Origin of the sequence: Methylomonas stagni (assembly GCF_050154735.1) — a bacterium.
Classification (GTDB): Bacteria; Pseudomonadota; Gammaproteobacteria; order Methylococcales; family Methylomonadaceae; genus Methylomonas; species Methylomonas koyamae_A.
This window is the reverse complement of record NZ_CP189557.1, coordinates 1834821-1891984: the sequence shown is the minus strand read 5'-3', so window position 1 is coordinate 1891984 and position 57164 is coordinate 1834821. Positions and strand designations below refer to the sequence as shown.

General features: G+C 55.1%; 54 protein-coding genes and 3 pseudogenes (2 of these 57 cut by a window edge). 38 read left to right on the top strand and 19 right to left on the bottom strand.

The features are described from left to right. A protein-coding gene (locus tag ACP4CD_RS08870; protein ID WP_426994285.1) for a hypothetical protein crosses the window boundary here: on the top strand, positions 1-3207 show its 3' portion. 252 nt of this gene lie to the left of the window's left edge; only the last 3207 of its 3459 coding nucleotides appear in the window; the start codon falls outside the window, past its left edge; it ends in the stop codon at positions 3205-3207. 334 nt (positions 3208-3541) lie between these two features. Here ACP4CD_RS08870 and ACP4CD_RS08865 read toward each other — a convergent pair whose 3' ends face one another. The 3 genes from ACP4CD_RS08865 to ACP4CD_RS08855 all read right to left on the bottom strand — a co-directional run bounded on the left by ACP4CD_RS08865 (position 3542) and on the right by ACP4CD_RS08855 (position 6193). Next, on the bottom strand, positions 3542-3895 hold the full coding sequence (locus ACP4CD_RS08865) for a hypothetical protein (RefSeq protein ID WP_426994284.1): 354 nt from the start codon (positions 3893-3895) through the stop codon (positions 3542-3544). A gap of 377 nt (positions 3896-4272) precedes the next feature. Continuing rightward, positions 4273-5034 carry a haloacid dehalogenase type II gene (locus tag ACP4CD_RS08860; RefSeq protein ID WP_426994283.1) on the bottom strand — a complete coding sequence of 254 codons (762 nt, stop codon included), beginning with the start codon at positions 5032-5034 and terminating at the stop codon, positions 4273-4275. A 70-nt stretch (positions 5035-5104) separates the two neighbouring features. Beyond that, positions 5105-6193: a lactonase family protein gene (locus ACP4CD_RS08855; protein WP_426994282.1), complete on the bottom strand. Its 1089-nt coding sequence runs from the start codon at positions 6191-6193 to the stop codon at positions 5105-5107. Between the two features lie 158 nt (positions 6194-6351). On the opposite strand from ACP4CD_RS08855, the gene ACP4CD_RS08850 reads away from it, so the two are divergent. Next, positions 6352-6474, top strand: a complete 123-nt coding sequence (locus ACP4CD_RS08850) for a hypothetical protein (RefSeq protein WP_426994281.1) — start codon at positions 6352-6354, stop codon at positions 6472-6474. A gap of 34 nt (positions 6475-6508) precedes the next feature. Then, the gene (locus tag ACP4CD_RS08845) at positions 6509-6667 is read left to right on the top strand and encodes an LPXTG cell wall anchor domain-containing protein (protein ID WP_139306192.1); all 159 of its coding nucleotides are present in this window, start codon (positions 6509-6511) and stop codon (positions 6665-6667) included. 143 nt (positions 6668-6810) lie between these two features. Here the strand turns inward: ACP4CD_RS08845 and ACP4CD_RS08840 are convergent, their stop codons facing one another. From ACP4CD_RS08840 to ACP4CD_RS08805, 8 genes are all read right to left on the bottom strand, one after another. Then, positions 6811-7023, bottom strand: a complete 213-nt coding sequence (locus ACP4CD_RS08840) for a hypothetical protein (RefSeq protein WP_082885714.1) — start codon at positions 7021-7023, stop codon at positions 6811-6813. A 199-nt stretch (positions 7024-7222) separates the two neighbouring features. After that, entirely contained in the window at positions 7223-7831 is a 609-nt protein-coding gene (locus ACP4CD_RS08835) for a sulfite oxidase heme-binding subunit YedZ (protein ID WP_426994280.1), read from the bottom strand. Between the two features lie 4 nt (positions 7832-7835). Next, positions 7836-8753, bottom strand: a complete 918-nt coding sequence (gene msrP / locus ACP4CD_RS08830; protein WP_426994279.1) for a protein-methionine-sulfoxide reductase catalytic subunit MsrP — start codon at positions 8751-8753, stop codon at positions 7836-7838. An 11-nt stretch (positions 8754-8764) separates the two neighbouring features. Continuing rightward, complete coding sequence (locus ACP4CD_RS08825; protein WP_426994278.1) at positions 8765-9376, bottom strand: cytochrome P460 family protein; 612 nt, start codon at positions 9374-9376, stop codon at positions 8765-8767. Beyond that, positions 9373-9840 carry a DoxX family protein gene (locus ACP4CD_RS08820; RefSeq protein ID WP_426994277.1) on the bottom strand — a complete coding sequence of 156 codons (468 nt, stop codon included), beginning with the start codon at positions 9838-9840 and terminating at the stop codon, positions 9373-9375. The genes ACP4CD_RS08825 and ACP4CD_RS08820 overlap by 4 nt, the downstream gene beginning before the upstream one ends. Positions 9841-9852: 12 nt before the next feature. After that, positions 9853-10623, bottom strand: coding sequence for a DNA-binding domain-containing protein (locus ACP4CD_RS08815; protein WP_426994276.1), 771 nt, complete (start codon positions 10621-10623; stop codon positions 9853-9855). Then, a complete protein-coding gene (locus tag ACP4CD_RS08810; protein ID WP_426994275.1) occupies positions 10607-11488 on the bottom strand; it encodes a DUF692 domain-containing protein in 882 nt (293 codons plus the stop codon). Before ACP4CD_RS08810 ends, ACP4CD_RS08815 begins: the two co-directional genes overlap by 17 nt. Before the next feature lie 9 nt (positions 11489-11497). Then, complete coding sequence (locus ACP4CD_RS08805; RefSeq protein WP_064031498.1) at positions 11498-11770, bottom strand: BufA1 family periplasmic bufferin-type metallophore; 273 nt, start codon at positions 11768-11770, stop codon at positions 11498-11500. A 552-nt stretch (positions 11771-12322) separates the two neighbouring features. Between ACP4CD_RS08805 and ACP4CD_RS08800 the strand changes: the two genes are divergently transcribed. Next, positions 12323-12964, top strand: a complete 642-nt coding sequence (locus ACP4CD_RS08800) for a hypothetical protein (RefSeq protein ID WP_064031497.1) — start codon at positions 12323-12325, stop codon at positions 12962-12964. 402 nt (positions 12965-13366) lie between these two features. Here ACP4CD_RS08800 and ACP4CD_RS08795 read toward each other — a convergent pair whose 3' ends face one another. From ACP4CD_RS08795 to ACP4CD_RS08780, 4 genes and pseudogenes are all read right to left on the bottom strand, one after another. Then, positions 13367-15856: a hypothetical protein gene (locus ACP4CD_RS08795; RefSeq protein WP_426994274.1), complete on the bottom strand. Its 2490-nt coding sequence runs from the start codon at positions 15854-15856 to the stop codon at positions 13367-13369. Continuing rightward, a complete protein-coding gene (locus ACP4CD_RS08790; protein WP_426994273.1) occupies positions 15853-16728 on the bottom strand; it encodes a hypothetical protein in 876 nt (291 codons plus the stop codon). The genes ACP4CD_RS08795 and ACP4CD_RS08790 overlap by 4 nt, the downstream gene beginning before the upstream one ends. 481 nt (positions 16729-17209) lie before the next feature. Further along, the gene (locus ACP4CD_RS08785; RefSeq protein WP_426994272.1) at positions 17210-17665 is read right to left on the bottom strand and encodes a hypothetical protein; all 456 of its coding nucleotides are present in this window, start codon (positions 17663-17665) and stop codon (positions 17210-17212) included. A 261-nt stretch (positions 17666-17926) separates the two neighbouring features. Then, positions 17927-18274 (bottom strand): annotated as a pseudogene (locus ACP4CD_RS08780) (phage integrase N-terminal SAM-like domain-containing protein). Between the two features lie 364 nt (positions 18275-18638). On the opposite strand from ACP4CD_RS08780, the gene ACP4CD_RS08775 reads away from it, so the two are divergent. The 7 genes from ACP4CD_RS08775 (at position 18639) to ACP4CD_RS08745 (ending at position 22554) form a co-directional block, all read left to right on the top strand. Continuing rightward, the gene (locus tag ACP4CD_RS08775; protein ID WP_426994271.1) at positions 18639-19238 is read left to right on the top strand and encodes a hypothetical protein; all 600 of its coding nucleotides are present in this window, start codon (positions 18639-18641) and stop codon (positions 19236-19238) included. Positions 19239-19338: 100 nt separating this feature from the next. Continuing rightward, positions 19339-20025, top strand: coding sequence for a hypothetical protein (locus ACP4CD_RS08770; protein ID WP_426994270.1), 687 nt, complete (start codon positions 19339-19341; stop codon positions 20023-20025). 81 nt (positions 20026-20106) lie between these two features. After that, complete coding sequence (locus ACP4CD_RS08765; RefSeq protein WP_157197973.1) at positions 20107-20691, top strand: hypothetical protein; 585 nt, start codon at positions 20107-20109, stop codon at positions 20689-20691. A gap of 8 nt (positions 20692-20699) precedes the next feature. Next, on the top strand, positions 20700-21113 hold the full coding sequence (locus ACP4CD_RS08760) for a hypothetical protein (protein WP_426994269.1): 414 nt from the start codon (positions 20700-20702) through the stop codon (positions 21111-21113). A 95-nt stretch (positions 21114-21208) separates the two neighbouring features. After that, positions 21209-21667: a hypothetical protein gene (locus ACP4CD_RS08755; protein WP_157197971.1), complete on the top strand. Its 459-nt coding sequence runs from the start codon at positions 21209-21211 to the stop codon at positions 21665-21667. An 89-nt stretch (positions 21668-21756) separates the two neighbouring features. After that, positions 21757-22146: a hypothetical protein gene (locus ACP4CD_RS08750; RefSeq protein WP_426994268.1), complete on the top strand. Its 390-nt coding sequence runs from the start codon at positions 21757-21759 to the stop codon at positions 22144-22146. Positions 22147-22260: 114 nt separating this feature from the next. Then, positions 22261-22554 (top strand): hypothetical protein, encoded by a 294-nt coding sequence (locus ACP4CD_RS08745; protein ID WP_426994267.1) that lies wholly within the window; start codon positions 22261-22263, stop codon positions 22552-22554. Positions 22555-22681: 127 nt separating this feature from the next. Here ACP4CD_RS08745 and tnpC read toward each other — a convergent pair. The 3 genes and pseudogenes from tnpC to ACP4CD_RS08730 all read right to left on the bottom strand — a co-directional run bounded on the left by tnpC (position 22682) and on the right by ACP4CD_RS08730 (position 25005). Continuing rightward, a pseudogene (gene tnpC / locus ACP4CD_RS08740) lies at positions 22682-24240 on the bottom strand (IS66 family transposase). Positions 24241-24271: 31 nt separating this feature from the next. After that, positions 24272-24622, bottom strand: a complete 351-nt coding sequence (tnpB, locus tag ACP4CD_RS08735; protein ID WP_064031840.1) for an IS66 family insertion sequence element accessory protein TnpB — start codon at positions 24620-24622, stop codon at positions 24272-24274. After that, positions 24598-25005, bottom strand: coding sequence for a transposase (locus tag ACP4CD_RS08730; protein ID WP_231883784.1), 408 nt, complete (start codon positions 25003-25005; stop codon positions 24598-24600). The genes tnpB and ACP4CD_RS08730 overlap by 25 nt, the downstream gene beginning before the upstream one ends. Before the next feature lie 109 nt (positions 25006-25114). Between ACP4CD_RS08730 and ACP4CD_RS08725 the strand changes: the two genes are divergently transcribed. The 11 genes from ACP4CD_RS08725 to ACP4CD_RS08675 all read left to right on the top strand — a co-directional run bounded on the left by ACP4CD_RS08725 (position 25115) and on the right by ACP4CD_RS08675 (position 33295). Further along, positions 25115-25444, top strand: coding sequence for a hypothetical protein (locus ACP4CD_RS08725; protein ID WP_426994266.1), 330 nt, complete (start codon positions 25115-25117; stop codon positions 25442-25444). A 98-nt stretch (positions 25445-25542) separates the two neighbouring features. Continuing rightward, positions 25543-25908, top strand: a complete 366-nt coding sequence (locus ACP4CD_RS08720) for a hypothetical protein (protein ID WP_426994265.1) — start codon at positions 25543-25545, stop codon at positions 25906-25908. Continuing rightward, on the top strand, positions 25901-26251 hold the full coding sequence (locus ACP4CD_RS08715) for a hypothetical protein (RefSeq protein ID WP_426994264.1): 351 nt from the start codon (positions 25901-25903) through the stop codon (positions 26249-26251). Before ACP4CD_RS08720 ends, ACP4CD_RS08715 begins: the two co-directional genes overlap by 8 nt. Continuing rightward, positions 26229-26774: a DUF6817 domain-containing protein gene (locus tag ACP4CD_RS08710; protein ID WP_426994263.1), complete on the top strand. Its 546-nt coding sequence runs from the start codon at positions 26229-26231 to the stop codon at positions 26772-26774. Before ACP4CD_RS08715 ends, ACP4CD_RS08710 begins: the two co-directional genes overlap by 23 nt. An 83-nt stretch (positions 26775-26857) precedes the next feature. Beyond that, positions 26858-27148 (top strand): DUF1330 domain-containing protein, encoded by a 291-nt coding sequence (locus tag ACP4CD_RS08705; protein ID WP_064031099.1) that lies wholly within the window; start codon positions 26858-26860, stop codon positions 27146-27148. Positions 27149-27251: 103 nt separating this feature from the next. Continuing rightward, entirely contained in the window at positions 27252-27680 is a 429-nt protein-coding gene (locus tag ACP4CD_RS08700) for a hypothetical protein (RefSeq protein WP_064031098.1), read from the top strand. 106 nt (positions 27681-27786) lie between these two features. Next, positions 27787-28185, top strand: coding sequence for a GFA family protein (locus ACP4CD_RS08695; RefSeq protein ID WP_426994262.1), 399 nt, complete (start codon positions 27787-27789; stop codon positions 28183-28185). A gap of 52 nt (positions 28186-28237) precedes the next feature. Continuing rightward, positions 28238-28600 carry an REP-associated tyrosine transposase gene (locus tag ACP4CD_RS08690; RefSeq protein ID WP_426994261.1) on the top strand — a complete coding sequence of 121 codons (363 nt, stop codon included), beginning with the start codon at positions 28238-28240 and terminating at the stop codon, positions 28598-28600. A gap of 145 nt (positions 28601-28745) precedes the next feature. Continuing rightward, positions 28746-29942, top strand: coding sequence for a 1-acyl-sn-glycerol-3-phosphate acyltransferase (locus ACP4CD_RS08685; protein WP_426994260.1), 1197 nt, complete (start codon positions 28746-28748; stop codon positions 29940-29942). Continuing rightward, positions 29935-30804, top strand: coding sequence for a phosphatase PAP2 family protein (locus tag ACP4CD_RS08680; RefSeq protein ID WP_426994259.1), 870 nt, complete (start codon positions 29935-29937; stop codon positions 30802-30804). The genes ACP4CD_RS08685 and ACP4CD_RS08680 overlap by 8 nt, the downstream gene beginning before the upstream one ends. Then, a complete protein-coding gene (locus ACP4CD_RS08675) occupies positions 30788-33295 on the top strand; it encodes a PEP/pyruvate-binding domain-containing protein (RefSeq protein ID WP_426994258.1) in 2508 nt (835 codons plus the stop codon). Before ACP4CD_RS08680 ends, ACP4CD_RS08675 begins: the two co-directional genes overlap by 17 nt. An 80-nt stretch (positions 33296-33375) precedes the next feature. On the opposite strand, the gene ACP4CD_RS08670 is transcribed toward ACP4CD_RS08675, so the two are convergent. Further along, positions 33376-33540, bottom strand: a complete 165-nt coding sequence (locus tag ACP4CD_RS08670) for a hypothetical protein (protein ID WP_426994257.1) — start codon at positions 33538-33540, stop codon at positions 33376-33378. A gap of 864 nt (positions 33541-34404) precedes the next feature. Between ACP4CD_RS08670 and hrpA the strand changes: the two genes are divergently transcribed. The 16 genes and pseudogenes from hrpA to ACP4CD_RS08590 all read left to right on the top strand — a co-directional run. Continuing rightward, entirely contained in the window at positions 34405-38469 is a 4065-nt protein-coding gene (gene hrpA / locus ACP4CD_RS08665; protein WP_426994256.1) for an ATP-dependent RNA helicase HrpA, read from the top strand. Between the two features lie 224 nt (positions 38470-38693). Next, positions 38694-39242 (top strand): RNA polymerase sigma factor, encoded by a 549-nt coding sequence (locus ACP4CD_RS08660; RefSeq protein WP_426994255.1) that lies wholly within the window; start codon positions 38694-38696, stop codon positions 39240-39242. Positions 39243-39311: 69 nt separating this feature from the next. Then, complete coding sequence (locus tag ACP4CD_RS08655; RefSeq protein WP_426994254.1) at positions 39312-40268, top strand: FecR family protein; 957 nt, start codon at positions 39312-39314, stop codon at positions 40266-40268. A 299-nt stretch (positions 40269-40567) separates the two neighbouring features. Further along, positions 40568-43000: a TonB-dependent siderophore receptor gene (locus tag ACP4CD_RS08650; protein WP_426994253.1), complete on the top strand. Its 2433-nt coding sequence runs from the start codon at positions 40568-40570 to the stop codon at positions 42998-43000. A 175-nt stretch (positions 43001-43175) separates the two neighbouring features. Next, on the top strand, positions 43176-44411 hold the full coding sequence (locus ACP4CD_RS08645; protein ID WP_426994252.1) for a PepSY-associated TM helix domain-containing protein: 1236 nt from the start codon (positions 43176-43178) through the stop codon (positions 44409-44411). Between the two features lie 209 nt (positions 44412-44620). Then, positions 44621-45142, top strand: a complete 522-nt coding sequence (locus tag ACP4CD_RS08640) for an RNA polymerase sigma factor (protein ID WP_281022836.1) — start codon at positions 44621-44623, stop codon at positions 45140-45142. Between the two features lie 91 nt (positions 45143-45233). Further along, entirely contained in the window at positions 45234-46223 is a 990-nt protein-coding gene (locus tag ACP4CD_RS08635; RefSeq protein WP_426994251.1) for a FecR family protein, read from the top strand. A gap of 381 nt (positions 46224-46604) precedes the next feature. Then, positions 46605-48968 carry a TonB-dependent receptor domain-containing protein gene (locus ACP4CD_RS08630; RefSeq protein ID WP_426994250.1) on the top strand — a complete coding sequence of 788 codons (2364 nt, stop codon included), beginning with the start codon at positions 46605-46607 and terminating at the stop codon, positions 48966-48968. A gap of 231 nt (positions 48969-49199) precedes the next feature. Next, positions 49200-50447, top strand: a complete 1248-nt coding sequence (locus ACP4CD_RS08625) for a PepSY-associated TM helix domain-containing protein (RefSeq protein ID WP_426994249.1) — start codon at positions 49200-49202, stop codon at positions 50445-50447. A gap of 379 nt (positions 50448-50826) precedes the next feature. Beyond that, positions 50827-51537: a rhomboid family intramembrane serine protease gene (locus ACP4CD_RS08620; RefSeq protein WP_064030597.1), complete on the top strand. Its 711-nt coding sequence runs from the start codon at positions 50827-50829 to the stop codon at positions 51535-51537. Positions 51538-51678: 141 nt separating this feature from the next. Continuing rightward, positions 51679-52002, top strand: a complete 324-nt coding sequence (locus ACP4CD_RS08615) for a hypothetical protein (protein ID WP_064030588.1) — start codon at positions 51679-51681, stop codon at positions 52000-52002. Positions 52003-52432: 430 nt separating this feature from the next. Next, positions 52433-52888, top strand: coding sequence for a hypothetical protein (locus ACP4CD_RS08610; protein WP_426994248.1), 456 nt, complete (start codon positions 52433-52435; stop codon positions 52886-52888). After that, positions 52885-53541, top strand: a complete 657-nt coding sequence (locus tag ACP4CD_RS08605; RefSeq protein ID WP_064030595.1) for a DUF2760 domain-containing protein — start codon at positions 52885-52887, stop codon at positions 53539-53541. The genes ACP4CD_RS08610 and ACP4CD_RS08605 overlap by 4 nt, the downstream gene beginning before the upstream one ends. After that, positions 53538-55372, top strand: a pseudogene (locus ACP4CD_RS08600) (Hsp70 family protein). The gene ACP4CD_RS08605 and the pseudogene ACP4CD_RS08600 overlap by 4 nt, the downstream one beginning before the upstream one ends. A gap of 912 nt (positions 55373-56284) precedes the next feature. Then, positions 56285-56788 (top strand): sigma-70 family RNA polymerase sigma factor, encoded by a 504-nt coding sequence (locus ACP4CD_RS08595; RefSeq protein ID WP_426994247.1) that lies wholly within the window; start codon positions 56285-56287, stop codon positions 56786-56788. 6 nt (positions 56789-56794) lie between these two features. Further along, positions 56795-57164, top strand: the start of a protein-coding gene (locus ACP4CD_RS08590; protein ID WP_426994246.1) for a FecR domain-containing protein. It continues 605 nt past the right edge of the window; the window shows 370 of its 975 coding nt (coding positions 1-370); it begins with the start codon at positions 56795-56797; its stop codon lies off the right edge, out of view.

Genomic DNA, 57164 nt, shown 5'->3' with positions numbered 1-57164 from the left:
TTTTTAGGGGGCAGATTATTGCATGACGACTGGCTAGCAGATGGCGCACGCCGCCAGCCACTGCTATCCAGCATATTTAATGATGAAATTTATTTGTCGTCATTATTGACGGATCACGGTATCAGCCAATATCAACATGACAAACCCTGTTTCGATAAAATAGGTAATATTGCTGTTAAAATGGAAGATACTCTAAATAATAGAATAGAAGAATATTTTGTATGGCAATTTTATTTGGCCAGAATTCGTTTTTCGGATTGGGCTAACCGTATCTGGGCGCCGGTAATTGGACTTCGGGAATTGGATGCGCGCCAACGCGGCTTTATTCAAATTTATTACAACGATCTCAAAGACCAGCTATTGAAGACGGTAGATTTTTTGCCAGATGACATAACTAAGCCTTTACACACTTTAGCTATCCGATATACTGACAATGGCAAACATTTAGATGAAGGAAATTTTGAACGAGAACAAAGCCGATTGGAAGCTTTTGTCGATTTTTTAGCCTACCGAAGTGCCGGCAACCCCAAAAAACTGAATGAGCTTTTGGCGAGTTTTGTAGTCAGTAGCGATAGGGCAATCGATACAAAAGTTGCTAGGGACGATGGTTTTATGTGTCAGGATGTATTGTATCTTCCCGACCATAAAGTCATGCGTATTCAATTGATTGCCCGCGTTTATAAACAACTCAGAAAAAGCTTTGAAACTAAGATTCGCGGAAGGGACGATAAAACCATCGTATCGTTAATTTATCTGTGCGATTTTTTATTTAAGTTCCATCAAAGGGCCTTTTCCTGGGAAAACTTGGAGTTAATAGACGAATTGATTCATATGCATCGGGGCCACGATATGCGCGTTCTCCTTCAGGAACTGGTGGAAGGGTTTGGAGATCGCTATTTACACAGGATCATCAATGGCATGTATAGCTATCGATTTCGCAGCTACTTTTCTAACGAATTGGAATATCTATCTCGTCATTCGGAAGAGGAAATGGCCGCGTTTAACTTTACCTTGGATGAAGCGCAGGCCTTACGAGACCATCTTGAACGGCAATTGGGGGATGGGGATGACTTAGACAAAGTCGATTTTCTGGGAATGCTGGGCGAATTGCACGAGTTTTATCAAGAGTACGAAAAAGCTAGACAATATTACCGGCGCTGCATTATCGCGCGGCAGAATAGTTTCAAAAACTTGTTGGGCGAAAAGATCGGAAATAACAGCGATGAAATGACAGTACTTCGTGCGATTTATACCGCTACCAACGCCGGAAGCGATGCTTTGCTGGCCATTCAGCATTGGTGCCCTTCCACGTTGCGATTATTTTTGAAAATCATTATGACTTACGAGCGGGAACATAATGATACCGAGGCGTTGATTCGCTGCGAACGGTGTATGACATTTGCGGAAAGCATACTGAAATCTTTTTTATCGTTAAAGCCGGAACAACTTTCTCCGCAAAACTGGAATCCAGTAAAAATCAATAAAGGTGAGTTGGCAGAACACGCTTATAAATTGGAGTATCTTGGCTTATTATTCGAACCGATGTTTGCCCATGCTTGGCTGCTTGAGAAGAACCCGTACACTAGTAGCAATTCGTATGAGGTGCTCAACAAAAATATTTCTAAACTCTTGCAGCTTCTGAGTAATGACAGCGATTTCTCGCTGTTATTCGTGCAGGCGCAATGGTTTAAAAAAATGGGTGCTTTATGCTTTTACAAGGGATTGGCCAGAACTAAGAGTCTCGACAACACAGAAAAGCCCCGTTTTATTCAAGATGCCAATAAGCATTATAGATTCAGTGCAATTTGTTTATCGTACTACTTTAGTTTTCATGTGCGTAACGCACCTAACACTGAAGACTTTCTGTCCATCGAAGCAGCATTATATAGCAAACTATTTCCAGCGGATCACTGTTTATGTATTGCGGAATGCTTAGGCGATTTGTCTGAAAGTATTCTGGCCGGAATCGAACCAAAAAAATTGTTTGTCACTAGCAAAACAGCCAAAAAGCAACGCTTTCAAACTTACGAAAATGAGCTTGTCGAGCTAATAAAATATACAGATAAGTGGTTTTATAATCGCGGCGAAATTGACAAAAATATTGAATCATTACTTTCTCAAAAACAAGAATTTAACAAATATTCATGTTTATTGAGCTTGCTAAGTCAAAACTTTTATAATGGATCAGAGTTCGAATCATCGAATACATTAGATAAATTCGATCTCGCATTGAATTTAGCACTTTTAAGTGCGTTTTATCAACTTCGCGCGGGAAACACTGAATCCGCCGCTCGAGAAGCCATGCATGCCGTTGAAGTTATCGTTCAATACCTAAATTGGTATTGGGCCGATTTTATAATAAGCAGCACTTTCGGTGATCATCAACAACAATTGCCATTAATCATATTAATATTTATTAAGATAAAATGGTATTTCGGCTTCATTGAAAAACTATTTAATTCGGTTCGCCTAAAACCAAAAAGGAAATACAAGATGGGTGATTTAATTCCTAGCTCGGCATTAACATCATGTTGCTCCATCGGAATATATGTGCTTTATTTTTTACATTATGAAAAAAATGCAGCAAGGAAAAGTTATCTTTTAGCTAAATTGACAGAATTGAAAAAAATAATCGAAGAATGGGCACCGATCAGTAACGCACAAAAAATTGAATCTACTAAACCAACCACCTGTGTCATCGAAAATTGGCACGATTATTTTATATATAAGATAATATTTTCGTTGCGCCGCCATCGTTATCCTGTTCTAAATCAATTAAACGCAATTAAAACCCTAGTAGATGGCAGTTTAATGCGATTTTATTCTCAAGGGACCGCGTTAAACGATAATGTAGCAGTATGGTTGGAAGAGCTCTATTATATTAATGAAAAATATAGTCATCCCATGCACTTTACTCCGATGCAGATAGGTTCCAGTTTTTATCTTTATCTTAGTGTAAATAATTTTGAATTACCCGAACAATCAGAGTTTGACTTTAACCTTCGTGGGGAAACCAGACGATTTTTGATTCAGAGCCTCGATATGTGTCATATGGGGAAGGGATATTATGAAGCAATCGGAAAAATGTATTATTTATATGATGACTTCAATGATAACCAAATCCATAGAAACCACGCCATGCAAATAGCTGGAGCTGAACTAACAAAAAAAATGTTAATAGAATTAGAACAGCATGCGAGCAATTGATTTTACCCACTTTCCACCGCACTTTGCGGGATGTGCGTGATACTTGAACAAAACCAAAGTCAGCTCCAGATCTAATACCGGCCACAGGTGGATAATGTCTTTTAGCGATCTGAGAGTCGCAAATTGGCCGATACCAAGCATTGCTCTCAACCAACTTTTGCACATAACAAGCTATCGCACCTAGCTAGAATCCAACAGTGTTTTACTCACTTCATAAGGTCGGATGAATAGTCACGCAACCATCCGCTTCGGCGGATGCGACGCACCGACCGAGCCCTCGCGGCCGCCGCATCTGTTTTGATTGAGGTGTTGCCCGCCGGGCAATATCTTCCGGCTACGCGACTTGACCGTAAACTTGCCGAACCACCTGGTAAAACCAGTGCGGCCTGCTCAGGATAATGGCGAAGGCGATGACCGGTGTGACCGGGACCGGCGCGATGTCGATCAGGAACAGCGTAAACAGGCTGGCGAAGGTTTTAATTCTGGCTGCCCGGGTTTGCGCGGTAGTGATGAAGTCGGTATCGCGCGCTTTATCTCGATACATGGCCTCGATCAATAAGCGGAACCAGTCCGGGCGCTTGACGACAATATACATTCCGATCAAACAGCCGGGCGAGATAGGCCCGAAGCCTATGATCGCGAATATCGAGAATACCGAGAGACATTTTATCTGGGTGGCGTTGAGCATGGGCTGAATAGTGTGTATGGCGATCTGAAATAGCAAACTAGGCTAGGGCTTGAGGTCTAAAGCGGCTATCGTAACGGCAAACCGGCGCGTTGTGGGTAACGGCGTCGATTCGGCCGTCGGCGTTAGAGTTCTACTTTGTCAGATGACTAAATAAGCATCGTCATTCCGGCCTGGATGACCGGACCCGTTAGAGCGCGGAGCGAATCCGAACGCCATGGACGGATTTAAGCCTACCCTCCATGGCGCTGGATGCATGTTTCCCGGCGGGCATGACGGTCTTGAACAAATCCGACAAAGTATAGAATTAGCGCCATGCTAAGTCGGCACGACCGGCCCATTGCAGAGGCTTTGACGCCGGTCGGTCCTTGAGGCGGTTGTCAGCCCAAGGTCTGAATAAAATCGGCCAGATCGGTCAGCGTCTTGCCGCTGGCGTCGGCGGCCACGCCGAGGTGTTCTCGAGGCGCTTGCACGCGATTGACCCAAAAGGTCGGATAGCCGAAGGCCTTGGCGCCGGCCGCGTCCCAGCCGCCGAATGCGGCGAAGACGATTTGCTCGCGCGGTAGACCGAATGCTTCCGTACCCATCCGATACGCGCGCGGGTCCGGTTTGTAGGCCTTGACCCGGTCGGTGCTCAGGTGCTCCTCGAAAATCCCTTCCAGACCGGCCTGTTTGACGCAGGCGTCCAACATGGACGCGGTGAAGTTAGACAAAAACGCCAAGCGCAAGCCCGATGCCTTCAAGCGGAGCAAGGCCGGCTTCGCGTCCGGCCAGGCGTCCAGCGACATAAACGCTTGCATCAAGCGCTCGCGCTTCTCGCCGGTCAATTCCAGAGCGTGTTGTTGAGCGGCAAAGATCAAGGCCTCTTCGGTGACCTGCCAGAAGTCGGCATAATTGCCCATCAAGGTGCGCAGCCAAGCGTACTCGAATTGACGCGTCCGCCAGGATTGCGCCAGGGTTTGGCCTTGGCCGGGAAACAAGGTTTCCGCCAGCGCGGCGATCGGTTGGGGATCGAAAGTCGTAAAGCCGTCGAAGGCGACCGCCTTGATGCGGTTTGCTGCCTTGGCTTGGGTAACCGGTAGCAGCAGGCCTGCGCTGGCGGCACCGGACAGGCGTAGAAATTCGCGGCGGGTCAGTGGCATGGCAACTCCAAAGTGAATAGGACGAAAGGAAAGCCGGCCGCGCGGCGCAAACCGAGCGGCCGGCTTCGATTTAGCGGACCACCAAGCCGGTAACGCCGGCCGGTAAGGTGTTCAAATGGGTCACGGATTGCAATTCGCCGTCCGCGCCGATTCGATATACGCCTATGCTGTGGTCGCCGTTACTCAAGCTGTACAGCCGGCCGCCGTCGTCGGACACCGCCAAATCGTTGGGGCGGCTTTCTTCGGCGGCGCGGGCTTGCAGCAATTCCAACTGGCCGTGGCGGCCTATCGCAAACGATGCAATCGAGCCGGCCGGCGTATTCGCGGTGAACGCAAGTTTACCGTTCGGCGTGGTTGCCAGCCAGCAAGCGGCGGTTTGTTCCACGGCGACCGCGCCGTCCAGCAATTGCAAGCTACCGTCTTCTTGTAAGCGGTAGGCCGACACGGTGGCGCCGTTGGCCGCGCCGCCCTGCGCCTCGGAAACGAAGAATTGGTTGTGCTTGCCGAAGGCAAAACCGAACGGCGTGTTGCCGGCCGAGGCCAAGCTGTGCTTCTCGTCCGGCAAGCCGCGATTATCCAGGGTAAAACTGACAATTTTGTTACCGGCTTTCTCGGTCACCACCAGCGCGTCGCCGTCGCGGTCGAAACTGATCTGCGCCGGCCCGCTGGCGTCGTCGCCCAGTTTACGGTAAGACTGTTCCAGCGGATAGAGTCGGCCGCTACGGGCATCGAATCGGTAACCGAAAATCGAATCGTCGCCGGCGTTGACCACGTAAACCCGGTCGTGGGCGACGGTCAGGCTAACCGGCGTCACACCGGGTTCGGCGGCGCGGTGCACTAATTCCAGGCCGTTGTCGCGCACTCTAAACACCGACACGTCATTACTGCCGGCGTTGATCGCAAACAGAAAACGCTGGTTTTCGCTGAAGGCCAACGCGCCTTGATTACCCAAGCCGGCACCGGTGCCGGCGCCGCCGGTTGCGTAACTGCCGGCCGGTTGCATTTTGCCGGCGGCGTTCAAACGGAAGGCGAGTACCGAGTTACTCGCGGCGTTCGACAGCGTATAAGCGGTTTCCCGGTACGTCTCGGGCCAGGCCTGAGCGGTTAACGGTAATAATAACGGTATGGCGGCAGCCAGCGTCTTAAGGGTGTTGTTCATGTAGACCTCGAAATTAAATGGAAGGGAATACCCCGCGATGGGGCGAAACGAATATTGCGCCCCGGCCGGTCACCGAATCCTCACGACGAAATCAAATCTTTGTCACTTGCTCGCTAGGCCATTTCAGGCAACCGGACCCGGTCGTTTCGGCGGCTGACATGTCCGCGGCCGCTTGCAGCCAGCCGTTACGGGGCGGCGTGGCGATGAACCACACCCTGGACATCGAGGAATCGCGCGGTACGCTGGGTTTGGATTCGCGGTGCCGGTCAACGGCGCCGTAGAAGCGGATTTTCTGAAATTTGCGGGGAGAGAACGATGGGACCGTATTACCGTGGAACGTCGCAAGGCGTCGGCAATTTTTTCGAGTTGTTTTACCAGCATCCGGTGCTGATGCTTTTGGTCGTCGCGGCTAGCGCGGCGGCGGGATATTTTGTCTGGAAGCGGAAGAAAGACAGCCAAGCTAGCGACGGCTGATAATTTGAGGCGCCGGTGTCTTAGGATAGGCGCTTGCGTAGCGGCGATAACAAGCCCTTCGAATGCCCGAAGGCGTCGATTTCAACGGTGGCGAGCCATCGATTGAAACCAACGCGTTCGCGACGGGATTAACGTCTAGGCGATCAAGCGGCCTTCGCGGTGGCGGCCGGCAGGCAATGTGGGCACGGTGTGACCATTTTCAAAAACTCGCTGGCTTTCTTGGCGGCGCTAGTCGGGTTCGAAATGGCCCCCAGGTAACGCAAAGTGTCTTTTGCAGGTAATGCCGTGCATTCGGCTCTGTGCAGAAAGCGTTCGCCAGTGTCTTGCGCGTTTAGTTCAACGTAAAATTCAGCCATGGTAAGTACCTCATTGTTCCGGTTAATAAGGATAAGGAGAACGGCCCGAAAAACGGACGGTTTGGTGATGGCGCTTGTGTCGGGCCTCGCACATTAGTGACGGGTAATGTGGAGGAAACGATACAAAAACCGGCCGAATCGCCCGTTTTTCGTGCTCGATTGGCTGTTCGCAAGTTCTGTTCCAGCAATTTTTATGTGGTTACTTGTCGCTGTGTAGTAAACGCGACAGTCGAACGATCAGCAACAGACCGAGAATTGCCGCGAACGTCAGCGGGCGCGTCAGGTCTTTTTTGACCAACCAGATAAAATGCGCCACGCCGCCGCAAGCCGCAACGTAAACCCAGCGGTGCAAGGCTTGCCAGCGTTTGCCGCCCAGCCTGCGGACCATCGCGTTGGTCGAGGTTGCGGCCAAGGCCAGCAGAATTAAAAACACCGAAAAGCCGACCGTGATGTAGGGGCGCTTGAACACGTCCTCGGCAATCGCCGGCCAGTCGAAGAATTGGTCCAGCACCAGATATGTCAAGACATGCAGCAGCGCGTAAAAGAACGCGAACAAGCCCAGCATGCGCCGCAAGCGCAACCACCAGGACCAGCCGGTCAACAACCGCAACGGCGTCGCGCTCAACGTGATCAACAACAAGGTCAATGCCCAGTAACCGGTCACGTGAGTGATTTTCTCGATCGGATTGGCGCCCAATCGCTCGGCGTAGCCGGCATAACCCAGCTTGACCAAAGGTATTAAGGCCGTCGCGAAAACCAGCGTTTTTAACGCGGCGATTTGGCGGCGGCTCGGATTTTTCCAGCTCATCGCGTTAAAAGTTCTCCCGCAGGTCCATACCGGCATATAGCCCGGCGACTTGTTCGGCATAGCCGTTGAAGGGCAGGGTCTTGCGCTTTAAAAATTCGCCGAGCCGGCGTTCCTTGGCCTGGCTCCAGCGCGGATGATCGACGTCCGGGTTGACGTTAGCGTAAAAGCCGTATTCGCTGGGCCCGGCCTTCATCCAACTGGTCAGCGGCGGCTTTTCCACCAAGCGAATTTTGACGATGGATTTCGCGCTCTTAAAGCCGTATTTCCAAGGGACGACCACCCGAATCGGCGCGCCGTTCTGCTTGGGCAGTAGTTCGCCGTACAGGCCGAAGGTCAGCAAGGTTAACGGGTGCATGGCTTCGTCGATGCGCAGGCCTTCGCGGTAAGGCCAATCCAGTACCGGATATTTTTGCCCCGGCATTTGCGCCGTATCGTGCAGACTGACGAATTCAACGTATTTGGCGTTGCCGGTCGGCTCCACCCGTTTCAGTAATTCGGCCAGCGAATATCCCAGCCACGGCACCACCATCGACCAGGCTTCCACGCAGCGCAGCCGATAAATCCGTTCTTCCTGCGGCGCCAATTTCAGTAACTCGGCTATGTCGAAAACTTTGGGCTTGCGGACCTCGCCCTCGACCGCGACGGTCCAGGGCCGGATATTCAGGCTCGCGGCCCGAGCCGCCGGGTCGTCCTTGCTGGTGCCGAATTCGTAAAAATTGTTGTATTCGGTGACCGACTTATAAGGCGTCAATTCTTCGTCCAATTTATAGGCCGACGCCTTCACGTCCGGCCATTTTTCGCCGGCGCTCAGCCAGCCCGGCCACAAGGCGGCCAACAACGCGCCGCCGGCGCCGCGCATAAAGTCGCGGCGGGCTTCGAACACGGCCTTGGGGGTAATTTCGGAAGGTTTGATCGGCATCATGCGGGGCGCTCCTATTTATGGGCGGATTCGGGTGGTCGCTGGGTAGAGCCTGGACCGGCGGTTTCGGTTCCTGGCGCCGACAGCGTCGGGTAAGCTTGCAGATAGACGCCGTCGGTGGCCTTGGCCGGCAAATGGCAGTTTTGGCAGGATACCTGGTAACCTTGCGAAATGTTGGCTTGCGGGCTTTTGGCATCGAACAAGGCCCAACCCCAGCCGTCGGCCCAATCCCGGTGGCCCGGAAAACGCCGTTTGGCATCCTTGACCATGACAAAGCGAAGCTTGATCGCGCTGGCATAGTCGGCTTGGCCGGTACTCAAGGCTTGGCGGCCGATTGCGCGAATCTCCTTGACCAGCACCGTACCGTCCGGAAAACGGCCGCCGCGACGAAATTCGGCCGCTGCATCGGCTTGGGTGTAGACGTCGTGGAATCCGTATCCGGGGGCCTGCGGATCGGACACCAGCCAAGATCCCAAATGCACCCAGCGGCCGCGAACATCGTCCGGCGCGCGGATCGTGCCGTTGGCTGAAACCAGCGTGGTGAAGGTGTCGGCGATGCCGTCGCCGGCCAACGCCGTAGCGCTGGCGGCCAACAGGACGAACCCGATTGCGCCGTGCGATCTCATGTTGTCTCCCGCCGAGTCAGCCGCCGCCAAGCGTCCACCGACCAAGCGCCGGGGCCGCGCGCCGCCAGCGACAGCAATACCAAACCCCAGGCCAAATGCTGTTCCAGCCCGGCCGGCCCCAAATCCGGGTAGGACAACACCGCCGCGGCGTTGAACAAGGCCAACAGCGTCGCCGTTACTCGGCCGTAACAGCCCAAAACCAAGCACACCGGTAACACCAATTCGACGGCTGTCGCCAGATAGGCGGCCCATTCCGGCGCGAGCAGCGGCACCCGGTATTCGTATTCGAACAAATACAGAGTGCCGGCCCAACTGGCCAATTTTTGTTGGCCGGATACCCAGAATGCGTGGGCCAGCCAAAGCCTCAGCGCGAAATCGCTTGCGGCGGCGGTCCGGTTGGTCAGGGTTTCGAATATCGCCGGTTTCGGCGTCTTGGTGGTTGGATGAAAATAGATACTGTGCATCGCAAATCTCTGTCAACGGATAAAAAAGCCGGTTAGCAAACCCATGCGCAACCAGCGCGGTAGATAAAGGTCTAGCGGCGGCGCGGTGGTTTCGCCGCTTGGCCGGTCCATCGCTTGACTCAGCGTCAATCCGGCCGCCAACGCGGACAGCAGCCGGAACTCGCCGCGTTCGATTTCGCTGGCGTTCACCTCGAAACCGTTGCGATGCACCACGACATGGCTGGCACCTTCGGCCAGCGAAATCGGCGTGGCGGCGTCGGCGTCCGGCAAATTGGCTTGCCAGATCGCGAAAACCGGGTAAGGCGACGCCAACAAACGCAACGACGGATGGAAGCGCAGACGCAGCGCCGGATAAAGGCTGGCCGGCACCGCCGCCAGGCCGCGCGCGTCCAGCAGCGCGGCGTCGGCGGCGTGATAGGCGCCGTGCCAGTACCATTCCACGCGGGCGACGTCGGCTAGATAGTCCAGCCCGTGGGTCGGCGGAAAATCGGTCAAAAAATCGGCCAGTGCCTCGCCGTAATGCAGCAAGGCTGCTTGCGCCGGCGGATGAGCTTCGATGAAAAACCGCGCCAGATAATTGAAAAATTGCTCGCCGACCAGGCGTTCGACGACCGGATATACCTCGCGCAAGGCTTGGGTCAGGCCCAGGCGAGTATTGTTGCGATATAGCGCCAAGCGTTTTTCGGCGGCGATTTCGCCGCTGACGATAGCCGCCGGCACCCGTTCGGCCAGGCCGAACGCGTAGTCCGCCATGTCTTGTTGCAAATCACGCAATGCATGCATCGTTGGTCTCCAATAACTCGTCGGCCTTGGCGGCCTCGTTTAGCAACACCGGCCAGGCCGGCAAATCCGCATCCCATTCGATCAAGGTCGGCCGCCGGCCGAAGCGTTGCAACACTTGCCGGAACAGTTGCCAGACCGATGCCGCCACCGGCCCGGCGTGGGTGTCCAGCAGCAGGCTCGCGGTATCGATAGTACGCAACGCATGGCCGGCCAGATGCAATTCGCCTACCCGCTCGCCGTCCAACTCGGCCAGATAATCGGCCGCGTTCCAATGCAGGTTATGGCTGGACACGTACAGATTGTTGACGTCCAGCAGAATTCCGCAGCCGCTACGCCGGGCCAGTTCGTTCAAAAACCCGCTTTCGCTGTAGTCGGCTTCCCGGTATTGCAGATAGCCGGCCGGGTTTTCGATCAGCAGCGTCCGTCCCAGAAAATCCTGGACCCGGTTTAGCCGGTCGCACAGGTGGAGCAGCGTGGCTTCGGTATAAGGCAGCGGCAGCAAGTCGTTCAGATAGCGGCCGCCTTGCGAACTCCAACTCAAATGTTCCGAGACCAGACCGGGCTCGACGCGGCCGATCAAATGCTTGAGTTGGCGTAAATGCTCGCTGTCCAGCGGGTCTGTCGAACCCAGCGACAGACCGACGCCGTGTAGACTGATCGGCAACGCGTCTCGCAAGGTTTCCAGGTAGCGCAGCGGCGGACCGCCGGCGCCGAAATAGTTTTCGCTGTGGACTTCCAGCCAGCCGACCGGCACTGGGCCGGCCAAGGCGTCGCCGTGATGGGCCGAACGCAGGCCGACTCCGGCGCAAGCCGGAATCGGCGCGGCGACCCGCCGCGAAAGTTGTGAGGATCGTGGCGTCGTCATCGCGGCGGCTTACATGCCGGGCATCTGGGTTTGGCCGCCGACGATGCGTTCGCAAGTGCCGGCCGGCACGGCGATGAAGGCGTCTTTTTGGCCGTCGCTGGTGGAATGACCGGCGCAGGCGTTGGACAAGGTCTTGCAATCGTTCTTGCCGGCCTTGGCGACGCCGTAGCATTTCTCCATGTCCATCTTGTCGGCGGCCACCGCCGTGCTTTGCGCGCCGATCGCGGCCAAGGCTAACAACGAGGCGACAGCGCTGGTAATGATAGTGTTCGAGTTTTTCATGGTGGTATCTCCAATTAAGTGGTTTGGTTTGAGTGATGTCGGCGGCGCTCGCCGCGACGTATTAGGTATTACAAACGCCGTGCCAACTGGGGTTTGTTGAAAATAATCAAACGAATTCAATCTATTAGAGGATATTCGGCCGCAATCAACCGCCGCAACGACACCCATATGCCCGCCACTATTCGCGGCGGCCGCCAATAGTGGTGGGTTGGGGCGCGAGCCGGGCATCGAGAAAAATGTGTTGGAGCGGCTTTAGCCGCGATTGACAGCCTTCCGACACCGGATTGGGCGCGGCATCCGGCGACTTTCATAGTAAAAGCCACCAGTTGTTTAGGCATTTCAATGGATTATCCGGCGGGTAAGCGTAACGGACTAAGGTCTGCCGCCGAATCGCAACCTACAATAGCTCGCGGAGCCGGCGAGCGCGGGCTATCAATTAAGCCGAACTCGATGGCGTGCGTCTTGGGCTGCCGGCGGCACAAAAGACTCTATACTTTGGGCGAGCTCCGCTCGACGCTGTTGCCCCGATAAAAATTCTAAACGAGACGCCCCATGCCAAACATCAATAGCGGTATTGCCTTCGATACCATCAAAACCTTAGCTAAAAGTTACGGAAAAGCCACGCCGCAAATGGTCAGCACCAACTTCAACGCGATGCCGATTGCGGTCTTTAACAATAATTTACTGAAATACGATCCGCTGGAGAACGTCGCGCAGATTACTTCGGACAAAAAGGTGGTTTCCCTGTTGCGAGAAACCAATGCGGGGGTAAAAACGCCGATTCGGTTTCTAAAATGGGGTCAAAATTGTTGCACGGGCATGGAACTCGATCCGGGCGCGCGCGTTGTGATCAGCGGTCCGTTCTCGGGCTGTTCCTTTTTGATCGCGAAGGATATGCACAGCGGCCGGACCGTCATGCTGCATTCCAACGACAACACCAATCAAGGGGCGATGAATCGAGCCAACACCCTGGCGACTCAAATGGCCAGGGCCAATCAGTATCTGCAAGTGTTTCATAACGGTGTTCAGCCGCTGTACCACTGCAGCTACGAGGAAATGGGCATGGTGCCCAGTTGGATTATCGCGGTTGACGAACACGGCGATAGCCGCAGTTGGTTGATTTACTGCGTGAATTTGCTGGCGAGTCAACGGGGTGAAAGCGTGTTTCAATTGGGCGGGTGTTTCGTATTATGAAGTGCCACGGCCATCGACAGGCTTAATTTGGCGGGTCGGATTAAACCCTCGGCGTTTGCCGACTGAAAGCGGATTTGGCGAATTCTACTTTGTCGGATTTGTTCAAGACCGTCATGCCCGCCGGGAAGCGGGCATCCAATGTCATGGATGGTTGGCTAAAATCCATTTATGGCGTTTGGATTCGCTCCGCGCTCTAACCGGTCCGGCAATCCATGCCGGGATGACGATGTTGATTTCCTAATCGGACAAAGCGGAACTAATTTAGCCCTGCCAAATCCGTCGGGTTTCAACGCGCCGGCACGGGTAGATTGGGTGCCTCAACGCAAGGGTCTCGATCGATCTAGCGGAGCGCGGCTGGCGGCATTGCCAGGTCGGCGGGTGGTTCATCGGTCCGGCGGGCGCTTAATATTGGCTCAACGTCCAGTATTCCGACAGTTGTTGAAACAACACCAGTAGCGCGCCGGTGCCGCCGAAGGCTTGCAGCAAGGGCCATTCGTACCAGGGCCGGAAGGCGCCCTCGCGCAGGGCGCGGGCGCTTTCGATCTCGGATTCGATCCGATCGATTTCCGCGCTCGTCGCGTTACCTGAGTGTCGCAATTCCCTTACCTTAAAGCTCCATTGCTCGATCGCTCGGCGCCGGGTGGTTCTGGCGCCGCGCTGCAACAGCCATTCCGCCGAAAACGCATAGATAAACATCAAGATAAACACCGCGCGCAGGCCCCAGGGCAAATTCCAGTCGTCGATGGCCGGATTGCGCGCCAGCACCATCAATCCAATCACCGCGACCGGGCCCCAGATCAACGGCTGCATGGCTTTGGTCAGCTCCTTGACCAACTGGATTTTCAACCATTCCGAAACGCAGGGTTCGGCGACCGCGTTGGCTTGGGCATGCTCGATGGCCCGCCGGTTCCAGCCATCGCTCTGTTGGGTGAGATTGGCGATCAAGCGTTCGCACAGCCGCGCGTGCTCGACCACCCACATGGTCAGCATCACGGTGGACAGAACCGACAGCAGCAACAAGGCGGCATTCACCGCGACCACCGAGGTACCGCGCGCCGGAATATTAGGAAGTTGCCCGAAGCGCATCGTAATGCCGGCGACGACGATGAAGGCCAGACTATGAATCAATACCCGGAGCAGGTTGCCGGGAATGCCCAGTTTGGTGTTATCCAGATAACCTAGATAGTGTTGCCAGAGCCGGGCGGTGGCTGCCGCCGGCGTGGCGAGTTTGCGCTGGATCGCGTCCGCGCCAAGTCGGATGCCGATCGCGCACGCGGAATTCATGACTAACAGGGTCAAGCCGACAAAGCTCAAGATGCTCAGGCCAAGGTATAGCTTAGTTTGCAGCGGCAGCGCCATCGGGGTTTGCGGCACGCAGGTTTGGGAATAGTAGTAAATCAACCACGCAAGCGTCGCGATCAGCAACAGATCTTTCACCAGCCAGTCGGAGAACGGCGGCACGCGTTGAGTCAACATTCGCCGGAGCGTATCCCTGCGGCCAGGCTGGGGGCGATTTTCCGCGACTTCCCAGCTGCCGACAAACATCAGCTTGCATTCCTTGATCGACGCATCGGCATGGTTCGGCAAACCGAACGTTTCGGAAACGGTTACGCGCATTTGGGCTAGCCGGCGTTGTCCCCAGCAAAAAAAGGCCACAGCAACCAGGTAGGAAACCAAGCGCAGGCCCTCGGTCGGCCAGATGCTGGCGCCTTCCAGCCAGTAAAACGGTTCGGCCATCGGGCTGGCAAGATATTCGTTAAAAACCACAAAAATGCCCAGCGCCGATAACGCCACCGCCGTGGCGATGCAGGCCATGAGTCCGCTGTCTAAAACCCGGCAAACGGCCGACAATGCCCATTTGCGAATTTGCCAACTGACCAGACAGGCCATGCAGATCAGGCTAAGGCTTAAAAACAGCAGGTTTTTGAATTCAAAACTGAAGCGGCTCGATTTGACGGCCGGCTGAATGCCTTGATCTGCTTGCTCCCAGTTCGGCCACATGCAGTGCTCGGGATTGGGCGAAAGGCCGCGCGAGTCATCGCAGCGCGGCACCGCCAACGGAATCGGCCGGCTACGGCCGATTTCGAACAGCGTCGGTATGATGGGCTTGATGTTAAGCGGTGGGGGCGTGACGGCCAGCTGCGTGGACAGGAACAGCGCGGTCTGATAATTGTCGCGAAACGGCGGGATGCTGCCTTGCCACTGGTCGTCAAGATATAGGCCGTAGGGCGCCGCTACCAACAAATTATGGGTTTGCAGCCATTTGCTCGGATGATTGTAAATGGCGTCCAAATCGGTGGTAAAAAACAAGGTATGCGGGAAGTACTGGCGCAAGGCCTGTAAAATCATCAGCTTGTCGTAGACATCCGATCCCAGGATGCCGATCGCGGCAATCCCGCCGTCGGGGCTGCTCTGGATCAGGCACGCGTCCAGTTCGGCGATATTGCCGGCCAGTCGCCGCAGATAGTCTTTTTGGCTTTGGCCTTCGGGCGTTTCGATGTTGGCGTTTTCGGTTGGTTTGTCCTTGTTCGCGCCGGATGCCTTGGCATCCGCGCTCTTATCGCCGGATTTCGGCAATTTGCCGTCCAGGCCGCGCATATAGCTGTAGCTATGCACGGTTTTCTGACCGCATTGGCTGCCGGGAGGCGTCGTCTTGGGTTTGGACGGCCAGGTTTTGACAAAGGTGTCGCGCATGGCGCGGCCGTAAAACGTGTCCCACTCCGACAGTATTACGATGTGCGCGTCGGCGGTGATTCGCCGCAACGCCAATTCGCTGACCAAGGCCTTCATCAAGTCGTCATCGCTGGACGTGGTACGCAGCAAACGGATGTTTTTCTGCTTGAAAAGCTCTTCCAGACAATGCGCGTCCTTGTTTTTGCATAGACCGCTCAATTCGAAGTCGGCGGCGGTGGCCGCCGCCGCGTAAAAACCGATGTCGAGTCTGCAATCGGCGTCGAGGGCATCGCCAAGTTTGGGCGATGCCGGGCAGGGGGATGCGCGAATGCCGGGTTTTCGGTTTCCGCCAGCATCGTGCGCAGGGTCGCCGAACTGTTGGGGCCGATCACCCGATAGCTGGCCTGGTCTTGCTCGGGCATGACCAGTTTCAGCAAGCGGTTGATTTTGGCGAACGGGGTTTCGGTCAGACTGGCTTCATCCAGCCATAGCACCAGGATCGGCGACTTCTGATTTCCGTCGCGCGGCAACCACCATTCGAACGGGACTAGTTTTTGCAAATCGTCTTGGCCCGGTTCGAACACGCCAAGATGTTGTTCGTCGCTCGGTATCCAATCTTGATTGGCCAAGCCGGACAGTACGGCATAGCGGCGGCGCATCCGCTGTTCGGCTTCTTCGGGATACGGGCCGCCGGGCAAGGTGACCGCCAGCACCGTGATTGCCTGGTTCGAGTGATTCAGCGCATCCGGCACGATGGCTTTCTTTTCCGGCAACGGCGGAGCGGTCGGCGACGGGCGAATTTCAACATTCGCGGGACGGCCGTCTACAAACAGCGCGAACGATTTCGCGTCGGCTACGGACTTGCCGGCCGCGTTGGCGGCATTTTCGACAGTGGAAAACGGATCTTGCCAAAGTCGGGCGTCGATATTCTGCAGCGACGGATGGCTGGATTTCAGCGGGTCGGCCGAAGGCCGTTCGTCCTGATAGGGCAGGGAATGGCCGATCAACAAACTCGCCAACATGGTCATGATCAATGCGATCGGCAACGGCGATCCGTAGCCGCCGCTTTCGGGTTTTCTATCCTCCGCCATGGTCCGTATCCTGCAAATTAAACACTGCCGGCATGCTGGCGCAGTTTGGCGGCTTTTGGCAATAACGCATTTGTGCCGGTACAAACGTACTGGGTTGGAATGATCGATGCGTTGCCGGATTCGCAAGCGTCAGAGCCTTGCGCACAAGTAAATTAGAGTCGCGCGCAAGCTTATTTGCCTTGCGGGCAAGGTTTTTTTCGTTGCGCGCAAGCCAAATATGCTTGTGGTTGGACTTTAAAGCCTTGCGCTCAAGGCTTTTAGGCTTATGCCCATAGAAAATTGCCTTGCCCGCAAAGTCATTTACCTTGCGGGCAAGGCTTGGAACCTTGCGAGTGCTGCGAATAAGCTTGCGGGGTTAGCGGCAAAGCTTGCGAGCCTTGCCTTTATCTATTCCGCTATGGACTTGAGCTTAGTTGGTGTGCCGGAAGGCCGAGCCGGGCGGCTGACCTACTTATCTTGTTTAGCCGACAGGCTGGCCGGTTTAGGTTTTTGGCTTGGCGCCGCGGTTAAATCGAACCGACATCGCCTGCCGCAGCGTTTCCAATCCCGCGCCTTTACCGGCGATTTTCAACGAAGCGTAAGCATCCAGACTAAAACTATAAATATCGCTGCCCAGTGCCATGTCGGTATCTTCGGCTCTGCTCAATAAATCGCGCAGCCGATGCAGGCGAGGGCGGAGTCTATCGAGCGTCGCCAGATCGGCTTCCGCCGAGGCGGTATCCAGACCGGGCGGAATGGCGGACGTATTTTGGCTGGACACCGTCAGCGTCTGACGGCAAAACGCTTCGGTTTTATCGCCCATCTTGGGGATGGCGCGACGCTCTTCCGGGGTTAAGACCAGAAAGCCGGCGAAGCGGTCTTCCAATATTTTCAGGGCGGCATCTATATCCGCGAGATCGTTGTCGGAAAGGCTTAAAGAAATCAGATGCTGGTTCATGTCGGGCTCCTTTTGGCGTGGCTGATACGGCGGACGATGGGGCAGTGCGCAGATGAAAAGCGTAGGCTAAATTCAGAGACACGCGCTACATTGTTTACTAGAGCGCTAACAGGCGTTGGATGGCATCCGAGCGCCAAGCGCTGGCTGGCAACCGGCGTTATTCGAACAGGGCTATAGGCAAGGGATGCGCGCTAACCGGCGTTCTTTGTTACAGAGCCTGCGATTGTTGAAATCGGACGGCGGTAGCCGACTAAAACGGGCTTATAAACCGTTGAAATAGGCCGCCGCCGATCGGCGAAGCTCGGCCATGCCGTCCAACCAAGGCCATTGCACCGCTAACACGTCGCGATACAAAAACAGAATGGCCGACAAAGCCTGATTTTGCGTGGAACTGGAGACATGCCGCTTGGTTGCCAGATAGGTCTAGAACTGTTCGACTTCGGCCGCGCCCATTTCCGTCGGATGACGCTTGGCGTTAAACAAAATAAATTGCTTAATCCAGGACACGTAGGTATCCTCGGTACTCAGGCTGTAGTGCTTGAAACGAATTTTATCGCGTACCTGATCCAGTCGTTTTTTTGGCGGTGCCGATGTCGTATTTGTTTCCATAACATGTCCCCTTTGCCCGAGCCAATTCGTTCACAAACAATAACTTGCCATCATGAAAAAAGGATTATACGACATAATGCTCTGGATTATAGGACAAGCGATGTCGTATACATTACGTTGGGCATTTAGGTTCGGACAGTAATGAATCCCGATACTCTTGAATGGTTACTGGAACGCTCTATTGAATCTTATGAGGCGGAAGACAAAAGCACAGATAAGATTAGAGAACGAATCAATTTCATTTTAAGTCTAGCCATTACCCCCTTGCTTTGCTATTGCCGCCTACCTAATTAGCAGCTTAAGAGGTGAGCTTTTCCTGACATGGAACATCTATCTTTTTTGGTTACCACTATCGATTGCCATCTTGATCCTACTTGTTTCTACTGGCTATGTTGCATATGTCTTGCTCTGGCCATTTAAATACTCAAGATTGCCGTCCCCGTCAAAGATCATTGAGTATGTTAATGCTCATCCAGAACCCGACACTGTCTTGCTTGATGCGCGAAACGGTCTCTTAAATGAAATCGCAAATTCGGTTGATCATAACTTCACACAAAATCAACATAGAAAGTCAAAATTATTGACCGCTCAACGATTGGCTTTTTGTACTTTCTCTTTACTAATCCTTGTTTGCGTACCTCGATGGGGGTACGTTTTTACTAACGTAGAACCCGAAGCTCAATCCGTTAAAATTGTTTCACCTATCCAAGTTATTCAGGAGCCAAAAATGACGCAACCGACACAAAAGCAGCCAGCCGCACCGCAACAGCCCGCACCCTCAACAACTCAAAATCAACAACAAACAACAAGCCAGATTAATGTCCAACAGGCAAAACCTACTTTTCCGAAAAGCGTCATGACTTTTGATTCTGTTAGCTCTGGTAGCAAACCTGAGTTCCCCAAAAGCTCCTTGGCACTAGAATCGTTTGACCCTAAGAACAGTAACAATAAATCAGGAAAATAATGCCCAACCCGGCGCTCAACCTCGCTCCCTTCGGTCGCTGGACTCGCCAAAGCTACGCTTTGGCGAGCCGGTTAGCTCCACGTTAGAAGTCCTCGAAAACATGTATCCCACACAACCATCCGTTCCGACGCCGCAGCCGAGCCCGTTTGTCTACATTGTCGATTCTCCTTCCGCTTCGGACTTGATCGACGGATACAGTATCGGAATGGCGCTTAGAGACGCTTTGCGGGCTATTCGAATACCGCACTTCTACACTCTCGCCGTAAACGGAGAAACGTTTGGTTCCGCTCTTCGCGAGCGATTGCAAAACTGCGTTGCACAGATGCAGCCATTCAATTTCCCTACCGACGCTATTCCGTTAATTCACTTATGTATGCACGGTGCGAATGAGGGTATTGCGCTAAGCGATAACACATTTATCAGCTGGCCAGAACTCAGAAATTTGCTTGCCTCGCACAACCACATTAAGGGATACGACCCGTTTGTATGCATGGCATCTTGCAACGGAATTCAAGCATCGAGCATGGCTCATGCTTACGGTAGCGTATTCAGCTTCCTAATCGGCAATACGGGCACGGTGCTCCAGTCTGATCTCACCGTCGCATACTTAGCGTTCTACAACCATCTTTACTGGAAACGCGCATCCGTCGATCAAGCCGTGGCAGCAATGAAATCTGCATCTGGTGATCATAATTTTTACTTCTCGGACGGTAAGCAATTGCAGGCACAACGTTTCAATGAACTCTTTTCGTCGCCGCAAAATGCATTCTCTCGCCCGGTTTTCTAACCCTGCGCTCAACCCGACCGCCCTGACGGGCGTCGGGTTAGCTACACGTTCGCCGTCACCACAATGAAGCGCAGATTCCTTATGGCCAGTTTCTTCTCTTTCATTGCTGGGCTCCTTTCACCGGGGGCCAGCGCTGTCGGCTATAAGGTGGCGGACGTATATTCTGGGCTGCGCAACATGGTGCTCAGCGCGAAGCCAGATACCATTGGCGTTGAGCTGAAAGATGCCAACGAAGTGTGGGGCGTCGTAATGGAAACTGGCTATCCGGAGGCTGTTGCTTCCCTTGTGGCATTAGCCGACGGGACGGTCAGTCTCTATTTCAGCAATGGCGGCGGCATCATCGGGCTTGGCCCACATGCTGGTCCTCATCGTGCGGCTCAGTCTTTTCTCGCAACCTCACAGCAATTTTCTAAGCAGGTACAGCCGACCAAGAGCTACCCCTTGCCCAAGCCTTCATACACGCGCTTCTATTTGCTCACTGGCAATGGGGTACTGACAGCCGAAGCCAAAGAAGATGACCTTGGCAACAATCGCCTCCCTCTCTCACTACTCTTTTACAAAGGGCATGAGCTAATTTCAGAAGTCCGGGCGGTTGATCAACAACTTCGCGCCGAACAAGGCGCTCCAGAGGGACGCTCCGCCGGCAAGCCGGCTACGCGCCCCTGAGCTCTACGTTGGGCGTCAATAGTGGCACGCTGAGAGAACAAACAATGGGCATTTCAAAGTACGACGTCGAAGTACGAGATAGAGCTATCACTGAGGCAAAAAACCCCGCCAGTTTTCTCGACGCAGTGTTCTGTATCCATTACTACAACTACGAGACAAAGCACTGGGGGCCGCTACCGAAACTCCCGGACATCACACCCGAAGAAGTGTTCGGAGAGTTTGATCAGGCTGCGTACCAGACTTGCCTAGAGAAGTCGAAAGCGTTGCTGCTCAGTACGGCTTATGTTGGCGAATCTGCTCATAAATATCCGGGGGCCATGCCATACGAAGCGGCATTGGAACGTATGCGAAAGGAAAATCCCGGATTCAGTCCTGTTGCTTATGAGCGAACGGCCTATCGCGCGATGGTGGCTATGAGATGAAATACGACTCCATCGACGCCCAACCCATCCATCAACACGGACGCTACGCGATGAAGCCGCGCAGCGCCGGTTATGTCAAACGTTAGGGGTCATTGGTGCGCGCATTTTTCGCCTCGCTCTGCATGTTTGTCATTGTTGCCATTTCCTCTTCAGCTTCGGCCGCGGAGACCAGCTTCAATGGCACGTGGTCTATTGATCTGCGCTCAAAAACAGAACAAGAGAGTCGTGTTGAGTGTGGGTTAGCCACATTCGTACTTGTGCAAAACGGAAACAGAATCTCCGGTGACCACACATTTTCAACGCCAGGCTGTGGCCGGCTAAACGAGGGCGGCGAACGTACGGTCAAAGGTGTGGTGGTTGGCAATACAGCAGTTCTTGTTGTCACCAGCGGGCGCAACGGTGCCGTTGTCATGGGCAAGGCCACTAAAGACGGTACGTTTTTGCTTTGGCAAACGCTGGAAGAGATAAGACAAGGTGAGCCTGAGGGTGATTCACCGCTCATTCTAGGAAAAGGGCGACTGGCTCGGCAGCAAGCGCATGAAAACAACCCCTAACATGGCGCTCAACCCCGTTCGCTTCGCTCTCTGGACGCTGCGCGATGAAGCTGCGCAGCGCCGGTTAGCTCTACGTTGGGCGTCATGCCATGTATGAACTAACCGGCACGGACAAGATTTGGAATCGCGCATGTCAAGGTGGAGGGGAATCTCCTCGCCCCGGCGACACTGCTTTGGCTGGGTTGCTGCTCTTTCACGGCCCGACCATGAATGGCGGAGTCCTTAACGCAGTCGAATGCCTTTCCGCAGAGCAACTCGTTGCCGCCCAAGCCGGTTACACGTACTTTGGCTTTGGAGGTATCGCCGACCTTATTGGCGCTGCTCAAAAGGCTATTCGCCAAGGCGATGACTTGGAGCCTCTTGAAGCTGAGTTCGATCAACGCTATTGGGCTCTGGTCCCAGACGATGGGGTGTTGGTTGAGAGCTTCGAGCGGCGCCAACAGCAACACCCGCTGGATTATTCACCGATTGTCGAATAACTAAATGCCCTCGTTTGCTGAAATCACGCCCAACCCGGCGCTCAACCACGCTCCTTTCAGTCGCTGGACGCTGCGCGATAAAGCCGCGCAGCGCCGGTTAGCTCTACGTTAGACATGCGCGAACGAACTGCAAATCTCTCGACTGCGGCCAATGGTCATCTTCAACTTTGTTTTGAGCGCGCGTCCCCACTGTTCGCTCTCTGGTTGCGGCTCAAGCTACAATTTGTTCATGGTTTTCGGCGGGAAGGTCATCGCGTGCGCGGCTTGGACGAGGTTATCGTTCCTGACTTCGTACGGGGCAACACTAGGCTGCTCGCTGGATGGGACAACTGGTCTGGGTATTACCTTCTTTCAGAAAGCGCGGCAGGTGATGATTTTCTCAGTGTTTATGCCAAGGACTATGTCTAACCCTACGCTCAAGTTCGCTCTCTTTGGTCGCTGGGACCCCGCGCCTGCGGCGCGCCCCTTAGCGTAAGCGATCTTTGAAGGACGCACTAGAACTGAAACGGACAATGACTTAACCGTTGGCGTGCGATTAGTCCGTTAGGGCGTCGAGATTCCAAGGCAACAGCGCTTCGAACTCTTCGACAGTTTTTGCGGTGGGAAGCTTTCGGAACAGATCGACCAGATAGGTGTAAGGGTCGACGCTATTGGCCTTGCAGGTTTCGATCAACGAGTAAAGATTAGCGCTGGCACGGGCGCCGGCCACCGTATCGCAAAACAACCAATTGCGGAGGCCCACCACGAAGGGGCGTATGGCGTTTTCGCAGAGGTTGTTGTCGATGGGCCAAGCGCCGTTGTCGACGAAGCGGATCAGTTTGGACCACTGCGATGACAAGTAATGCAAAGCCTTGCCCAGCAAACTACCGGGGATTACCGCATGCAGATGTTGTAGCAGCAGGGCTTCGATTTTGACCAAAACCGGTCGGCTTTGCTCCTGGCGCCGCTGCCCACGCTGTTCGACGCTCAGGTCTTTCGTCTGAGTTTCAATCGCGTACAGTTCACCCATCGCCGCGATAAACTGCGTCGCCAGTTGCTCCGGGCCGCGCGCGGCTTTAGGAATGGCGGCTTCGGCCTCGACAAAATAACGCCGCGCATGCGCCCAACAGCCGAGGTGAATCGCGCCCCGGCTGGCGGCAATGGCGTTATACACCTCATAGCCGTCGCTCATCAGTACCGCGCCGGGTTTGATGCCGTCATACAACGGCTGCGCATGCGTTCCGCCGCGCCCCGGCGTGTAGCTGAACAGCCGAATCGGCGGTCCGGAGCCGGTCATTTGTGCCCACAGATAGCTTTTGCTTTGCGCGGCTCGGCCGGATTCTTTGAGCACTTGAACCACGGTTTCGTCGCCCAGGATCAGATCGGCATCGAGTAGATGGTCGCGCAGCAAGTTGATGATGGGTTGCACTGCGTCGCCAACCCGCACCATGCTAGCCGCCAGCGTGTTGCGCGACAGATCGCCGCCGAAACGGCTCAACAGCGCGGCTTGCCGATACAGCGGCAGGCTATCCTGGTATTTGGCGGTGACGACCCAGGCTAATGCCGTTTCGGTGAGTAAGCCTTTGGGGATGATGCGAACCGGTGCCGGCGTCACGCGAATGCTTTCATCGCAGCACGGGCAGGCATATTTGACGCGGTGATGTTGAATGACTCGCACCTGTTGCGGCACGATGTCGAGCTGCTCGCTGATTTCAGCGCCGATTTCCACCAGACGAGTACCGTCATGCGCACAGATGCGTTCGGCTTCCGCTAATTCATGGCGCACGATCTCACGCGGCAGATGCGGATCGAGCGGTTTGCGACCGCGTTTCTTGCGGCGGTGACCGGCCACCTCGACCGCTTCGGGCGTGGCTTCCTCGGCGATTGGAGCACCGTTCGGCGCCAACACTTCGGCTTCGTTAGGAACAGGTCGCGCTGGGCCGGATTGGCCCGCGCCTCGGATTTTGCGGCATACAGCCTATGCAGAAAGGCATCCACACGTTCTTTCAATAAATCCCGCTCGACCGTCACCAACCGCAGTTGACTCGCCAGCCGTTGCTGCTCGGCCAGCAAGGCTTGGTAGTCTTCGGTGGACAGCGTGATGGTGGGCGTCATGCTGTTATTTTACCGGCTTTACATCCGCGTTTCAGCCTACTTGGGTATAGGTTCGTGCCGGATGCGGCCGCATCGCGGCCAAGTCAATACCGGCTAACAACCAGTGGAGTTGCTCGACCGTCAACGTCACAACTGCTGCCTCTTTCGGCCAGTGAAAACGGTCGGCTTCCAGCCGCTTGAGCATCAACCAAAAACCGGTGCGGTCCCACAACAGCAGTTTGATCCGATCCCGCCGGCGATTGCTGAACACGTAGATGGCCGGCTCGAACGGATTCAAGCCTAATGCCTGCTCAACCAGCAGCGCTAAACCATTGATGGCCTTGCGGCCGTCGACCGGCTCGCGGTGCAGGTAGACCTTCAATCCTGCGTCGAAACGAAACATGGCAGCTCGGCCAACGCCTTCAAAATCACCGGCAGGTCGCTCAGTGCGACAGGCTGTAACGCGAGTTTAACGCCGTTGGGCAACTCCGCACTGAGCGCTGACTCAGCCGGTTTCTCTGCGCTCAGCGACTGAACGGGCACAAAAGCCGGCAACGTTAATGGACTGTTCGGATTCGGATGTCCTGTTTCTCGGTAATGCCCCATCCACTTGCGCAGCAGATTGGCATTGATACCGTATTGCAGAGCGATCTTGGCAACCGATGTGCCCGAATGCAAGCAAACTTTCACTAGCTCCCGCTTGGCTTCCGGATCATAAAGGCAACGGCCGTCTCGCCCGTGCCCCACGATTAATGGCCGCGATAATCGCGTGTTATGCTCCTTCATAGGTGTCCACCTGATTATAAGTGGACACTATCTTCGTTCCTTTCGAGCTGTTTATACAGATGCTGTTAAAGGACCGCTTACCCCTTAGCTTCACGTTAGGTTTCTCAACATGCCTTCAATCGTCCTAAGAGACTCAATTGCAGACGCTGGCTTCCTACTGGTGGCGGGCGATGATCCCCTATCCAAGGAGGGGCTGCGCGACGTAATCCTTATGAGTCTGCCTCTTCCAAATAACTCAGAGTTGGCAGCCTTCATACGCCAGCACAAGCACACCGAATTCACGGCCGGCATTACGTCTAGCGCGGGTGGCTATGATCTCGCGTTTTCGGTTACACACGAACTGAAGGTCTCGCTGCATCTTGAATCTGATGGCAACGGCTACTGGTCTGTGGCCTGCATTGGTCAAGGCACTTGTAAAGTTCTCGCCAGTGAAACCTAACCCGGCGCTCAACCTCGCTCCTTTCAGTCGCTGGACGCTACGCGATAAAGCCGCGCAGCGCCGGTTAGCTCTACGTTAGCTATACAAGGAAAATCCCCTTGAAAGTTATCAGAAATGACTCCGATTCAAGCACCCCACCAACCGACCGGGGAAAATCCTTCACACAAATTGCATTAGCATTTTGGTTGCCTATTTCGTTAGGAGCGGGTATGGGGTTCGACGCGCCCGGATCGACGAAAAGCATATTGTTATGGATCGCAGTGCTCCCCATATTTACTTATCCTCTTTGGGGGATTATCGCCTTAAGAACCAAACAATACAGATATGCCTATATTCCATTCATTATTTTTTCTTGGCAGGAAGTCTTCATGATTATTTTAGCTAACCCTGCGCTCAAGCGGGACGGCGCAAAAGCGCGCCGCCCCTTAGCTCCACATTATAAGATTTGGGGCACCCGTGGATAATGACCAAAAAGCTGCTGAGTTAAAGAAAATTACGAAAAAAGGGAAATATTGCTATATCCCTGTTGTGCTAGCGTTTTTTGTAGCAGTAATATCAATAAACACAGGTGCGAATCCTGATATATTCAATCTTATGGTCATTCCAGGCTTATGTCTTTCATGGGGGCTAATGGCTTATCATATTTTTTCAGCCAAATTCCCAATTTGTAATCAAAGGTTTTATAGCTTGTGGGATTTAGTTGTCTCGGGTACTTTTAGAAAATATTCCTGTTGTAATTGTAAGTTCTCATTGAAACCAAACAATCAGTCAAAACCTTATCCAAATGATCGATCACGTGATTTTTGAAAGATTGCGAGACCTTGGCGCTGGGGAGTTTGAGCATTTGAATGGAACCCTACTCAGTCATCTGATAGGAACCCACGAGTTGTTACATCGTTGGGGAGCAAATGAAGTTCTATGCAAGGCGGGTCTCTATCATGCCGTGTATGGAACTGATGGCTATGATGGGAAATTACTTGCCCTAAATGAGCGCTTGCAAATACAGAAGTTGGTCGGCTCGGAATCTGAAGAGGTTATTTATATGTATTGTGCTTGCGATAGAGACTTCTTCTGGCCCCAGTTCGGGATAGTTAATAATCCAGTTTTTCGAAACAGATTTTCTTGCGAAGAATATGTGCTAGCGAATGATGCGCTCAAGAAATTCTGCGAATTGACAGCTGCCAATGAATTAGAGATTGCTGGCGGAAGCACTCAATTTATTGACCAATATGGGGCTGGCTTACGGTCTCTTTTTATGCGAATGAAACCATATTTAAGCAACCCAGCTTACGATTTTTTCATACAGACACTAGGTGAAGCAAATGGATAATACGTCGCTCAAAGGGACGCTCCCCTTAGCTTGGCGTTATACATCAATAGACATTAGGACTTGAGTTTAGAGAGAACCAAAGAATGAATGCGTACCTGATATTGGACTTATCAATCAACAATTTTGAGAGCTTTCGAGAATATATCGAAAAAATACCTCTTTTTATAAAAAAACATGGTGGTAGATATATCGTGCAAGGAGTGGAGCCTGAGGTAATGGAAGGTGACTGGTGCCCGGAGCGTGTTGTAATTCTTGAGTTCCCCTCAAAAGAAAACGCAAAGGAATTTTTAGGGGATACTGAGGCTCAACCGTTATTCTCAATACGACATAAATCTACAACCAGTAAGCTAATCCTAGCTGAGGGATGTTCTTAAACTATGCCGCAAAAATGTATAACATGGCGCTCAAGCGGCACGGCCGCAATCGTGCCAGCCCCTTAGCTTTACGTTGGGCCACTATCTCTGATCGGACTTTTCCATGAAACTGTTTCCGCTACTCGTCGGCGGTGTTGTCGCTGGACTCATAATTGTTGCCGGTGAGGCAGTCCTGAATTTGGTCGTTCTCGCTGACGAATGGGTCTATCTGTTCTCGCGCTTTTCCCTTCCTCAACCAACCCCACTCGTCGCAGTACAGGGACTACTTAAGCTGCTTCTCCTTGGCATCTTTTCTGTCTGGCTGGCGGCTACTCTTAAGTCTGCGTTTCCTAACCCCTGTCGTGCGGGTGTCGTATCGGGCCTTTGCGTTTGGTTTCTGGTCTGGGCCTGGGTACAGTGGGGAATGTTGCTCGCCGGTTACGTTACGACATACGTTGCTGCAATTACGGTCGCGTGGGGTTTTGTCGAATTGCCTTTTGCTATATGGGCAGGCACATGGGTGCACTGGCGACTAAACGGCGGGTTGCGGTGAAAGTGCTTTCGTGTGTTTTCGGCAAGTGGCCCCCGGCAGTCGAGCGGGCCTGCGCAAAAGGCTGCGCTGGCCGCTCACTTCTGCATTAAGCAATATTGGAGAACTTATGACTAAAAAACTTGAAGGCTCTTGCCACTGCGGTGCGGTACATTGGATATTCGATGGAGTACCCGAGTCGGCTACTGCCTGCAACTGCACAGTCTGCCGACGTTATGGCGTATTGTGGGCATATGACTTCGAAAATGAAGGCATAATTGTTTCAGGCCAAACTAAAATTTACGCTCGTGGAAAGTCCATCGAATTCCATTTCTGCCCTAACTGTGGCTGTGTTGCGTACTGGCGAGCACAAGCAATTGACAAGGAAGGTCGCCGCAGAATTGCCGTCAACTTGCGTCTAACCGAACCAGAACCTATTGCCAAGCTACCTATTGACCACTTTGATGGACTGGATTCATTCGATGACTTGCCACGGGATGGGAAATGTATAGGCGACTATTGGTTTTAGCGAGTAGGATGGGTAGAGGCGGTAGCCGAAACCCATCGACAATTGCCGGAATATGACTAACTATCATCGCCACAAACGCAAAGGCGGGATTTACTTTTTTACCGTCAACATTGCGGACAGGCGGAAAACGCTGTTGACCGAACGAATCGATGTATTGCGAGACGCGTTTCGGCAGGTAAAAGCGCTTCATCCGTTTACTATGGATGCCATCGTGATTTTGCCGGACCATCTTCACACCATTTGGACATTACCGAAAGGCGACGACGACTTTAACTTACGCTGGCGCCAAATCAAATCGGCATGTCATCGTTCCCACGCGGGAGCGTGGGAACGTAACAGCACCGCTCCAGCGGTGCGTATCGGGACGCAGGAGTGTCCGCCTCAGCATTCCCACGCCGGAGCGTGGGAACGATAACAAAGCTGATTTTTGAAGCCAATAATGTTGGCTTATAAGCTTTTCATGATTTCCCGATGTCGCAATTTGTCATAGATATGCCTTAACCGGATTCTCCAGCTATATTTCGAGCTACGAATATTGCCTGACGAAGAAGGGCGTTAGAATGACGAGTCTAAATATTGCGAGTTTGCTTCACTACGGCATATGGCGCTGCATTGGCTATCTGGCATTCAGTCGAATAAGAGTCATCGGCAAAGAGCGGCTAACGTTAGTCGGTCCTGTCGTGTTTGTAGCCACTCACCGCAATGGCGCACTCGATGCCGCACCCTATTCGTTTGCTGTTCCTTTGGCCATGCCGATGGTATCGGCGCAGCTGCAGCGTTTACCGTTGGGCAGATTTTTGTTCCGTGGTATCGCGGTAGCCCGTGCCAAGGATAAGGCTCGCGGAATTAAGGCCAATAACGGCAAGGCCTTGGCGGAATGTATAGAGTTACTGAAAGTGGGTGGACAACTGTTCATCATGCCGGAAGGCACTAGTTCCCTCGGTTGCCGACATTTACCGTTTAATCGTGGTGCCGCGCGTATCGTTGCCCGAGCCATGGCCGCTGGAGTCAGGCCCATTATCCAGCCCTTGGCTGTTCACTACGAAGACCCTACTCACTGGCAAAGCCGTGTTGAGGTGTTAATAGGCGTACCCATCATTCCGCAAAACGCCGACGAGATAGCGATACACCAGTCGATTACCGATGGTCTGGAGGCTGTTGGGGCTAATTTTGTCGATACCGAAGCTCAGCAAATGGCAGAAAAATTGGCTTATGCCCGTATTTTAGGTGCCGATCTTTCTTATGCTGAACACTTAAAAAAACTCGAGGGGCTGATTACGCCAGGTTTGTCCGAGTCGCTACGGGCGTTGGAGGCAGTTGCCAAGGATAAAGGTCTTTTTCTTCATCAAGGCCTACCTTTAATGCCGCTCCGCTTGTGGCAATCGGATTTAATTAAGTGGTTACTGCTGGCGCCTATCATCGCTTGTTTCAGCATATTGAATTTCCCGGTACTGGCTGCCGGGCATATCGCTAGTCAACTTCTGCCGGACGAGCCGAATGTCATCTCCTTTTGGCGCATGGTCGTCGGTTTGCCGGTAGGATTATTTTGGGTCGTGGCCGTTTGCGTGGGTTTGTTTGTATGTGCCGGACCAAGTTGGTTTGTTCTTTACGGCGCGATCAGTACCGTTGGCCTATTGGCTTGGTACCGATTCCGTAAATTGACGGTAGCACTCGGTAACGCGGTTTTTCATCCCGAGGTGAGGGCGGTATTGGTAACAGCCTATCGGAATTTGGCGGAGCGCAAAGCGCATGAATAAACTTCTCGACCCGCCCTTACGCTATTTCAGTATCTATCTGGGCGCTGTTTCAGCCATCGAAATCGCGCACCTGACGGTTTGGAGTCTATTGTTTTGTCCGATGTTGGCCGGCATGGCCGGATTGGCGCGCAGGTATTCCAGGCAACGCAGTTGGGGGCTATTGGCTGCCATTTGCGTCAGTCTGGCCGTGGGTATGAATGTGTCATATCAAGCCATGGCCGGGGCTATCCCCGCTGTCAGGAGCGTACGCTTCGATGCCCAGTTGTTGGCATTGGATCGGCTATTGATAGGCGAAACGCCGTCGGTATGGTTGGAACGATGGATTAGCCCACCGCTCACCGAACTAATGAGCGCTTGCTACTTGTTATTGATGCCATTGTTGCTCGTCAGTCTGCTGCGTTATTTTTTCCGGCGCCGGGAGTTGCTCGGCGAATTTTACACCGGCCTATTCGCGGTTTACGGCTTGGGGTTTCTCGGTTATCTGCTGGTGCCGGCTGCCGGGCCTTGGCTGGCCTATCCGGAGTTGTTCAACGTGAAATTGAGTGGCGGCGCGGTCACTGCATTTAATCACGCGATGGTTGAGCAAGGCAGTAATAAAGTCGATGTCTGGCCGAGTCTGCACGTGGCTGTGACGCTTTATATACTGGGATTTGCCGGACGGCATCATCGCCTTGAGTTCTGGGTTTTGTTGTTGCCGATATTGGGTTTATGGATCGCAACTTTTTATTTGCGTTATCACTATTTTGTCGATGTCCTCAGCGGCTTGGCGTTGGCAGGCTTTGGTTTATACGAAGCTCGCCGTCATGCCGCTCACCCCGCCATCAACCCCAACAAGAAGGATACCTATGCCAACGCTGTTTGATTTTCATCATCCGTCTGCTCTGGATTCCGCCATATCCGGCGGTAAGGGCGCCAACCTTGCCCGCTTGACGCAGGCTGGGTTTGCCGTTCCATCAGGCTTTGTGTTGCCGCAGGAGGGATACTATTCGTTCATTGAGCAATACGATGCATTGCCGGATTTGCTTCGGAATTTGCCTATAGACGAACCCCTGGCCTTGGAACAAGCGTGCACAAGTTTATGCGAGCAGTTGACCCAGCTATCGGTGCCAGAAAGCCTGAAGCAGGCAATTGCGGAGGTGTTGGCTGAGTTTTCGGACGACACGGCGTTCTCCGTGCGTAGTTCCGCCACTGCCGAGGACTTGGGCGGCGCAGCATTCGCCGGGCAGCATGAGACGTATCTGAATTGCATCGGCATCGACGACATTGTTTCGCGTATCCGGGATTGTTGGGTGTCGCTGTGGAGTGCCCGCGCCATTGCTTACCGCTTGCAGGCCGGTATCGGCTTGTCGAACACAGCGATGGCGGTGGTGGTGCAAAAAATGGCCTTCAATCGGGTCGCCGGCGTGGGGTTTTGCATCAATCCGGTTACCGGCGATCCAGCACAACAGTCGGTGGATGCCAATTATGGCTTGGGTGAATCGGTGGTGGGCGGTGAGCATCAGGTTGATCATTGGTTGCTGGAGAAGTCGTCCGGCCGAGTGTTGGAGGCGGTGCTGGCGCATAAATCCTCATGCATCGTCGCCGACCGCACCGGTACGCGCAGCGAGAACTTATCAGATGATCGAGCTAATTTACCTTGTCTCAGCGAACTGGAGTTGGCTGAGTTATCCGATTTGATGCGGCGCGTCGAAAAGTTTTACGGTTATCCGCAGGATATAGAGTGGGGTTTTGAGGGTGAACAATTATGGCTGTTGCAAGCGCGACCGATTACCCGCATCCCTCCGCGCTGGACCCGTGACGAATCCGCCGAGCGATTTCCCTCGGTGATTACGCCGCTGGCTTGGGATTTGGTGGCGGAGGGTTTTCACCAATCGCTGTCGCATTCTTTCGAATTGATGGGCTTGCCGCCGTTTCACGGCAAGTGGTTCGCCTTGTTCGATAATTATGTATACGGCAACCAGAATGCCGTCGAAGTTTATGCCGAAGGCACTGCAAATTCATTGAACGTGCGTTCGGTTGCCGAACTGATGTCTGCTTTACCGACACTGCGCAAACGCTATGCCTGGGTGCAGGAATTACCGATGGCGTGGTCGCGCGATTTGGATCGCTATTTACTCGGCCTCGGCGAATTAATGGCCGAGCCGCTGACAGGACGCTCTATTCCCGAGTTGTGGGATTTTGTACTGCGGGTGAAACAGCTCGGTGCAGAATATTTTCTGCCAAATATTGCTATTTCCATTACTCAGCGCACGCTATACAAACTGGTGTACAGCATCGTCGGAGCGGCGGTCGGCGACGCGGATGCGCCGGCGACCTTTGATCGCTTGTTGGCGTACTGCGAAACCAAAACAGGCTTCGTCAATAAGGAACTTTACCGGCTGGCACGGCGGATCGCCGAGTACCCCAAACTCGTGCAAGCGTTGCGCACCCAAACGGGTCAGCAATTTCTGGCTTCCGGCGGATTCATACAGGAAGCAGATATTGCAGCCGCTTTCCAGCGTTTTTTACTGGATCATGGGCATCGGGAAGTAGAGTTCGATCCCTATCATCCGACCTGGTTGGAAGCGCCATGGCTGGTGATTGAAAATCTGAAAATGATGTTGGACTCGGCCGTGGAAGACCCTGCCGAAAAGGAACGTACTTTGAAAATCCGGATGTTGGAAACCGAGCGGCAATTGATAGTCGGGTTGCCGGAGGATTTGCGGTTTCCGGTTCAGGAGCTGTTGCGCTTGACGCGGTTTTATACCGCATTGGACGACATAGAGCATTACCAGACGACACGATTGACATTGCCGTTCCGCAAGGGTTTACGGGCCTTGGGCCTAGCCTTGCAGGCTAGGGGCATCATTACGGAAGCGATGGATGTGTTCTTTGCCAGAGCCGAACAGCTCTCGGAAACAATCCGCCTTAACGACGCCGAGTCGTGGCGTTGTTTGGCCGATAGCATAGTCCGGGAAAAACAGGCGTATCAAAACCATAGGCAGCATTCTCCGGAATGGGAATTGGGTAAGTCACAAGCCTATACCGCTAAAGACGGGGACTTTGTTGGTTTGCCCGGTAGCCCCGGTATCGCCAGCGGCACGGTATTTAAGGTGTTGTCGCAGGACGATTTCGCCGATTTTCCAGTCAACGCGGTACTGGTGGCTCGTACCACCAATCCGGCTTGGACGCCTTTATTTTATAAGGCGGCGGCCGTGATCACCGAAAGTGGCGGACCTTTGTCGCACGGCGCAGTGACTGCGCGGGAAGTGGGGTTACCTGCGGTAATGAGCGTCAGAGGTGTGTTGGATGCTTTGACGAACGGCGACAAAGTGACAGTCGATGGTACTGCGGGCCGGGTAAGACTGGATTGAAGCAAGTCTTCGTAAGCAGGTCGGTCGGTCCACTTTGCAAAAATTCGGGATACCCCCGGTTTGTGCCATAAGCGCAAGATTCAGAGCTTTGGCTTGGCGCCGCGGTTAAATCGAACCGACATGGCCTGCCGCAGCGTTTCCAATCCCGCGCCTTTACCGGCGATTTTCAACGAAGCGTAAGCATCCAGACTAAAACTATAAATATCGCTGGCCGGCGCCATATTGGTATCTTCGCCTCGGCTCAATTATTTGCGCAGTCGGTACAGGCAAGGGTAGAGATTAGGGCCGCATTCGCCGATGCGATTCTGCCTCCCAAGCCGCGCGTACGCCCCCGCGTGGGGACTTAGTAGCGCGCGTCTAGCGGGGAATGGCACCTCTGCGGCGAGACGGGTTGGCGCGTGGGATCGATAAAAAAATCACAGGATGCCTCAGGCTGAATGATCTCAACAGGTGGGCGGGATAGAGCCTTACATATTTCCCGCCACCAGGGGCGGGATAATCCATTTTATTCGTTAGGCAACAAGAGAAACCAGAATATGAATTTATCCTCCCCAAACCGTTTCAATTCCATCGCTTGTGGCGTAGCCGCCAGCGAGGTTCACGCAGGCAGCCCAACCCTCGACCGCCTGCACGAGCTCCTGCCGAACGTCGATTCGGTTTGTGATATCGCCAGCGGCGCGGGGCATATGGGCCGGGAACACGGAGTCGCTGAGCAAAGCGTTCTTCTCACGTGAGAGCATTTTGTTTTGGGCTTTGACAACCTACGGCAAGAACAAGACGAAGTACGCCCAATTGAGGTTTGACGCCTCGCTTGCCCACCTGCGCTGGCACGAACTCCGGAGCAACAAGGATGCAGAGCGTCTTCTTCAGGCAGTAATCAGCGATGCCTAACCCCTCGGTCGAGGCGAGGCCCAACGACGGGCCACCAGTCCGCGTAGGATGGTGGCCGATAGGCGTTCCGCCATTCTGGGAACGGTTCACCGGGTTCCGCCGAATGATGTTTTGGGGGCTTTGGACGAATGACTTTCGGATTTGGCATGTCTTCAGTCGCTAGTGCGCCTTTTGCAGGCTAAGTCCGTATAATCGGCGCTTTTTAACATACCGTTCTGATGTCCGCTTCCGAAACCCTCAAACAACTCGCCAAAAATCTCCAAAACTGCATCGGCAGTGACCGCCACGGTTTGAAGCGGCAATTGGATAGATTGCGCGGCGAGGCGGGGAAGGGCAAGGATGTAGCCGGGCAGTTGCAACAACTGGCTGACAAGATCGAGCGTTCGGTGAGTCGCTGCAACCAGCGCCGGGCCTCGGTGCCGGTGATTAACTATCCGGATTTGCCGGTCAGCGGTAAGAAGGACGAGATTGCCGAGCTGATTAAAAACCACCAGGTCACCATCGTCTGCGGCGAGACCGGTTCCGGTAAGACCACCCAGTTGCCGAAGATATGCCTGGACATCGGTCGCGGCATCGGCGGCATGATCGGCCACACTCAGCCCAGAAGGATTGCCGCGCGCACCGTGGCCGACCGTATCGCCGAGGAACTGGGTCAGGCCATCGGCAACACGGTCGGTTATAAGGTGCGCTTTCACGACCAGACCGCACCGAATTCGCTGGTCAAACTGATGACCGACGGTATTTTGCTGGCCGAAACCCAGAACGACCGCTATCTGAATCAGTACGACACGCTGATTATTGACGAGGCCCACGAGCGCAGCCTGAACATCGACTTTCTGTTGGGTTATCTGCGCTGGCTGCTGCCGAAACGGCCGGATTTAAAAGTGGTGATTACTTCCGCGACCATCGACCCGGAGCGTTTCGCCAAGCATTTTAACGGCGCGCCTATCGTTAACGTGTCCGGCCGCACCTATCCGGTGGATGTGCGTTACCGGCCGATCGAATTGATCGAGGAAGACGACGAAACTTCCGCCGATTTGCAGCAAGCGATACTGGATGCGGTGGACGAACTGTACCGCGATTTGCGCGGCGACATTCTGATCTTTCTGAGCGGCGAGCACGAAATCCGCGAGACCACCGAATCCTTGCGCAAGTCGCATAACAACGGCCGTTACGAAGTGTTGCCGCTGTATTCCAAACTCAGCGTGGCCGAACAGGAGCGGGTGTTCAAACCGTCCGGCAACAAACCGCGTATCGTGCTGGCCACCAACGTCGCCGAAACCTCGCTGACCGTGCCGGGCATTCGTTGCGTGATCGATTCCGGCCACGCCCGCATCAGCCGCTACAGCGCCAAGAGCAAGATTCAGCGCTTGCCTATCGAGCGTATTTCCCAAGCCAGCGCCAACCAACGGGCCGGGCGTTGCGGCCGGGTCGCCGAGGGCATCTGCATTCGGCTGTATTCGAAAGAGGATTATCTGGCGCGGCCGGAATTCACCGATCCCGAGATTCTGCGCACCAATCTGTCGTCGGTGATCTTGCAGATGGCGGCGTTGAAGCTCGGCGACATCGAAGAATTCCCGTTCGTCGAACCACCCGACGAAAAAATGGTGCGCGACGGCAAGACTTCGTTGTTCGAAGTCGATGCCTTGGATAAGCAAGGCAACTTGACCGACACCGGCCGCCAGTTGGCGAAGATTCCGACCGACCCGAAGCTGGCGCGCATGCTGCTGGCGGCGGCGCAATTGGGTTCCTTGCACGAGGTCGCGATCATTGTCTCGGCCTTGAGTATTCAAGACCCGCGCGACAAGCCGGCCGACAAGTTGCCTCAGGCCGAGGCCAAGCATGCGCAATTCAAGGCCGAAGATTCGGACTTCCTGACCCTGCTGAATCTGTGGAATGCCTTCGAGGAACAGAAGAAACACCTGACCAACAGCAAGTTGCGTAAATACTGCCAGGACAACTTTTTGTCCTACATCCGCATGCGCGAATGGCACGACATTCACACCCAGATCATGCAGGTGGCGCGTGGCGATTTGGGCTTAAAGACCGCCGGCAATCCGGCCAATTACGAGCAAATCCACATGGCGCTGTTGCCGGGCTTGCTGTCCAACATCGGCTTTCGCCACGAGCAATACGAGTATTTGGGCGCGCGCGGCCTGAAGTTTTTCATCTTCCCCGGTTCCGGCCAGCATAAGGCGCGGCCGAAGTGGATCATGGCCGCCGAGCAGGTCGAGACCAGCAAGGTTTACGCCCGCACCGTCGCCAAGATCGAGCCGGAATGGATAGAAGCCTGTGCCCAGCATTTGGTCAAACGCAATTATTACGACCCGCATTGGGAGAAGAACGCCGGCCGCTGCGGCGTGTTCGAACGGACCTTGCTGTACGGCTTGACGCTGACCGCCAAGCGCAAAGTGCCGTACGAAAACGTCGATCCCAAGGCGGCGCGGGAGATGTTCATCCGCCATGCGCTGGTTAATCAGGATTACCACTCCAACGCGCCGTTTTTTAAAGCCAACGAAAAACTGCTGGAGGAGGTCGGTTACATTCAGCACAAGGGCCGCCGCGTCGATTTGATCGAGGATGAGGAATGGCTGTACCAGTTTTACGATAAAAAGCTGCCGGCCGAAGTCGTCAGCGGCATCACGCTGGATCAATGGCGCAAGAAGGTCGAGCGCGACAATCCGAAGATTCTGTTTTTGACCAAGGAAGACCTGACCCGCAACGACGACAACCAGATTAACGACTGGGATTTTCCGGACAGCAAGAAGATCGGCGACTTGACCATCGAACTGCATTACCGCTTCGAACCGGGGCATGACGAGGACGGCGTTACCGCGATCATTCCGGTGCACCAGCTCAATCAGATTCGGCAGATGCCGTTCGACTGGCTGGTGCCCGGCATGCTGGAGGAAAAAGTTACGGCGCTGATCAAGTCGCTGCCAAAACATTTACGCAAGCACTTCGTGCCGGTGCCGAACACCGCCAAGGCCTGTCTGGAAATCGAGCCGGATTTCAAGGGTTCGGTCTACGAATGGCTGAGCAATCGTTTGCGCAAGCTGACCGGCGAAGCGATCCCGCTCAACGAATGGCAGCCGGATCAACTGCCGGAACATTTGAAGATGAACTTCCGCGTCGTCGACGATGCCGGTCGGGCCATCGGTTACGGCCGCAATCTGGCCAAGCTGCAAGCCGAACACGCGACCAAGGCCGGCGACAGTTTCGACAAATTGGCGCAGGAAGAAATGAATCACACCGGCTGCATCGCCTGGGCCTTCGACGACTTGCCTGAAACCTGGCAGTTCATGCAAAAAGGCCAGAGCTTCATCGGCTTTCCGGCCATCGTCGATGAAGGCCAGACGGTCGGTGTGAAAATACTGGAAACCCAGCACAAGGCCGAACTGGCTCACTTCGACGGCTTGACTAAGCTGTATCAGTTGGTTTGTAAAAAAGATGCGCAATACCTATTAAAAAACCACGGCGTGTCGCCGGCCTTGCAACTGGCCTACAACCAGCTGCCGGCCCATCCCTTACTCAAAGACCGCGCCGGCGGCGACTTCAAGGACGATGTGTTGCACGCGATCTTCGCGGCGGTATTCGTCGAAGGCCAGGCCATCCGCACTCAGCAGCAATTCGAGGCGATTTTGGCGGCGAAAAAATCGACGCTAATGACGACGATGACTCAGGTCGGCAAGCAAATCGGCGACATCCTCGGCCAATACCAAACGCTGCGGAAGCGCTTGCAACAACCCGGCGTCGCGCCGGGCGTGCGACAGGACATCGAGCAGCAGTTGGAGTTATTACTCTACAAAGGTTTTTTGCGGCATACCCCGGCCGGGCAATTAGCGGCGATCGCTCGTTATTTGAAAGCCAGCGAATGCCGCTTGGATAAACAAAAGCCGGATTCGCCGGACGTACAAGGTCTGAACAGGTTGTGGCAGCATTACTGGCGGCATATCGAAAAACAGATGAAGACCTTGACGCCGACGCCCGAGCGGGAAAGCTTCCGCTGGGCCTTGGAAGAATTGCGAGTGTCGTTGTTCGCGCAACAGTTGAAGACGGCCTTTCCGGTATCGGTGCAGCGTCTGGAAAAGCAGTGGGATCAGGGGGTTAGGTCGGCCGGCGCCGCGCTTTGTCGGCTTAGGCTAATGTTCGCGAATCTCGATTTGCCACGAAGAAGGTTATTCGCGAGCCAGGAGCGGTTTCAGCGGCGAAGCGGCGGGTTTTTCGGTGTTCGATTTCGGCGCGCGAATGCGGCTCGGCTCGGGTTGCGACCGATCGTTTAACAAACTATGTTAAATAACGGAAATGAAATCCGGCAAATCCCTCGGCCCGGTTTGCGCTGAGCGCTGGCCGCGGCTTGCCCGGCAGCCGCCGGGTTCAATCAGAGGGTGTTGCCGGGCACGCGCGGATGCCTGCGGCCGGCGGTGCCCGGCAGGTGCGCCGGTTTAACCGCCCCGGCAGTATCGCTCGACTCGATTTGTGGCATGAAAATGGCTAGAGGTCCGGTTTGCCAATCGGATTCCGCCAGGTTCAGGCTCATGCGTTCATGACAGTCGACATCAGCAACTTGTATCAAAGTTACCGCAAGGAATTAATCAACCATTTGTCGCGCATCGTTAAATGCCCGGACACGGCTCAGGATTTGGTGCAGGACAGCTACATCATTTTGGCCAAAACTTCGATCGACACGCCTATCGAGCATCCGCGCGGCTTTCTGTACCGTATCGCCGGTAACTTGGCCTTGGATTATCTGCGGCATTCTAAGATCGTCGAACGCCACGTCGAAACCCATGTCGCCGACGAAGCGCAACATCCCAGCCCGGAGCAAGAAGTCGGCGCGGATCAGCGCCGAACCTTGCTGCATCTGGCGATCGCCGAACTGCCGCCGCGTTGCCGCGACGTGTTCATCCTGCACAAGTTACGAGGGCTGAGCTACCGGGAAATCGCGCAACGATTGGCGATTTCCGAAAGCGCGGTGGAAAAACATATCATCAAAGGCTTGCAGCATTGTCGGGACCGACTCGGTCCGCATTTTGGCCGGCCCGACTTCGACTGAGGATTCGGCGCCGATGGACGTCTTATCAGCGCCAGTCCCATGCCGTGCCCGCCGTTTTATAATGCCCCCATGACCGATTCAGTACCCGATAACGCCAAGGCTCAAGCCGTTGCCGACCAGGCCATGCATTGGTTCGCGCGCTTGCGGGGTGATTCGGCATCGTTGACCGAGCGGGATGCGTTCGCCGAGTGGTACGCCGCCGATTCCGCCCATCGCGCCGCCTACGACGATATTGCCCGATTTTGGCAAGACGACGATTTGGCCGGCGCCTTGGCCGACTTTTCGATAAGTGCCTCGGCGTTGCCCGCGAGGCGGCGGGTTCGCTATCGCATGCCGCTGTTGGCGGTGGCGGCCAGTTTGGCGTTGGCGGCGGTGGTTCTGCGTCCCGGTTTGAGTTGCCTGCGCGCCGATTTCTGTAGCGCCGTGGGCGAAGTCCGCAACGTGGAACTGGCGGACGGCAGCCGGATCACGTTGAATTCCGACACCGCGCTGTCGGTGGACTATCGGGCCAGCGAACGCCTGGTTCATTTGGCGTACGGCGAAGCCTATTTTGAGGTCAGCCACAATCCGGAACAGCCCTTCGTGGTCGACAGCAAGCATTGCCGGACCCGGGTGTTGGGTACCCGTTTCATTGTCCGCGACGGCGTTGGCCACGACGAAGTCTCGGTGCTCGGCGGCAGCGTCGAAGTGGGGCAAGGTCGGCAAGTCGCGGCGGTATTGAAAGCCAACGACAGCATCGCGGTCGGCGCCGACCAAGACGGCGGCCGCCGCAAACTGGCACCCGCCGCGATCGGCGCTTGGCTGAAAGGTAGCGCGGTGTTCGACAATGCCACGTTGGCCCAAGTCGTCGCCGAGCTGAGTCGCTATCGTCGCGGCCGTATTTTAATCAAGGACGCCGCCACTCGCGACCTAAAAGTCAGCGGCCGTTTCAATATCGCCGATACCGACCAGGCCCTCGAAGCCCTGCGGCAAACGCTGCCGATACGGCTATACAAACTGACGCCCTGGCTGGTCGTTATCGGTTGAATTGGCGAGGTAGGCACTGGCTTACGGCGCTTCATCGCGCGGGAATGCTCTCGGTCGCCGCTTTAGCGCCTACCACGGCGGCCTGGGAAGCCGCCGGCTGGTAGGCGCGGCTTCGGCCGCGATCGATGGCGCGGAATTTGGCCGGGCCGTTACTTGCCGCAAATACGCCGCGCGCCGCTCCGGCGTAAATAGCAATCACCGAGAATATGTTTGCGCGACCTGAGGGAAACTCGTCGCCGCCCGTCTTCCTGTCAACCTCGAGGTTTTCGAGGATCTTTCGACTACATCAGGAGACACGCATGGCAATTCCGACTTTTCGTCCTATCACCGCGAATTTCGGCACCTCGTTGGCGCTGGCCATCGCGGCGGCGCTGACCTCGCCGGTCGCCATCGCCGCCGAGCAGACGCTGGACTACGACATACCTCCGCAAGCGCTGAGCAGCGCGCTGAACGCCTACGCCGACATCGGGAACGTCCAGCTCAGCTACCCGGCCGGTTTGACCAGCGGTTTGCATTCGCCCGGCGTTTCCGGAAAATGGTCCCCGCGACAAGCGCTGGAAAAATTGTTAACCGGCACCGGGATCAGCGCCAAAACTACCGCCAACGGCACGATCACGCTGGAAAGCACGGCGGAGCCGCCAAAGCCGGGGTCCTCGGCGACCACGCCAACCTTGCCCAGCGTGACGGTGACCGGGCAGGCAGCTTACTTGAATAGCGATCCTTTTAATCCGGACTATCATCGGCGCACGGCGTCGACCGCGACCAAAACCGACACGCCGCTGATGGAAACGCCAACATCGATTCAAGTAGTGCCGCGCGCGGTGCTGGACGATCAACAAGCTATCCGGCTGGACGAAGCCACCAAGAACGTTAGCGGCGTGCAGGCTCCCAGGCAGTTGGGCGTGCTGTTCGACAACTTCATGATCCGCGGCTTTACGACGCCGTCGTTCAATGTTTATCGCGACGGTCTGCGCCTGGCATTGCAATCCTTCGAAACGGCTAACCTGGACCAAATCGAGATCTTCAAAGGTCCGCCGTCAACTTTGTTCGGCCGCAGCGCGCCGGGCGGCCTGGTCAACATGGTCACCAAAAAGCCGTTGTTCACGCCGTATTATTCGATCGGCCAGCAATTCGGTTCTTACGATTTGTACCGCACCACGCTGGATGCCACCGGTGCGCTTAACGACGATAAAACGCTGGCTTACCGAATGAATTTTTCGTATATGGATGCCAATTCCTTTCGGGATTTCGTCGGCAGGGATCGGGTGTTCGTGGCGCCGCAACTGACTTGGAAGCCGAACGACGCGTTTGAAATCAACCTGGGTTATGAATACAAAAAGGACAATATTATCGGGGATAGGGGAATCGCGGCGGTAGGCAACCGGCCGGCCAACGTGCCGATCAGCCGTTTTCTTGGCGAACCGAGTTTCTCTTCGCAGCAAGCCGAAAGCCATCTGGGTCACTTAAGTTGGACCTACCATTTTAATGACGACTGGAAGATTCAACAGCGCTTCGCGGTGAACATGCTCGATACCTTTAACCGTAACATCGTGCCGATTTCCATGGAAGCCGATAACCGGACTGTCAATCGCGGTCTGTTTTACGGTTTGACCGAACGGGCTACCTATACCCAAGATTTAAATCTCAACGGTAAGTTCGATACCTTCGGCATTGGCCACAACGTGCTGCTTGGTTTCGATTACTATCGCTTTGAGGAAAGTCGGGGGGTGACCTTTCTGCCTGGCGCGGCTTTTATTCCCCCAATCGATATCTTTAATCCGGTATACGGCAACGTCAAGCTTCCAAACGACTTGGCTAAAAACAATTTCGTTATCGAAAATCAAGAATGGTTCGGGTTATATTTTCAGGATCAGGTCGATCTAACCAAAAATCTGCATTTTTTGTTTAATGGACGGCACGATTGGTCTACCGCAATCGCGGGATTCTCTAACTCGGCGATGCCGGAGGCCACAGCAGTAGCGGCGGAAAAATTCAGCCCGCGCCTGGGCTTGGTTTATCAACCGGTTAAATGGCTTTCGTTGTTCGCTAACTGGACCGAGGCTTTGGGTGCGTCCAATGGCCGATCAGCCGCTGGCCTGCCCTTGCCGGCCGAACTTGCCGAACAATTCGAAGGCGGAATCAAAACCGAATTTTTTGATGGCCGCCTCATTGCATCGCTTGCCGCATATGAGTTGACCAAGCGCAATGCGCTCACTGACGATAGTTCTACACCCGATCCGTCTGACCAAATTGCGGTGGGCGTGGCCCGCAGCCACGGTTTGGAATTCGATTTTTCCGGCGAATTGACCGACCGATGGAAAGTCATCGGCAGCTATGCCTACACGGACGCTAGATATCTGCAAGACAATGGTCAGTTCGGCGATGCGCCGTTGGTCGGCAAGCGCTTGCCGAACTCCCCGGAACATTCCGCCAATTTATGGACGAGCTACCAAGTGACGGACGGTTTTAAAGTCGGTACCGGCGCCTATGTCGCGGGGAAGCGCCAAGCTAACGCGGCCAACAACTGGCAATTGCCGGGCTACGTGCGCTGGGACGCGATGGCGGCTTACCAATGGACGCTCGGCAAGTCTAGGATGACGGCGCAGGTCAACGTCAACAACATTCTCGACAAGCGTTACTATGCCTATGCCGACGAATTCGGGAATCCGCGCTTTGATGCGATGCCCGGCGAACCGACCACGATACTGGGCTCGCTGAAGGTTGAGTACTGAGACCTGGCTTGATCAATAACGGTCGTTTTAACTGGGGGAGGGCGGTCGTTTGTTCGTATGCGGCGGCCGGCCGACAACAAACGGGAGCATGGATTTATTGGTTTAGCGGTAGGTAAAACCCAAGTTAAAAACGTCTTATCAGTATAAGCTTGCCGCGCGAAAGGACTATAAAGCCATGAACTCACCCGCATCCGCCGTTACCGCCGCTCCAGTCAATGCCAACGCCAAAAGAACCGCGCGTTTGGAAGGGCTCAAGGCCCGCCGCAAACTCTGGCTGAAAGTCCATCTTTGGCTGGGTTTGAGTCTGGGTTTGTTTTTGGCGTTGATCGGCTTGACCGGCTCGGTCCTGGTATTTTGGCAGGAAATCGACCGGGCGCTGAATCCCGCATTGTACGTTTCGGCGCGCGCCGGCGGCGATCACCAGTCCCTGGACTCGATATTCGCGGCGGCCGAGCGCGTCGCGCCGCCGGCTTGGGAGTCGGCTTGGGCCGACGCGCCTACCGCGGCCAACGGCAATTATGTGTTCGGTTTTTATTACCCGAGCGGCAGCCAATCGCCCGAATCCGCGCAATCGTTGAATATCGCCATCGACCCCTACACGGCGGAGCCGGCCGGACGGCGGGTGTTTTATCACGCCAGCAATCCGCTGAAACACAGCTTGATGGGGTTTTTCTTTAAGCTGCATTATGCCTTGCTGTTGGGGGATACCGGCGTGACGGTGGTTGGGATATTCGGCGTGCTGTTTTTGGTTTCGGTTTTGTCCGGCCTGATTTTATGGTGGCCATTGACCGGAAAATGGCGGCGGGTCTTGACGATTAAGCGGCGGGCCAGTCGCGAACGCTTCAATCACGACCTGCACCAAAGCGCCGGCTTTTATAGCCTGGCGGTCATGCTGGCCTTGCTGGTATCCGGCATTTACTTCAATTTGCCGGAGCAGTTTCGCTGGCTGGTCGGACAGTTTTCCGAACTGAGTCCCGAGCCGCCAATGCCGGCGCATGCTTCGCCCGGTCAAGCCGGCGCGCTGGACCGGGCGATCGAGCGCGCCCGGCGCGATTTTCCGGGCGGCGTAGCGCAATATTATACTTGGGAAGGCGGAACTCACCGGCGTTTTCAAGCCTGTTATCGCGACGTCGAATCCTTGCGATACAAGGTGGTGAATGACCGCTGTCTGGTTTTCGACCCGGCTAGCGGCGAGTTGCTACAGGTTCAGGATGCCGAGCACGGTAGCGCCGGGGACGTTTTCATGCTGTGGCAATGGCCCTTGCATTCCGGCCGGGTGTTTGGCTGGACCGGTCGGATTCTGGTGTTCGTGACCGGTTTGCTTTGTCCCTTGTTATTCGCGACCGGTTTGATTCGGTGGCTGCAAAAGCGCAAATCCGCGAAAGCGAAACTTAGGGCTAGGATTGCGTGAAATAACATTGTTTAAATTCTGGCGATCCCGGTGGCTACCGGCGAATGCGCGCCGATAGGCTGGGGCGATGCCAAGTTCTTCTTTGGGCGGAGCGGATGCGGCGCGGTTTCCAGCCAAGCTGCTGAGCTGAACATCGTTGTTCGGCAAGTTTCGGCGTAAATTTTGCTGGCTAAATGCCACACCATGACCGCCCCACTTCTATCCTCTCAATGCTTGAACTGACCGCCGACGACATTGCCGATCTGATGCATAAGCATCGCCGCGAATTGCTACGCTTTCTGGCGCAACGCATCCGTTGCACGGACGCCGCTCAGGATATTTTCCAGGAAACCTTTATTCGTTACGCCGGTTACGGCGGTAAGGATCGCATCGACAATCCGCGCGCTTTCATTTTTCGTATCGCCGCCAATTTGGCCACCGATTATTTGCGCAGCCACCAGCGCCACGCCGGTTGGGACCAAGAGGCCGGGGATGGGGCGGAGGGCGACGGCGGCGAACCGGCGTCACTCTCCGCCGAACGTACCGTGATGTCGCAACAACAACTGGAACGCTTGATTGCCGCGCTGGACGAATTGTCGCCCAAGTGCCGGGAAGTGTTCGTCTTGCTCAAACTCCAGCATTGTAGCTACGCGGAAGTGGAACAAAAGCTGGGGATATCGCAGACGATGATCTTCAAGTACTTGACCCAGGCCATGCGCCATTGCCGGCGGACGGTCGGCGAGTTGGATTGATTTGGCTGTCGATGGCGTCCAACGCGGCAGCCCTTACCCTATCGTGGCTTTATAATCCGCTACTTGCACCAACAGCAGACCGGCCCTAGCGATGAATTCTCCCATTCCGCCATTTCCTCAAGGCAGCCCCGACGAACAAGCCGAGTATTGGCTGGCGTTGCGCGACTCGCCGTTTTACGACGGCGAGCAGGAACGGCGCTGGCAAGCTTGGTTGGCGGCGAGTGCCGACAACCGGGAAGCCTGGCGACGGGCCGAGGCGTTTTTCGGCCGAATAGAACGCATCGATCCGGCGCAGATCGTTGACATCCAAGCGGCGCTACGCGGCGTAACCGGTGCGCGGCTTGAAGTCGCCGACCGGCCGGCGCGGCGCGGGCATTCCTGGCTGGTGCCGATGGCCGCCTGTCTGCTACTGGCCGCGTGCTTGGGTTGGGCGATGGCTGCCGGTTGGTTGGCCGATTTCCGCACGGGCACCGGCGAGCAGCGCCGGATTCAACTGAGCGACGGCTCGACGGTAATTCTGAATACCGGCTCGTCATTGTCGGTGGATTTTTCCGAAACCCAAAGGGTGATTCGCTTGCACGGCGGCGAGGCCTACTTCAAGGTTGCCGCCGACGCAGGAAGGCCGTTCGAAGTAGTGAGCAGCGGCGGCCGGGTCAGGGCCTTGGGTACCGCGTTCGATGTCAAACATTGGCGGGACGATCTGGCGGTCACGGTATACGAACACAGCGTGCGGGTCGCGTTCGCCGACGGCGAAACCGTGGAAAGCCTACCGGAAGGCCAGCGTGTCGAGTCGGTCGGCGGCAAGGCCGGCCGGCCGGAAAGCGTGAATCTGAAGCAAGTCGGTGCCTGGCGGGAGCGGCGCCTGGTGTTTAAGGAACAAGCGCTGCAAGCCGTGGTCGACGACTTGAACCGTTACCGTTCCGGTCGGATCGTCATCGCAGACCCCGATTTGGCCCGGCATCGAGTGACCGGCGTGTTCGACGCCAACGACACTGAAGCGGCACTGGCCGTCATCGAGAAAACCTTGGCCGTCGCCGAATGGCGGCTGACCGACGCTTTGGTGATTTTGCGGCGCAGATGAGCAGTCTCGCCGCTCGAGCATGGTGGGGGTGTAATCGGAAACCGCCGTTGAGCATGGCAGTCTCGTTAACTCGCATTGAGGCTAGCCGCGGGAGGCGCTTTAGCGGCGACCGGCAGCTTATCCAGGTTCAAGCGGTCTTGAGTCGCGGCTAAAGCCCTTCCCGCAACGATTCTACTTTTACGGCCATGGTCCGCGCTCAGCGATGGTTGCACCTTTGGCTTTTGCAAACCAACGCTTTTTTCTGCCGAAAAATATTTTTTTGCAATGAGGTTATAAAACCTGCCGGCCCGGTCGTCTTTGGTTACGAACCCGCACGGATTGTCCGAAGCAGCATTCGCTATCGGCGATCCGCGACTTTCGTAACCGACGCCAGGAGGCCCGATGAACCGCCGTTTATCCCCGATCAACCCGTTTTGTTTGACACTGTTTGCCGCCACGCTGATGGCTAGCCCTTTGTGCGCGGCCGAGGCTGAAATCGATTTTGCCATTCCGGCCGCGCCGTTAGCCGATGCCTTGCTGCTGTTTTCCGAAACTAGCGGCGTCAAGGTGTTTTTCAGTTCGCAACTGGCCGGCAACCTGCGCGGCAACGCCGTGCAGGGCCGCCTTACAGCGCAACAGGCGCTGAAAAGATTGTTAAGCGGCACCGGTCTCGCCGCCAAAACCGCAGCGGACGGCACCGTGACGCTGGAAAAGTCGGCTAAAGCGGCCGAACCGCAATCGGCTGCGGGTACGACAACCTTGCCGACTATGACGGTGACGGGTAAAGCCTTAGCAAGCGAAAGCCCTAGCCTGACTACGCCATCGCTCCAAGAATCGCAAACCAAACTGAATCGTGTAGCGGGCGGCACGACGGTGATCGACGGCGAACGGATTAAGGAAGGCGCGCCATTGTCGGTCAGCGATGCCTTGGCGACGGCACCGGGGGTTTATGTGGGGGATATTAGCGCGGGCGCGACCGGTGGATCGCGCATCTCCATCCGCGGTTCGGACGGCAATTCGGATATTTCGCCGATTCGCGGAATAAAATTTCTGCGCAACGGCATGCCGTTTACTCACGCCAACGGGACGTTCGATGTCGAGGCGCTCAATCTTTATGCCATCGAGCATATCGAAGTCTATCGCGGCGCGAATGCCTTGGAATACGGCGGCAGCAATCTAGGCGGCGCTATCAATTACATCACGCCGACCGGGTACACCGCCAATGGGTTGAAAATCGGCATCGTCGGCGGCACCAAAGATTATTACCGACCTTATTTCAGCGGCGGTAAAGCGTTTGAAAACGGATTGGATGTTTTCGGCATGTTTTCCTACGTCAATACCGATACAACCCGGGAAAACAATCATCAAGAGCAGTTTTTGGGGCATGGCAATATCGGCTACCGCTGGAACGAAAATCACGAAACCCGTTTGTATTTCGATGCGCAAAACCATAATTTCTTGTGGCCGGCGTCGCTGAGCAAGCGGCAAATCCAACAAAATCCCCAACAAAACGCCAATGACTGGTCGTTGCCTAACGGCTTTTCATCCTACCGCTTCGATCTGAAGCATTCGGTAAAATTGCATGGCGGCGACCGCTTTGAGGTAGGCAGTTATTATTCGATCAATAACTATCGTTACGACTATACCGATAGCGGTAATCATGACCAGTGGCAGGATGTTGGCTTTAACTGGCGCCACGAAATCAACGGCCAATTACTGGGTTTAAAAAACCGGGTGGTCTGGGGCGGACTGACTCAGTGGCAATTTATCAACGATAAAAACTACGGCATCGTCGGCAGGCAACTGGGGCCGTTGTTGACGGCGGAGCGCGACCGCTGGCTGAATGTCGAAGCTTTTATGGAAGATCAATTGAGCTTGACCGACGCGTTTACCTTGATTGCCGGCATCCAATTGAATTATCGCGATGTGAATTACGAGCGGTACGAGGGTTATGTGGCTAGTGCCGCCAGACCCAGCAGCCAAGCCAATCAAGATTTTTTTAACGCCAATCCCAAATTGGGTTTTACCTGGCAAGCGACGGATGAGGCGCAAATTTACGGGAATCTCAGTCGAAGTTCGGAGCCGTCGCCGTTGATTGATCTAGCCACCGTCTATCTGAGTCCCAAAAGAGACATTCAGACTGCCAGCACCGTGGAAATCGGTACGCGCGGACAAACCGAGCGCTTGAAATGGGATTTGGCCTTCTACCAGTCCTGGGTTAACAACGACTATTTGATCATCGCCGATCCCAGAAATCCAACGGCCTTTTCCTCCACCAACGCCGATAGCACGACCTTGCATCGTGGTGTCGAACTCGGCTTGGAAACCACATTACCTTTAAATCTGGCGGTGGCGGGCGATAATGTCAGACTTGGCTGCAACTACACCTGGAATGACTTCACATTTGACAACGACCCTGCCCTTGGCAATAACCGCTTGCCCGGCATTCCCGAACATAATGCCTTCGTCGAAGCGCTTTACCAGCATCCCAGCGGCTTTTACATTGGCCCCAATGCCCGTATCGTCAGTTCCAACTGGGCGGACTTCGCCAACACCCTGGCCGCCAAGCCTTATGCCTTGCTGGGTGCACGCATGGGTTGGGATGACGGCAAGCATTGGAAATTATTCGTCGATGGCCGAAATTTGACCGACGAACACTACGCATCGTCGGTTTGGGTGTTGGGTAATGCGAATGGCGCGGACGCGGAGCAATTTAATCCCGGTGCAACCCGGTCGGTGTTTGGCGGGGTGGAATACCGGTTTTAAGCGCTTGCTGGTTGCCAATTAGTAGGCCTAAGCGTGGCTGGGCATGCCGCTCTGGCCCGAAATGACGGCAGGAATGGCACACAGTTCCCGCCAAACCCGGTCGATACGAAGAGGATTTCCTACGCCTAAACGTCTTATGCAAGAAAGGCAGCCAGCGCTCGATTCAGACAACGCCAGTATCTGGTTTCCTGGCCTGTTTTCGAATGTTGACGGTAACCGTACACGCCCATCATGAACAGTAATCTCTACCAGCCTGACACGCTTATCCAATCCAAACCGCAAAACCGAGAGCTGTCCCGCCTGAAAGCCCGCCGACAAAGGTGGTTGGCGGTGCATTTGTGGCTAGGCCTGGCCTTGGGTTTGCTGTTGGCGATTTACGGCATCACCGGCAGCATCCTGGTTTTCCACGCCGAAATCGACGAATGGCTGCATCCGGACGTGCTGTTGATAAAACACGCCGAGGCCGCGCCTTACCGGCCGTTGGCGGACATTGTCGCGGCTGGCAAGGCCGCGATGCCGGCGGCGGCCGTGCTGAACTTCGCGACTTACCCGCGTAACCCCGATGCGGCGTTCAAATTTCATTTCAAACTGCCCGGCGCCGCCGGCGACGAGCGCTGGTTAGTCGGCGTCGATCCCTACACCGCAACGGTGACCGGGAAATATCTGTTGGAACGCTCGACCGATTCGGTGCCCGCCACCTTGCTGGGATTCGTGTTCACATTGCATTACGACTTGCTGTTGCCGCCGGCCGTGGGCGACCCTGTGGTCGGCCTCTCGGCGGCGTTGCTAATGATTTCGACGCTGACCGGTCTGATCGTCTGGTGGCCGCTGACCGGGCAGTGGCGTAACGCGCTGACCTTCAAGCGCGGCGCCGGTAAGGTGCGTTTCAATTACGACCTGCACAAAACCAGTGGTTTTTACACGTTGCTGGTGATGCTGCCGGTACTGTTCTCCGGGGTTTACATGGTGTTGCCGCATCACGTGGTGCCGGTGCTGGAATTGTTTTCGCCGGCGACTTATCGCTATTGGTTCGAGTCCAAGCCGCCTTATCCGAATGCGCCGGCCATCGGCATGGATCAAGCGGTGGCAATCGCCGTGCAACAATATCCGCAAGGTCGGCCGCACTGGATTTACGGCGCGCCGAATCCCGCTCAAACCTACACCGTCTGCCAGGATGGCGTGGATGCGCCCGGAAGTCTCTTGCAACGCCGCTGCACCGTGATCGACCGCTACTCCGGCGTCATTTTGGATCGGGACGACCCCAGCCTGCCGACCGCCACGGCCGGCGAAATCTTGACCCATTGGCAATGGCCCTTGCATTCCGGACAGGCTTTCGGCATGTCCGGGCGGATTCTGGTGTTTGTTACCGGTCTGGCTTGCCCGGTGTTGTTTGTCACCGGTTTGATTCGCTGGTTGCAAAAACGGCGTTCCGCAATTCGATCGCGGCTGACTCGATTGCCGGAACGCACCGCTCGGTAAGCGTGTTTCCGGCTTTCGCCTAAGTTCCCCTCGATCCCCTCGACTCGCTGAGCGGGCGGTTTTTGGCTGCTCAAGATCGCTAGGCCAAGCAAGTTGCCAAATTCCTGGCAAACTAGCGTACGAACCTGAAACCGCCGCGTCGCCCCGGCATATCCAGTCGCGGCGTTAAACATCCCGAGCGACTAAGCTTATGTCGGCGTCGATGCGCCCGTTATTGGCGGCGATTCGGGAACGGTCCAAGCGGCGGAACCAAGCGCCGGGCTATTTGCCGAAGTGTTTAAAATACGCTGGCGGCATCGGCGTAGCGTTCGAAAGTGGGCATCGGCGCCCATCCCGTTGCGGACTGCGACATGATTCCGATTATTCAAGAGGCCAGACCATGATACCCATTCGAGATTCGATACCTTGCCAAACCAAGCCCTACGTGACGTGGGCCGTCATGGCGGTTTGCACGGCGGTCTATGTCGCAATGCTGTTCATGCCGGACGAGGTCGGTCAACACTTTGTCTATCTTTACGGCATGGTACCGATCCGCTACTCGAATCCGGATTGGGCGTATGCATTCGGCTTGCCGCCGGATCATTATTTGTCGTTTTTGACTAGTTTGTTTCTGCACGGCGGTTTTCTGCACTTGCTGATGAACATGGTGTTCTTGTGGATATTCGCCGACAACATCGAGGATTTGATGGGGCACTGGCGCTTCCTGGCGTTCTATCTCGTGTCCGGATTGCTAGCAACGGTCACGCAGTGGTATTTTTATCCGAATATCGCGATACCGGTGGTCGGCGCGTCCGGGGCGATTGCAGGGGTACTGGGGGCCTATTTCGTGAGGTTTCCGTATGCGACCGTCGTGATTATGGTGCCGATATTGTTCTATCCCTTGTTTTTTCAGGTGCCGGCCATCGCCTTTTTGGGTTTTTGGGTGATCGTACAAGTGGGCGACGTGTTCACCGCCGCGATGTTCGACAACGTCGCGGTCGATTCCGCCTGGTGGGCGCATTTGGGCGGTTTCGCGGTCGGTGCCTTGTTGCATCCGTTTTTCATCGACAAGCCGGCGCATCGGCGCGAATTGAGTCCGCCGGCCGAATGACGGCGCGACTTTCAGCCAAAAAGTTGAGGATTCCGTAGGGGTTTTATTTTATAATCTCGGCGTTCAAGGCTGGTCCGCCGGCCGAATCAGGCCGGTTGTCGGCGCTTACCGATTCTTTATTCATTCGAGACATTGAAAACCATGAAAAACCTAAATGTTGCTTTGGTCAGGCTGGTCCAGTTCGTCGTGTTCGTATTGTTTACGTTTATCGTACTGGTCTATTTCGGCACGATGATTTTGTTGCCGCTGGACATTGTGGTGCTGATCACCAAATTGTTAGGTGTTTTGGGTATCGGTAGCTTGTTCGGCGCTGTCGTCGCGGTGCCCTTGGTCGCTTATCTGGGTAAAATCGTCTACAGCACGCCGGGTTTGATCAAATTGGTGGTCGATAACGGTATCGAATTGGCCAACGCCGGCAAACAACGTGTCGAGGCCTTCAACGACATCGCCGCCGCCGTCAAATAAGCGCGCTGTGCCGCAAGCAAAAAGGGGCCGTTTCGGCCCCTTTTTTGTGTCTGGGGATTCGGGAATTGCCGGAGTGACTTGGCGTATTCAACGTAGTTTAATTATTGGCCCGCCCCGAGGACCATCCAAAGTCTTTGCGGTAGCGTGGGGAGGGCGCCTGCTGACTCTGCCCGGCTTTATCGGAGCGCGGGCGATATTCGAAACAGTCGTCGCGTGTTGTGCGGTCTTGGTTTTCCGGTGGCCTGGAACCGGATACCGGCACTCTAGCGCGATTTTCTCGGTATCGTACCCGCGCTCGGCATCGGAATTTAACCGCGAACTGTTCGTCCCTCAACGCGCCGGCGCCGGTTCGCGGTCCATCATCAATTGTTCAATCTCGCCGCCATCGCGTAAAATCCCGGCTAAAAACTTTCAAGCCAGGAGCCAAACCATGAAATATCTGTTGATCGCGTTGCTGCTGACCGCGAATTGGGCCGCCGCCGAAGAATCCGCCAAGGACGAGTGGAATGAAACCTCGCTCAGCGAAGACACCATCCAAAAAATCCAGCAAGCGCAATTCAAATATAAAAAGTGCGTCGTCGACGAGATGCGCAAGCCGGAAAACCAAAAACTGGAGAGCCGCAACGCCACCGACGCGATCGCCAAATACTGCGAGCCGACGTTGGGCGACATGCGTAAGGTCTACACCGACGTCGGCGTGCCGGGCGTCGTGGCCGACCGGCACTTGAAAAAACTGCGTATCCAGACCACCCGCAATATGTTGCAAGAATTGATGTACCTCGAAGCCGCCAAAAAGCCGGCGCTCAACCCTGATAATCCGTGCGGCGGCCGGCCGCCGCGATTGCCGCCTCCGGCGGCTTGTTCTCAACCAAGCCTTACACCATGAACACCTATACCATCGATTTATCGCTACGCCCGACTACGTTCGATTTGTGGCACGTTTGTCTGGCCGGCACCGCCGCGGTGCTGGCCTTGATCTTGATCGCCGTTTTGATTTCGGTGCTGCTGGGTCTGCGCCGCTGCAAAAAATCCGAACCGGTGGCCGCGCCGGCGCCGCCAATGCCGGCGCCGCAACCCGAGATCAAGATCGTCGAGAAAATCGTCGAAGTCGAAAAAATTGTCCAAGCCCCAGCGCCCGAACCGGTGATTCTGAAGGAAGCCACTCCTGATGCGGCTTTGCAATTGCTCAGCCTGTTGCAAAAGGAAGCCCGCTTTATCGATTTTATCAAGGAAGATGTCGGCGCGTTTTCCGATGCCGACATCGGCGCGGCGGCGCGGGTGGTGCATCAAGGTTGCGTCAAGGCGATCAACGAGCATTTCACGCTGGCGCCGGTCAGTTCGGATGCCGAAGGCAACCGCGTCACCTTGAATCCCGGCTTCGATGCCGCGTCGTTCCGCTTGACCGGCAATATCGTCGGCCAGGCTCCGTTCACCGGTACTTTGGTGCACAAAGGCTGGCAAGTTACCGATTTGCGCCTGCCCAAACTGACCGAAGGCCATAACGCCAAAATCGTCGCGCCGGCCGAGGTGGAATTATGAGTGCCCGTTATTCGGTCGGTATCGACTTGGGTACCACTCACTGCGTGCTGTCCTATGTCGATTTGCAGGCCGGCGACGATCAAGTGGCGATCGAAGTATTCGCGATCCCGCAATTGATCGGACCGGGCCAGATCGAGGACAAAGCGCAGCTGGCGTCGTTTACCTATCTGGCCCACCCGGCGGAATTGGCCGAAGGCTCGACCGCGTTGCCGTGGTCGGCCAAGCCGGACAAACTGGTCGGTGAAATCGCCCGCAATCTGGGTGGCAAGACGCCGATCCGGCTGGTCGCCAGCGCCAAGAGCTGGCTGTGCCATGCCGGCGTCGATTGCAAGCAGCCGATTCTGCCGGCCGAGGCGCCGGACGAGGTCGAGCGCATCTCGCCGTTCGCCGCGACCCTGGCCTATCTGCAACATTTGCGCGACGCCTGGAACCATCGCTTTGCCGAAGACCGGCTGGAATACCAGGATTTGACCATCACCGTACCGGCCTCGTTCGACCCGGCGGCGCGGGAATTGACTGTCGAAGCCGCGCGCGCGGTCGGCCTAGGACAAGCGGTGCTGCTGGAAGAGCCGCAAGCCGCGCTGTATAGCTGGATCGAAAACAGCGAAGGCGATTGGCGCAATCACGTCAAGGTCGGCGACGTGATTTTAGTCGTCGATGTCGGCGGCGGTACCACCGACTTGTCGTTGATCGCGGTCACCGAACAGGACGGCAATCTGCAATTGACCCGCGTCGCGGTCGGCGACCACATCCTGCTGGGTGGCGACAACATGGACCTCGCGCTCGCCTACACGGTCAAGGCCAAGCTGGAACAGGACAGCGGCAAGAAGCTGGAATCCTGGCAGGTTCAGTCCCTAACGCACGGTTGCCGCGAGGCCAAGGAAAAGCTGTTCAATCAGCCCGAGCTGGGCAGCATGCCGCTGGTAGTCGCCAGTCGGGGTTCGTCGCTGATCGGCGGCACCTTGCGCACTGAACTGACCCGCGACGAACTCAATCGGGTCTTGGTCGAAGGCTTTTTGCCCAATGCCCAAGCCGGCGACAAGCCGGTCAGCCGCCCGCGTAGCGGTCTGCGTAGCGCTGGTCTGCCGTATGCGCAAGACGCGGGCATTACTCGCCATCTGGCGGCGTTTTTGGCACGCCAACGCCAGGCGACCGAGGAATTCCAGGCGGTGAATCTTCCAGAGCATGCCAGCTTTTTGCATCCGACCGCCGTGTTGTTCAACGGGGGGTGTTGAAGGCCGGCGTGTTGGCCGAGCGCCTGATGCAAATCCTGAACGGCTGGCTGCAAGCCGAACAAGCTCCGGACGCGCGCTTGCTGCAAGGCGCCGATCTGGATTTGGCGGTGGCGCGCGGCGCGGCCTACTACGGCTTCGTTCGGCAAGGCAAGGGCGTGCGCATCAAGGGCGGCACGGCGGCGGCTTATTACGTTGGCGTCGAAAGCGCGATGCCGGCGGTGCCCGGTTTGGCGCCGGAAATCGAAGCGCTGTGCATCGCGCCGTTCGGCATGGAAGAGGGCACCGAGCAAAATCTGCCGAATGACGAGTTCGGCTTGATCGTCGGCGAACCGGTACGCTTTCGCTTCTTCGGTTCTAAAACCCGCCGCGAAGACCAGGTCGGCACCCGTCTGGAAAGCTGGCACGACGACGAGTTGGAAGAACTCGACGAAATCGAAATCACCCTGCCGGAAGAAGGCCGCGCCGCCGGCGACATCGTGCCGGTCTATCTGTCCTCGGCGGTTACCGAAGTCGGCACGCTGGAATTGCGCGCCGTGTCCCGGCGCGAGCAGCAGCAATGGAAAATCGAATTCGAGGTCAGAGCCGGGGAAAGTTGATTCCGCCGACACACGGGGATCATTTCCAGCGCATGTTTTCGAATCGCCGATCCCAGTGGGATCGGCGTTTTTGTGTAGTGTCGCTGGGTGTGGCGTACCGTTTGCGTAGAACCGGTAGTTAAGCCTAAAACTTAATCCCCGTCGAACCGTTTACGTAAAAACCAAACGACTTAACCGTTAATAAACCGGCCCAGGTCCGGAATCCCGCATTGACAACCGCTATCGACTGTTCTCGATCCGAAAATTCAGTCGATTGTCGCGTGGTCCATCAAAAGCCTGTTCTACAAATCGTTCCTAACGGTGGTTAAAGGGAGGCAATAAAAGAAAAAGATAGGCGTAGGAAGGGCTTTCGCCGCGATTGGTATTTTTGTCTCGCGGTTACGTGTTTTCACATGCTTTTCATCGTCAAAATAAGTCATATGACACAGTGCTCCCTAGAGTTTCTTGGTGGGCGGTCGTTGCTACGTGGTCTGCTTACACAATAAGCATCGTCATTCCGGCGTGGATGGCAGGATCCGTTAGAGCGTGGAACGAATCCAGTTTTCAAGGACGGATTTAAGCCTGCCCTCCATGGCACGGGATGTCCGCTTCCCGGCGGGCACGACGGTCTTGAACAAATCTGACAAAGTAGAGTTAGGACATTGTTGAAATATCGGCTTGGTTAGAATTTGTTATCAATGCCGAATTACATGTAAGTCGTATATTTCAACAATAAACCGCAATATAGAATACTGCGCGAAACATGCAGTGGAATAATTTTTGCTTGAATGGAAGGCTTTTGGTAAAAAACAAGCTCTCTTGAGGGCGACAAAATCAGCAATCTTACGGATGGAGCGAGGCAAGCAAAATTATGATCAACCGCCCGCATGATGCATTGAAGCCACATCTTTCAATCGTAGACAGGAGTGATTAATGGCGACGGAATTGCTGACGAATGAAGCCTTGTCCCTGCTTTATCGCGAGCACCACTCCTGGTTGCTGGGGTGGCTGAATAAGCGTGTGCAATGTCGCTTGCAAGCCGAAGATCATGCGCACGATACTTTTGTACGGGTGATGGCATCGGGCCGCACACCGGATTTGGACGAACCCAGGCCTTACCTCGCTACCATTGCCAAAAATTTACTGATAAACCATTGGCGGCGCGCCACCATTGAACAAGTGTATTTGGAACGCTTGTCGGCACTTCCTGAAGCCATTTCGCCGTCATTGGAAGAAAATGCCATCATTCTGGAAACGCTACAAGAAATCGATGGACTGCTTAATCGCTTACCGGTAAAGGCACGCAAGGCATTTTTTATGTCCCAGATCGATGGACTTACCTACGTCGAAATCGCCGAAAAACTTAGCGTCAGCGATCGTATGGTTAGAAAGTACATGGTACAAGCCATGGTGCTATGTCTGAGCGTGGAGTTCTAACCGAACATGTCGTCCGAAAATCGACAAAAAATCCATCCCCGCGTCGTGGCGGAGGCAGCTGAGTGGTTTATGGTTCTGAGCTCCGGCAACGTTCGTCCTGACGAAACCGCACAGTGGCAAGCCTGGTTGTCTTCGCACCCGGATCATCGAATGGCTTGGGCCAGAGTTGAGTTTTATACCGACAAATTTAAATCGCTGCCGCCACAAGCCGCCTTCGCCGCAACCGAAGCGTTAAATGCCCCCAATCTCAATCGAAGACGCCTGCTGTTGAGCATGGCCCTATTGGGTGTGGCCGGATTGTCAGGTTGGCAAATTTCTCGAGGCCGGTATTGGCAGGAATGGTCGGCCGATCAACATACGGCGCTCGGCGAAAGTA

Excerpts from the sequence above, each read along its gene's own strand:
- ACP4CD_RS08855 (WP_426994282.1), bottom strand. The coding sequence starts at position 6,193 with ATGAACAACACCCTTAAGACGCTGGCTGCCGCCATACCGTTATTATTA.
- ACP4CD_RS08650 (WP_426994253.1), top strand. The coding sequence starts at position 40,568 with ATGGCAATTCCGACTTTTCGTCCTATCACCGCGAATTTCGGCACCTCG.
- ACP4CD_RS08810 (WP_426994275.1), bottom strand. The coding sequence starts at position 11,488 with ATGACGACGCCACGATCCTCACAACTTTCGCGGCGGGTCGCCGCGCCG.
- ACP4CD_RS08705 (WP_064031099.1), top strand. The coding sequence starts at position 26,858 with ATGAATGCGTACCTGATATTGGACTTATCAATCAACAATTTTGAGAGC.
- ACP4CD_RS08730 (WP_231883784.1), bottom strand. The coding sequence starts at position 25,005 with ATGAAGGAGCATAACACGCGATTATCGCGGCCATTAATCGTGGGGCAC.
- ACP4CD_RS08865 (WP_426994284.1), bottom strand. The coding sequence starts at position 3,895 with ATGCTCAACGCCACCCAGATAAAATGTCTCTCGGTATTCTCGATATTC.
- ACP4CD_RS08800 (WP_064031497.1), top strand. The coding sequence starts at position 12,323 with ATGCCAAACATCAATAGCGGTATTGCCTTCGATACCATCAAAACCTTA.
- msrP (WP_426994279.1), bottom strand. The coding sequence starts at position 8,753 with ATGATGCCGATCAAACCTTCCGAAATTACCCCCAAGGCCGTGTTCGAA.
- ACP4CD_RS08750 (WP_426994268.1), top strand. The coding sequence starts at position 21,757 with ATGTATGAACTAACCGGCACGGACAAGATTTGGAATCGCGCATGTCAA.
- ACP4CD_RS08805 (WP_064031498.1), bottom strand. The coding sequence starts at position 11,770 with ATGAAAAACTCGAACACTATCATTACCAGCGCTGTCGCCTCGTTGTTA.
- ACP4CD_RS08825 (WP_426994278.1), bottom strand. The coding sequence starts at position 9,376 with ATGAGATCGCACGGCGCAATCGGGTTCGTCCTGTTGGCCGCCAGCGCT.
- ACP4CD_RS08815 (WP_426994276.1), bottom strand. The coding sequence starts at position 10,623 with ATGCATGCATTGCGTGATTTGCAACAAGACATGGCGGACTACGCGTTC.
- ACP4CD_RS08785 (WP_426994272.1), bottom strand. The coding sequence starts at position 17,665 with ATGAACCAGCATCTGATTTCTTTAAGCCTTTCCGACAACGATCTCGCG.
- ACP4CD_RS08845 (WP_139306192.1), top strand. The coding sequence starts at position 6,509 with ATGGGACCGTATTACCGTGGAACGTCGCAAGGCGTCGGCAATTTTTTC.
- ACP4CD_RS08710 (WP_426994263.1), top strand. The coding sequence starts at position 26,229 with ATGATCGATCACGTGATTTTTGAAAGATTGCGAGACCTTGGCGCTGGG.
- ACP4CD_RS08630 (WP_426994250.1), top strand. The coding sequence starts at position 46,605 with ATGAACCGCCGTTTATCCCCGATCAACCCGTTTTGTTTGACACTGTTT.
- ACP4CD_RS08745 (WP_426994267.1), top strand. The coding sequence starts at position 22,261 with ATGCGCGAACGAACTGCAAATCTCTCGACTGCGGCCAATGGTCATCTT.
- ACP4CD_RS08850 (WP_426994281.1), top strand. The coding sequence starts at position 6,352 with ATGTCCGCGGCCGCTTGCAGCCAGCCGTTACGGGGCGGCGTGGCGATG.
- ACP4CD_RS08725 (WP_426994266.1), top strand. The coding sequence starts at position 25,115 with ATGCCTTCAATCGTCCTAAGAGACTCAATTGCAGACGCTGGCTTCCTA.
- ACP4CD_RS08625 (WP_426994249.1), top strand. The coding sequence starts at position 49,200 with ATGAACAGTAATCTCTACCAGCCTGACACGCTTATCCAATCCAAACCG.
- ACP4CD_RS08690 (WP_426994261.1), top strand. The coding sequence starts at position 28,238 with ATGACTAACTATCATCGCCACAAACGCAAAGGCGGGATTTACTTTTTT.
- ACP4CD_RS08840 (WP_082885714.1), bottom strand. The coding sequence starts at position 7,023 with ATGGCTGAATTTTACGTTGAACTAAACGCGCAAGACACTGGCGAACGC.
- ACP4CD_RS08820 (WP_426994277.1), bottom strand. The coding sequence starts at position 9,840 with ATGCACAGTATCTATTTTCATCCAACCACCAAGACGCCGAAACCGGCG.
- ACP4CD_RS08700 (WP_064031098.1), top strand. The coding sequence starts at position 27,252 with ATGAAACTGTTTCCGCTACTCGTCGGCGGTGTTGTCGCTGGACTCATA.
- tnpB (WP_064031840.1), bottom strand. The coding sequence starts at position 24,622 with ATGTTTCGTTTCGACGCAGGATTGAAGGTCTACCTGCACCGCGAGCCG.
- ACP4CD_RS08635 (WP_426994251.1), top strand. The coding sequence starts at position 45,234 with ATGAATTCTCCCATTCCGCCATTTCCTCAAGGCAGCCCCGACGAACAA.
- ACP4CD_RS08790 (WP_426994273.1), bottom strand. The coding sequence starts at position 16,728 with ATGGCGGAGGATAGAAAACCCGAAAGCGGCGGCTACGGATCGCCGTTG.
- ACP4CD_RS08655 (WP_426994254.1), top strand. The coding sequence starts at position 39,312 with ATGACCGATTCAGTACCCGATAACGCCAAGGCTCAAGCCGTTGCCGAC.
- ACP4CD_RS08645 (WP_426994252.1), top strand. The coding sequence starts at position 43,176 with ATGAACTCACCCGCATCCGCCGTTACCGCCGCTCCAGTCAATGCCAAC.
- ACP4CD_RS08620 (WP_064030597.1), top strand. The coding sequence starts at position 50,827 with ATGATACCCATTCGAGATTCGATACCTTGCCAAACCAAGCCCTACGTG.
- ACP4CD_RS08685 (WP_426994260.1), top strand. The coding sequence starts at position 28,746 with ATGACGAGTCTAAATATTGCGAGTTTGCTTCACTACGGCATATGGCGC.
- ACP4CD_RS08615 (WP_064030588.1), top strand. The coding sequence starts at position 51,679 with ATGAAAAACCTAAATGTTGCTTTGGTCAGGCTGGTCCAGTTCGTCGTG.
- ACP4CD_RS08595 (WP_426994247.1), top strand. The coding sequence starts at position 56,285 with ATGGCGACGGAATTGCTGACGAATGAAGCCTTGTCCCTGCTTTATCGC.
- ACP4CD_RS08765 (WP_157197973.1), top strand. The coding sequence starts at position 20,107 with ATGGCCAGTTTCTTCTCTTTCATTGCTGGGCTCCTTTCACCGGGGGCC.
- ACP4CD_RS08695 (WP_426994262.1), top strand. The coding sequence starts at position 27,787 with ATGACTAAAAAACTTGAAGGCTCTTGCCACTGCGGTGCGGTACATTGG.
- ACP4CD_RS08610 (WP_426994248.1), top strand. The coding sequence starts at position 52,433 with ATGAAATATCTGTTGATCGCGTTGCTGCTGACCGCGAATTGGGCCGCC.
- hrpA (WP_426994256.1), top strand. The coding sequence starts at position 34,405 with ATGTCCGCTTCCGAAACCCTCAAACAACTCGCCAAAAATCTCCAAAAC.
- ACP4CD_RS08860 (WP_426994283.1), bottom strand. The coding sequence starts at position 5,034 with ATGCCACTGACCCGCCGCGAATTTCTACGCCTGTCCGGTGCCGCCAGC.
- ACP4CD_RS08680 (WP_426994259.1), top strand. The coding sequence starts at position 29,935 with ATGAATAAACTTCTCGACCCGCCCTTACGCTATTTCAGTATCTATCTG.
- ACP4CD_RS08675 (WP_426994258.1), top strand. The coding sequence starts at position 30,788 with ATGCCAACGCTGTTTGATTTTCATCATCCGTCTGCTCTGGATTCCGCC.
- ACP4CD_RS08605 (WP_064030595.1), top strand. The coding sequence starts at position 52,885 with ATGAACACCTATACCATCGATTTATCGCTACGCCCGACTACGTTCGAT.
- ACP4CD_RS08640 (WP_281022836.1), top strand. The coding sequence starts at position 44,621 with ATGCTTGAACTGACCGCCGACGACATTGCCGATCTGATGCATAAGCAT.
- ACP4CD_RS08835 (WP_426994280.1), bottom strand. The coding sequence starts at position 7,831 with ATGAGCTGGAAAAATCCGAGCCGCCGCCAAATCGCCGCGTTAAAAACG.
- ACP4CD_RS08770 (WP_426994270.1), top strand. The coding sequence starts at position 19,339 with ATGTATCCCACACAACCATCCGTTCCGACGCCGCAGCCGAGCCCGTTT.